Genomic DNA, 43,319 nt, shown 5'->3' with positions numbered 1-43,319 from the left:
AGCAGTTTGGTCGGCCCATCGCCGAGTTCCAGGCGATCCAGTTCAAGCTGGCCGAGATGGCAGTCAAGATCTACACGATGGAAGAGATCGTCTATCACTGCGCCGCGCTGGTGGACGCCCGCAAGCCGGCCACGATCGAATCGTCGATCGTCAAGCTCTACTGCACCGAGTCGGCGTCGCAGGTGATCGACGAGGCGATCCAGATCCATGGCGGCATGGGCTTTAGCCGCGAGCTGCCGCTGGAGCGCATGTACCGCGACGCGCGCGTGACGCGCATCTTCGAGGGCACCAACGAGATCCAGAAGCACGTGATCGCCCGCGAGCTGCTGAAACAGGTCGGCTACAAGCCTAAGGGCTAGTCGCTCGGCGGGACAATCCATCGGCGCGGACAGGACGACCGCACAGGCCGTCCTGTTTGCTTAAGGTGACGGATTTTGATTCAGAAGAAGTAGAGGCGTGATGGATCGGATTCAACTCTTCACGATCGGCTTTACCAAGAAATCAGCAGAACAATTCTTTAACGGGCTCAGCCGCGCGGGTGTTAGACGGCTGATTGACGTGCGGCTCAACAACACGTCGCAGCTTGCCGGGTTTGCCAAGAAAGAGGATCTGGCCTACTTCCTGAAAGCGATTTGCGGCATAGATTACGTGCATCTGCCCGAACTTGCGCCTACTGCCGAGATTCTGGAATCTTACAAGAAGCAGAAGGGCGTTTGGGCGGTGTACGAGCGAAAGTTTCTGGATCTGATCGCTCAAAGACAGATCGAGGCTACGCTATCTCAAGATTTGCTCGACGGCGCGTGCCTGCTCTGTAGCGAGGATAAACCGCATCACTGCCATCGCCGCCTCGTCGCGGAGTACCTGAGCCAGAAATGGGGCAATGTCGAGATCCGGCATCTTACGTGAGCGGTTGGAACCAGGTCTGATAGCTGTTTAATGGCGCGCTTCACAGGAAACACCCAGGACGATCACGCGATCATCCTGGGTGCGGTCGTTGACGGCGGTTCGCGCTACACGCCCTGCTCCAGCACATAGTGCGGCTTGATACGCAGAATCACGCGCGTCTCGTCGGCGCGGCGGAACGGATACGATTCTTTTCCCAGATACTTCTGGGCCATACGATCGATATGCTCGTCGGCTCCCTCGTGGCGCTGCTCGACGACGGTGCCGCGCACAACGGCATACCGCCACGGGTTCTGCGAGTCGACGACGCTCACGGCGACCTTGGGATTGCGGCTGGTGTTCTTCGTCTTGAGCCGCCCCTCGGCGGTGTTGATCAAAATATGACTACCATCCGGCTCGACATCGACCCAGACGGGCGTGATCTGCGGCGAGCCGTCGGTCATAACGGTCGCAAACTGAGCAAGCTGCGGCTCCTGTAAGAGCTTGATCCCACCTGGCGAAAGCTTGTCGATCTTCGGCATTGTCTCCTCCTCATGCTCGCGGCGACGGCGATCACCGTCTATCACCGCTCCCACATATAACTTAACTAATATTATAAGCTTATTTTAGTATAGCGCCAGCTTTGAACGAGCGCATTCAGCCTGGACTCTGCATGGCATATGCCAGCAGGTATGGTATACTTCGGCACACATCTGTTCGCCTGTCATCCGCCAGCGATCATTGCCCATCTTCTCCCATGTACGGCGTGCCGTCGCCTAGAAAGAGCAGCACATGCTCCTCCGTCTCCTGGCTCTATTTCCACTCGTGTTGTCTCTGGTTCCTGTCTCGGCGGGCCAGCAGCTCCGGCCAAGCGCCGAGCAGATCTGCTTTCCGGGCGTGCCCACCATCGTCGATTGTGTCGACGCGGCGTTTCGTGACTTCTGGCTGCGCAGCGGCGGGCTGCCGGTCTTTGGCTATCCCATCGGCCCGGCCCTGCCCGATGAGACGGAGCGCGGGCCGCGCACCAGCCAGCACTTCGAGCGCTATCGTCTTGAGGCCCATCCAGATCTGCCAGTGCCCTACACCGTGCAGCTTGGGCGGCTGGGCGCGGAACGTCTGGCGCAGCAGGGCCGCCCGACGCAGCCTGTGGTCAAAGCTGTGTCCGGCTGCCGCTTTTTCTCGCAGACCGGACATAATGTGTGCGGCACGTTCCTGGCCTACTGGCGCAGCCACGGGCTGGAGCTGGACGATGCGGGGATGTCGGAGCGCGAGAGCCTGGCGCTGCTTGGCCTGCCGTTGACGGAGCCAACGCTGGAAACCAATAGCTCCGGCGACCGTGTGCTGACGCAGTGGTTCGAGCGCGCCCGGCTGGAAGATCACGGCGGCACGATCTTGCAGGGCTTGCTCAACGTCGAGGCGCGGGCGGCGCTCACGCCTCCATCGCCGCCGCCCGGCTTTGTGACGATCAGCGGCAACCGGCTTGAGTTGCATGGACAGCCGGTGCTGTTGAAGGGCACCAACTACTATCCCGCCGAGCATCCCTGGGGCCTGATGTGGACCGAGTGGGACGGTCCCGCCGTCGATCGCGAGCTTGGCCGTGCCCGACGAGAGCTTGGCATCAACACCGTGCGCGCCCTGGTGCCCTACCGCACCAGCGAGGGCTGGACCGACGGCCAGGGCAATATTCCGCCGCAGATGTTGGAGCGGCTGCGCCAGTTCGTCCAGATCGCGGGCCGCCACCAGCTCAAGGTGATCGTCACGCTCTTCGACTGGCACGATAGCATCGCGGCGGCAGGCTCGCTTGAGGAGGCCTACGATCTGCGCTACCTGCGCACGATCGTCGCCGCGTTCAAGGACGACGATCGCGTGCTGGCGTGGGACCTGCACAACGAGCCCGATAACTACGGCTCCTGGCTCGAAGGCAAGGCTCCGGCGGTGGTGGACTGGCTGGGCCGCATGGCCGACGCAATCCGCGTGCTCGACCGGCACCATCCGATCACGGTCGGCGTGGGCAGGTACGAGAGCCTGTGGCAGGCTGCGCCGAGCGGACGCACGATCGCTCAGATCAGCGACATCATCAGCGTTCACGAGTACACGCCCGGCAACCTGACGGCGATCGCTGAGTCGATCCGCGCGCGCACCACCAAGCCGGTCCTGCTCGAAGAGTTTGGCTGGGCCAGCGGCCCTGAGTGCCGTAATATCTTCTTCGATACGCGCTACCAGCTCTACCTGTACTACGACGAGCCGAGCCAGCACGAGGTCTATCGGCGGGCGCTGGAGATCGCCACGAGCAGCGGCTTTGTCGGCGTCGTCGGGTGGTGGCTGCAAGATCCGCCCGCCACGCTGCCCTACTCGGTGGACGAGCAGGGCCACTTCGGTCTGTATCGCCGCGACGGCAGCCCCAAACCGGCGCTTGCCGCGTTTCGGACGCTGCGGGTTCCCGCGCTGCACAGCACCACGACCAGCGCCCACGACCTGACGAAAGTTCAGTATCCGCCGTTCCCGCCCGCGCACCAGCCGCGCACCTTCGACGATGGGATCGTCCTGCGCGGCGATTTCAAGTACTTCTGGGATTTCTTCGGCGGCGAGGCCGTCTTTGGTCGGCCACTGACGCTGGCCTATCGCGATCATCGCGGCATCGTCGTGCAGTATTTCGAGCGGGCACGCTTCGAGCTGAACGAGGAGGACGATCTGCCGCCGCTCGATCCGCTGTGGGCCGAGGGACAGACGCCCGACATCTATCTCGATCGTGTCCACCTGTCGCCGCTGGGCCGACAATCGCTCGGCGAGCAGACCGTGCCCCGCGTTACCGATCCCGGCCTGCCGGGCGTGCGCTACTTTCCGCAGACCGGGCACACGCTGCGCGGCGCGTTTCGGGCACTCTGGGAAACCCACGGCGAGCGCTTCTACGGCCCGCCGATCTCGGAGGAGTTCGAGGAGCTGCATAACGGGCAGCGTGTGCGGGTGCAGTATTTTACCAACTGGCGCTTCGAGCGGCGCGGCGACGGCCCGATCCAGTACACGCCGCTGGGCAAGGATCTGCTCAAAACGCGCAAGTGCCCGACGCCGCTCAACCCGCAGCCGTAGCCCACAGCGCTCGATCGATGCAGCGCGACGGATGCTTGCGCCGTCGCGCTTTGCTTATGGTTGTGAGGCGCGGATCGAGGAAGATTGAGTTTTTCTTCACATACGCCAAAAGACCATTGAGAAATTAATCACAGCTTTGTATACTGGTTGCATTGGATTTGCTATCCTGGCGCAGCACCAGGGCGCATGTTTGAACAGCCGTCCATGCGCTTCTGTATAGAGAAGCGACCGAGAGCGGCTGCCGCTTCGGGAATCGGAGATGAGTATGAACGGCACGGCCACGTATGATGTGATTATCGTCGGTGCGCGGATTGCGGGCACGGCAACAGCAGCCCTGCTGGCGCAGGAAGGCTTTAAGGTGCTGCTGCTCGAAAAAACAACCTTTCCCAGCCCAACCGTCTCATGTCCGGTTGTCTTCGGCAACGCGCTCGAAGTGCTGAGCCGCTTCGGGGCGGAAGAGGTGGTCGATCGGCTGGGCGCTCCCAAGCTGCGGCTGTACGGCACCGACTATGGGTTTGTGCGCGTAGCCGCTCATCTGCCGCCCTACAAAGGCCGCGACTACGCCTACTCGATCCAGCGCGAGCGGCTGGACGAGGCCGTCGCACGACACGTCGAGCAGCTTCCCGGCGTGACGTTGCGCGAGGGCTTTAGCGTCACCGAGCTGTTGCACGAGTCGGGGCGGGTGGTCGGGGTACGCGGGCGCGAGCAGGGCGGGGCGATCGAAACGATCCACGCGCGGCTGGCAGTGATCGGCGCGGATGGGCGCAACAGCGCGGTGGCGCGGATGGTCGGGGCGCGCGCCTACGATACGAAGCCCGCGCACTCCTACCTGTACTATGCGTACTATCGCAACGTCACGCCGCTGGACGAGCCGAGCGCGATGGTCTATCGCAACCGGCCAGGTACGGCTCTGCTGGTCTTCGACGCCGATCAAGAGCTGACCGTGCTGTCGATCGCGGCGGTCGATCCGCCGTTCGAGCAGGCGCGCAAAGATCCAGAGGCCGCCATGCAGCGCGTGCTGCGACAGGTGCCGGAGGTCGCGGCGCGCTTCGAGCAGGCCGAGCGGGCGACGCCGATCGTGGGCCTGGCACCCTTCGGCATGTTTCGGCGGCAGGCGTACGGTCCAGGCTGGGCGCTGGTGGGCGATGCGGGCGTGCGGCTCGATCCGGTGACAGGCCAGGGCATTTATCAGGGCTTGCACACCGCCGAGCTCCTGGCGGACGCGCTGGTTCAGGTGCGCGACGGCAGGCCGTGGGGGCAGGCCATGAGTGAGTTCCAGCGTCTGCGCGATGCTCATAGCAAGGCCGCCTACGATTTTGCCGCCGTCCAGAGCCAGCTCACGCCGCAGCCCTGGCTGTCGCGGCGCTTGCTCAAGCACATGGCCGCCGATCCCGCGCTCGCCACGTACTATTTTGGCACGGCCAACGGCGCGACTCCTGCCGAGGAGAACTTTAATCTGTGGAAGGCGCTGCGGCTTGCATTCACGCCCGTGCCCCGGCGGCAGCGCGCGCCGACGATCGCCTACCACGGGCGAAAAGGTTGAGGGCTGTGGTCGGCGCGTCCGTCTGGGCTTATAGCGTCGTCACGGCCTGTTTGAGCGCCTCGATCTGCCGCGTGTGTGTCGTCAGATGCAGATGGGCCATCGTGAGCGTTTGCCGTACGCTGATCGGTCCCGCTATCGGGTGATAAAACACCGCTCGTCTGGCGCTGCGCGGCGTGAGACTATCGATATAGCGCTGCAACCAGCGGTGGTTCTCCGCCCACTGCGCTCGTAGCTCAGGCAACGTCGGCCGGCCATCCGGCACCATCTCAGGCGACGGCGTGCGAAACGGTATGCTATAGCCCAGCACCAGCAGCACCACGGGATAGCTCATGTACTGGCGCAGGGTGGGTCGCCGCTCGATCAGCGCGCCGAGGTCGGGCATACCGCACATCACGGACCGCTCCGACAGCACGAGATGCTGTACGACCTCCAGAATCGACCACTCGGTCGGCGCGGGCTTGAAGCTCAGTTGTGCGAGCGAGAGCGCAGCCACATCGTCCAGAAGCACGAGGCTCCGGCGGTGCAGCTCAGCGCAGCGATGTTGAAGATGAACAAGCATAGCGACGGTCTGAGTTTAGCGGCACTCCATAAAGTCAGCTCTAAGCTTTACCACACAAGCATCATAGAGGAAAACGCGAATTTTCGCCAGGTTCACCGCTATCCGCTGAGATGGGCATTTGACGTATTTCCGCACGTCACCCAGATCACATGTGGTGGCGTTCCATAGCGATCCAGAAGTTGTGGAAAATCGCTATCTTTCGTCAGCACAATTACCTGCTCTCGCCGCGCAGCCATGAAGATCTCATGATCGGTGGCATCGCGTAAACCAAGATCGCGCAACGCAACCGCAGGTACACCCAAGGTCGTGGTGATCCAGCCGCAATAGCAGGCGAACGGTGGGCATCAATCCAGATGCTCAGGCAGCCAGCACGGGATGATCCAGGCGGCGTGAAGCATAGCGGAGCGCAGCCAGGATGTCTTCCGGCTCAAGATCCGGCAGTTCTGCCAGCACGTGTTCAGTGCTTGATTCGGCAGCTAAGAGATCGAGCATATCTATGACGCGGATGTGCATACCACGAATGCATGGGCGTCCACCACATTGGGCAGGGTTGACATTAATGCGTTCCAGAAGATTTGCCATCATCGCTCTCCGTGCGCAGCCCTCCAAGTCACCTCAACAGCATAACATAAAACGAGACTCCGAGGAGGGAGTGGGAATACCGAGGCCGAACGTTTGTTACCTTGCTCCGCTGTTCCCTCGTCCCCCGCTCACTCCCGCATTCGCGCAGTGACCGTCACTTCCTGGGTCGAGCCGCCCACGTCGAGCACCTCGAACTGACCGGCGAAATCGAGGCGCTGAGCCAGCTCGGCGTTGATGCGCTGATCGAGTCGCTGCGTCAGCGGCCCTGCCAGATTCACTAGCCCGCTGACATCCGCCGCCTCCGTGACTACCTGCACGCCGCTCTGGGCGGGCACGATCCGCATACGCAGCACGATCGTCTGGCCGCCGAGCAGCACCGTATCGCCGCGCAGCCGGACGATCAGCAGCGCGCCCGGATCAAGCTGAACATACGGGTCGCGGAGCGTCACCAGCGGCAGCGAGACATCGCGCAGCCCCTCATCGATCAGCCGTTGCAACAGGTCGCGGGTCAGCGAGAGCGTCAGGTCGGGCAGCTCGCCGGACGCCGCGAGTAGCTTCTGCTCAGGAGCGCGCATCAGCAGCCGCAGCGTGATCGTCAGCACCAGCAGCGTCAGCAGCCCACCGACGAGCAGGCCAAGTCCAAACTGTGCCATGACCAACCTTTGGCCCAATAGCGCCTTCATCATGGCGACTATCCGCGCAGCAGATAGACCGCGACGACCAGCGCGGCAAGGCCGATGCGATAGACGACGAAGGGCAGGAAGCTATTGTTTTTAAGGTAGCGCAGCAAGAAGCCGATCGCCAGCACGCCGACGCCGAAGGACATGCCGATGCCCAGCCAGAAGGCCGACGATTGCAGCGCCGCCGCGTCGATGTCCTTGAGCTTGACCAGGATCGCGCCAAAGGTGATCGGCATCGACATCAGAAACGAGAAGCGCGCCGCCGTCTCGCGCTGGAGGCCCATCGCGCGGCCCATCGTCATGGTCGAGCCGGAGCGCGACACGCCTGGGATAAAGGCTAGCGCCTGCGCCAGGCCGATCAGCAGCGCCTTGCGCCCGTCGATATGCTCCAGATCGTCGCGCTGCGGCGCGCTCCGATCCACGATATACAGGATCACGCCCATCGTCGCCAGCGCCGCCGCGATGATCAGCTCTTTGTCGCGGAAGAAGTCCGCCGCGTACGTGTCGAGCACAAAGCCGATCGCCGCGCCGGGCAGCGAGGCCACCACCAGCAGCCAGAAGAGCCGTCCGTCGGGCGTTTGCGGACGCGGCGCGTGCAGCACCAGTCTGATCCAGTCGCGCCAGAAGAAGCCGACCAGCGCCAGCAGCGTGCCCGCGTGGAGCGCTACGTCGTAGGCCTGCGAGTTGAAGAAGGAGCCGGGATCGTTCCAGCCGAAGAGCCAGGGCGTCAGGATCAGGTGCGCCGACGACGAGATCGGCAGGAACTCACCGAGGCCCTGTACGATGCCGAGCGTCGCCGCGATGCGATGATCGCCGCGCAGCACCAGCGCCAGCGCGATCAGGCCGAGCAGAATCGCCACCGGCAGCGTCGAGAAGAAGCGCGAAACGCGCGGTGGATGGGCCGCAGCATCGGTGTTGTTAATCGTCGTCGGTCTATTCATCGCTGTTCCTTTATCGTTCAGGCTGGTAGTCGTTGGCTTAAGAACCGGCGGCATTGTACCACGCGGCTGCGCCAACCTGGCTGCGACGCTGCGGGGCCGGATCGATGGCCTCCAGCGCGCAGCGCCCGTCTCCTGCCTGTACGTGCGGTAGAGCAGCGTGCCGAGCGCCGCGACGCCGACACATCCTGCGGTGATCCATCCTGCGTTCATCCAATGCCTTCCTGAGCATCCCTGTGCCTGAAACAGCGCGCGGCTCCCGTGCCGATGGTGTACGGGAGCCGCGCAAAACCTCAAGTTTGAATTGTGCGAGGGATTACGCCTGCTCGCCCACGGGCGCGACGGTTGGCGTTTCGGCCAGCTCGTCGGCCTCGCGCTTGGAGCGCATGACCGCCCAGGCGATACCCGCGATCAGCGCGACCATCGCGATTACCGTCATTGCGCCGGGCGCTGTCGCGCCGTTGACGCTGACCACGATCGGCGCGACGATCAGCGCTACCAGGTTGATCACCTTGAGCAGCGGGTTGAGCGCCGGGCCGGAGGTGTCCTTGAGCGGATCGCCCACGGTATCGCCCACGACCGCCGCCTTATGCGGCTCGGAGCGCTTGCCGCCGTAGTTGCCCTCTTCGATGTACTTCTTGGCGTTGTCCCACGCGCCGCCAGCGTTCGACATGAACACTGCTAGCAACTGGCCCGTCAGAATCGTACCGGCCAGGAACGCGCCCAGCGCCTCGACGCCCAGCAGGAAGCCGACGACGATCGGCGAGAGCACGGAGATCACGCCGAGCGAGAGCAGCTCGCGCTGCGCCGCAGTAGTCGAGATCGCCACCGCGCGGGCGTAGTCGGGCTGGACGCGGCCTTCCATCAGGCCCGGAATGCGCAGCTGGCGACGGACCTCGTTCACGATCATCGCGGCGGCGCGAGCCACGGCGCGGATCGTCAGCGACGAGAAGAGGAAGGGCAGCGCGCCGCCGATCAGCAGGCCGATAAAGACATTCGGCAGCGCCACGTTGATGCCGCTCAGCACAGGAATACCCGCCTGGGTCTGCGCGCGGTTCACGTCGGCGAAGAACGAGCCGAAGAGCGCCACCGCCGCGATCACCGCCGAGCCAATCGCCACGCCCTTGGTGACGGCCTTGGTGGTGTTGCCGGTCGCGTCCAGATCGTCCATCACGTCGCGCGCCGACTTCTCCAGGTTCGACATCTCGCCGATGCCGTTGGCATTGTCCGAGATCGGGCCGAAGGCGTCCATCGAGATCGTGTTGCCGGTCAGCGACAGCATGCCGATGCCCGTCAGCGAGACGCCGTAGAGCACGGCGATGAAGCCAGCGCCGCTGAAGATCAGCACCGAGGCGAAGATCGACGCGGCGATCACCAGCGCCGCGTAGACGCTCGACTCGTAGCCCAGCGCCAGGCCCGACAGGATGTTGGTGGCGGAGCCGGTCTGCGAGGCGCGCGCCGTCTCACGTACCGGCGCGAAGTGCGTCGAGGTGAAGTACTCGGTCAGCCGGTCCAGCGCGATTGCCAGCACCACGCCCGACACGATCGCCAGGAAGGGCCGGAAGTCCACGCCGCCAGTGCCCGCGTTGGGATAGACGAACGCGATCAGCAGCGTGCCAGCGACCGCGACCGCCGCCGAGAGGTAGAAGCCGCGATTCATCGCCTTCATCGCATTGCGCTCGGTTTCGGTGGTCCTGACGACGTAGGTGCCGATGATCGACGCCACGACGCCGACGCCACGCGCCAGCAGCGGGAAGATCAGGTAGTAGGGATTGAAGCCGCCGCCCGCCGCCGCCTCGGCGGTGCCGAGCACGATGCCGAGGATCATCGCCGCGACGATCGTCACCTCGAACGACTCGAAGACGTCGGCGGCCATGCCCGCGCAATCGCCCACGTTATCGCCCACGAGGTCGGCGACCACCGCCGCGTTGCGGGGATCGTCCTCCGGCAGACCGGCCTCGACCTTACCCACGAGATCCGCGCCCACGTCGGCGGCCTTGGTGTAGATGCCGCCGCCCACGCGCATAAAGAGCGCGATCAGCGAGCCGCCGAAGCCGAAGCCGAGCAGCGCGTCGGGGGCAGAGATGCCATAGAACAGGAAGATCAGCGTGCCGCCGAGCAGGCCCAGGCCCACCGTCAGCATGCCGGTGACGGTGCCGGAGCGGTACGCGACTTCCAGCGACTTGCTGTAGCTCTTGCGCGAGGCCGCCGCGACGCGCACGTTCGCCTCGACGGCGACGGTCATGCCGACGTAGCCGACCGCGTACGAGAAGAGCGAGCCCATTAAGAAGGCGATCGTGCGACCGACGCCGATCGCCAGCCCTGCGTTCTCCTCGCCCCAGACCTCGATCGCCTCAGGCGTCGGCGGGATCAGATACACACTCAGGAACAACAAGACCGACAGCACACCGATGGCGATGGCAATCGTGCGGAACTGGCGCGCTAGATACGCATTCGCGCCTGCTTTGATCCAACCCCAGACCTCACGCATGCGCTCAGTGCCAGTCTCATACGCCAGAATTTGGCCGCGCAGCCACGCGGCATAGACCAGACCGGCCACCGCCAGCGCGAGCACGATCCAGATTGCAGTTTGCTCGAAACCGCTCAAGCCGTGCAGCCCACGAAAAACGTCCAACATACCTACTCCTTGTCGTCCTGTTCTTTCAGGATGGTTATATGTGTACGACGACGGCGTTGTCGCCGAGAAAACCTGCACGTGATAGAAACCGTGGCGCGATGAGCGCGCCAGCGTTAATCGGTTGCGTCGGTTGTTCCTGTCTGTGCGCTATATGTTTCAACAAAACGTCCCCAGCGGCAGTGCTCATGCTCTGAAGCTGCCACCGGCGATCGTTACATCAAAACCAGTTGTAGCAAATTGTGAGTACTACGCGCTGTCGGATACGCACAATCCCGGCGTCGCCTCGGCGCTCACGGCTGGCCTGGGCTGACGCAACAGGGGATGATCCCACCTGTCGGCGGCATCGTTTTGTGCGCACCGGATTTTAGCATATATCTGCTTGGATTGTAAAGAATAGTACAAAGTCTCCGCAAAACTGAAGGCATGCCAATGCGGGAGCCTGCGCGACGCTTCGCGCTGGATCGGGAGGCTGTCTTCGAGCCGACGCGATCGACGGGGCTGAGCGCCGAGATGCGTAGATGGTACAATAGTCTCAGCCGATTGGGAACCGGCAGCGCAGCCGGGTACAGCGACGAATCGCGCTGCGCCTGAGCCTCTGCCGCCTCGATAGTGCCGATGTGGTTAGCCGGAAGGAAACGACGATGCCGATTGTCGCCGGGAATGATCCCAAGCCTGCCAAAGAATCCAAAGGCTCCGGCTGCGGATGGTTGATCTTTCTGCTGGTCTTCTTTTGGCGTCCGCTCTACAACATGATCCGCAGCGTCGTCAACGGGCGGATCTCCGATCAGCAGCTCTTGATTATTGTCGGCGGCGTGGTCGCGCTGGTGGTGCTGGCGCTCATCGTGCAGCGGGTGAATCGCTCGCGGCAGGGCAGCGCTGCCAGCCTGCCGCCATCCTACACGCCGCCGTCGACTCTCGCGAAGAGCTACCGGCAGCTTCAAGTGCCGAGCGAGCCGTTCATGCCGTCCGCGCCGCGCTTCGAGCCGATCATCACCGGCAAGGTGGTGCTGGCCGGAATCATGTTATTCTGGATCTTTGGCGGCATCGGCCTGCTGCTGATGTGGCTGAGCTAGCCCTTGCGTGCGAAGCCGGGGGTCGGGGGTTGTCCCCCAAATAAGACCCTTTTTGGAGCAGACTGAAAGATTGAGCTGCGCGCCGCAGGGCTCAGACGCATGGACGAGCGCCGCCGCTACAGGCTATGCCGGAGATGTTAGACCAGATGCCAGATTTCGATCGTTTTGCGCGCTATTACGATGCCGACATGGGCAGCTTCGCGGATGATCTGCCGTTCTACCGTGAGCTGGCGCGGCGCAGCGACGGCCCGATCCTCGACGCGATGTGCGGCACCGGGCGGGTGATCGTTCCGCTGGCGCAGGCCGGTTTTCAAAGCGTCGGCCTCGACATCGCGCCCGCAATGGTTGCGGCGGTCGAGCGCAAGCTGACGCGGCGACGACTTGGCGAGCGGCTGCGGGTGGTGCAGGGCGATATACGCAGCTTCGAGCTGGCCGAGCGCTTCGGCCTGATCCTGGTGCCGCTCAACTCGTTTATGCATCTTGAGACAGTCGACGATCAGTTCGCGGCGCTGCGCTCGATCAAACGCCATCTCCAGCCCGGCGGCATGCTGGTCCTCGATCTCTTCAACCCCGATCCGCGCGACATCATGGCCGATCAGGGCGCGCTGGTCTATGAGCATACCTTCACCAGCGCCGAGGGGCTGGCCGTGCAAAAATATGTCGTGCGTCGCACCGACTGGGCCGAGCAGCGGCAGACGGTCGCGTTCATCTACGACGAGCTTCAGGCCGATGGGCGGGTTGTGCGCTCGGTGATGCCGTTTGTGATGCGCTGGTTGTATCGCTTTGAGGTCCAACATCTGCTGGCGTGCGTAGGCCTTAACGTCGAAGCGGTCTATGGCGATTATGATCTTGAGCCGTATACCAGCGATAGCCCTCAGTTGATTGTTACTGCACGCGGGACTTGACGACGACGCTGTCGGCTCTCGGCAACCTGTCGCGTGCCATCTTGATTGACGCTATGTATCAAACCGAAGCCGATCTGCGGGAAGAACGCACCCGCCGTCTCCTGTATCTCCTGTTCGCCGCCAGCATGCTGATTTCGGCGGTCATCTGTGGCCTGATCCTGTTCTCGATCCTCGCGCCCGCCCAGGGAAAGCGGCTGCTCGGCGAAGAAACCGAGTTCGTGGTCGGCGAGGTCGCGCAGGTGCCGGTGAAGCGGCTTGAGCTGAGCAAGCTGATGCCGAACAGCCCGCAGTGGAGCCAGGATATTATTTTCGTGATCCGGCAGCGCGACGACTCGTACCGCGCCTTTCTGGCGCTCGATCCCAAGACCGGCTGTAAGCTCAACTGGCGCAACGAGGAGTTTATCGACGATTGCTCGCAGACAACCTACACCGTGTCGGGCCGTAACAAGTCCGACGTGACCACGCTGGCTTCACAGCCGCAGCATATGATCGAGCTGCCGGTCGAGACGCAGGGCGGCGATGTGTATGTGCTCGATCGGGTGATGCACCGCGATCGACGCTAAAGGCCGATAGAACAAAGAACAAACCGAAGGAACAAGGGGTCAAAAGAACAGGGGAACAAAGAACGCGGAATTGGGCACCGATTCGCCCTCTCCTATGACAATGGGAGCGGAGTGCTGAGCGCAGCGAAGCGGGGTGAGGGCCTCCAAACTCCATACTTTGAACGTGAAACGTTGAACGTGCGCCTTGAGCGCGTGCTGGTGCCAATCCTTGGTCTTGATCCTGCTGCGATCGTCGTGCCCTGATCTTCTCAAGCATGCTGGATGAAGCGGTGTGCGGCCTGGGTGGCTGCTTCGCCCGTGTAGGAGCATACTACGTCGTATGGCTGATGTTGAACAACTATCTCTGGAGCACCAGGGCCATCTTAATCTACTCAGCGAGCGGCTGCTGGCACAGCGCGCGTTGATCCTGGCCTCGAATCGCGGGCCGGTTGAGTTTCGCCATAACGAGCAGGGGCAGATCGAAGGATCGCGCGGCTCAGGCGGCCTGGTGACGGCGATCTCGGCGGTCAGCCGGCTGACCGCGCCGATCTGGATCGCTGCGGCGATGACCGATGCCGACCGCGAGCAGGCGGCGCAGGCCAGCGGCGAGCTGATCCACTGGCAGACCGACGACGCGCGCTTCGATCTGCGCTTTGTCACGCCCGATCCCGACGATTACCGCCAGTACTACAACGAGATCGCCAATCCGCTGCTGTGGTTTTTGCAGCACTACATGTGGGACGCGCCGCGCACGCCGAATATCACGCAGAGTATGTGGGATGCCTGGCGCGCCTATGAGCGGGTGAACGCGGAGTTTGCCGAGACGATCATGCAGGAGATCGAGCGCGCCGACCGTCAGGCGCTGGTCTTGCTGCATGATTATCACCTGTATCTGGTGGGCGGCATACTCCGCGAGCGCATCGACTCGCGCACGCTGCTGAGCCTGTTCGTGCATATTCCCTGGCCGGGGCCGGATTACTGGGCGCTACTGCCGCAGCAGATGCGCGAAGCGATCCTGCGGTCGTGCTGCGCGCTCGACGTGATCGGCTTCCAGACCAACCGCTACCGGCGCAATTTTTTGAATACCTGCTTGGCCTATCTGCCCGATGCCAGGATCGGCTATAACGAGCAGACGGTCGAGCTGAATGGGCATACCGTCTACGCGGGCGTGTATCCGATCTCGATCGACGTGCCCGCGCTGCAACATCTGGCCGAGACTTCGCCCGTGGTCCGCGATCATCGCTACCGGCTGCGTGGGCGGCTCGGCGATCAAACGATCGTGCGCATCGATCGGGTCGAGCCAAGCAAAAATATTGTGCGCGGCTTTCAGGCATTCGAGCTGATGCTGGAGAAGTATCCTGAGCATCGCGGGCGGGTGCGCTTTCTGGCGTTTCTGGTGCCGTCGCGGCTGGGCGTCGAGGAGTATGGCCGCTATCTGGAAGAGATCATGATTGCGATGGGCTGGATCAACACGCGCTACGGCACCGGCGAGTGGAGTCCGATCGAGCTGTTCGTCGGCGACGACTACGAGCGCGGCGTTGCGGCGATGCAGCTCTACGATGTGCTGCTGGTCAATCCGATCATCGACGGCATGAACCTTGTCGCCAAGGAGGGCGTCACGGTCAATCCTACCGGCGGCGTGCTGATCCTGTCGGAGGGCGCGGGCGCTGCCGAGCAGCTCGGCTCTGCGGCGCTGATGGTTTCGCCCAGCGATATTGTCGGGACGGCAGAGGCGCTCCACGCGGCGCTGGTGATGCCGCTGGCCGAGCGCTACCGCCGATCGGGCGAGCTCAGGCGGCTGGTGGCCGAAGAAGATATTGCGATGTGGCTGTACCATCAGTTCGAGGATTTTCAGCGGCTGCTCGGCGCGGACGAGGTGGGCAGCACCGCCCAGGAGCAGCCGCCGGAGATCGCCGTCGACAGGAACGGGGCGCAAGATCTATCCGAGGTGGGTTCCGTACACACGGCTGGCGCTGCCGATCTGTAGGCTTCGAGAGGCAATAATGCACGGGCGACTCGATCGAGTCGCCCGGTTGCGTTTACGGGTCGCTACGGCAGAATATAATCCTCTGTCTCGCCGTACTTCCAGCTCCCAGCCGGGCCGCTGCCAACGCGCGCGGCAGGCCAGGTGGCGGGTGTCTCGCTGATCGTGATGCGCGCCCACTGCGGTCGTCCGCTGCGGATCGGCAGGATGTTGGGCGTGGTGAAGACGAACGTGCCGGGACCGGGCAGCGCAATCATCTGATTCTTGACGGCCCACTCATCGGCGACCATCCCGTTGCAGCCTGGCGTGTCGCCCCACCTGCCGTTGCTGTTCCAGTCGGCCCAAACGTTGACGAAGACGTTGGTAGGAGCTCCCGGCAGCACGTTGACGACGTAGTTCACCGGCATGCTCTGGCAGGTGCCGAAGAGCGGCCAGTTGATTCCGTCGTCGAACTTGTCGTTGTTGGCGGTGTTGGCGGGCGGATTGATGTTGTTCGCGCCGTCACAATCGCCGCCTATATCGGCCTGATTCTCACATGAGATCGCCGGGCCGAGGTGGAAGAGCAGCGACAGGTTTTGATGGAACGGTCCGGTCGGCTGCACGCCGCCGAAGAAGACGGTCGGGTAGTTGGCGGGCGGCCCGGCAAGCCATGCGGTCATGCCGACGCCAAAGTTGTTGGTGCTGGCGGGCGCGTCGCCCAGGTCGCCGCCGGGTGTGGCGTAGGCCGGTTGACTACCGGCGACACCAACGGCAAGGCCCAGAGCAAGCACGAGCGAGAGCGGGCGGAAAAGCGTTGTGAACCGACGACTCGGTAGGCTGAACATAGGCGCTTCCTTCGGGCTAAAGAGGTGATCGTGGGCGGCGCGACGTGGGGGAGGCGTCGCGCGTACGTGTGGCGGCTAGCTACGGCAGAACATAATCCTCCGTCTCGCCGGACTTCCAGCCATTCATCGGGCCGCTGCCGACGCGCGCTGCGTTCCAGGTAGCGGGCGTCTCGCTCAGGGTGATGCGCGCCCATCTGCGCTGGGTGATCGGATTGGGCGAGGCGTTGAACAGCGGTGTGGAGAAGAGGTACACGCCCGGTCCCGGCAAGGTGATCGCCTGGTTCTTGACGATCCACTCGTCCACGTTCAGCCCACCGCAGGCAAAGACATCGCCCCAGCGCCCGCTATTGTTGAAGTCAACCCACGAGTTGACATAGGCGGTTGTGGGCGCTCCCGGCAGGACTGTTACCCAGTAGCGGAACTGCTTCTGCTGGCAGAAGGTGATACCGCCCATCGGCGTCCAGTCCGGCCCATCATCGCCCCTGTCCTGGTTCGCGGTGTTGGCGGGCGGGCTGATGTTGTTTATGCCATCGGCATCGCCGCCGACATCGGCCTGGCCCTCGGCAGTGATCGTGCCGCCGACGTTGCCGTTGCCCAGGTACATGACCGTTGGGCTGTTGAAGTGCTTGGGTCCGGTCGGCTGCGCGCCCGCGAAGAAGACCGTCGGGAAGTTCGCCGGGGGGCTGCCCGGATAATATTGCATCACGACGCCAAAGTTGTTGGTGCTGGCGGGCGCGTCACCAAGATCCGGGTCGGTGGTCGCCGCGCCGACGGGCTGGCCCATGGCCGTGACCGAGAGCGCGAGGCCAAGCACGAGCGCCGACAGGAGCGGACGTTTCGGCTTGAGGCCGAGTGGACGAAGATGCAGATGAGGCATCAGCATACTCCACATACTCCTTGTTGCAAGAACAGGGCTTTGCGTTAAAGACGTGCGATCCGCGCAGCACCTTTCCATGCTCCTGGCTCGTCCTTGTGAGGGTACCTCTTTGCAAAGTTGCGAAGGCTGGTACAATGATTGCAGAGCGGTCCCTGTCGCGCCGATGTGACAGCGATGCTCACACCCCGCCTCCCGTTCCTCCCGTTGGTAGAAGGAGCCGCCATGACGTTTACGACGATGACCGACGTTCGCAGCGCGTTAACGTCTCAGCAGTACATCGCCACCGATGACATCTCGACGGTTGTGTTTCTAGCCGAGAAGCTCGGCAAGCCGCTGCTGGCCGAAGGCCCCGCCGGTGTCGGCAAGACAGAGCTGGCGAAAGCCTGGGCCGCCGCTACCGGGCGCGAGCTGATCCGCCTTCAGTGCTACGAGGGCCTGGACGAGACGAAGGCGCTGTACGAGTGGGAGTACGCCAAGCAGATGCTCTACACGCAACTGCTGCGCGATCAGCTCCGCGAAACGCTGGCAAATGCCTCGTCGCTGACCGAGGCCGCCGACCGGCTGGCTGCCGAGGAGGATGTCTTTTTCTCGATGCGCTTTTTGTTGCAGCGCCCCCTGCTGCGGGCGATCCTGTCGCCTGAGCCGGTGGTGCTGCTGATCGACGAGATCGATCGCGCTGACAGCGAGTTCGAGGCGTTCTTGCTTGAGGTGCTCAGCGATTTTCAGGTATCGGTGCCGGAGCTGGGCACGATTCGCGCCAGGCATCATCCCGCCGTGTTTCTGACCTCCAACAATACCCGCGAGCTGTCGGAGGCGCTCAAGCGCCGCTGCCTGTATCTCTTCGTGGACTATCCCGACGAGGAGGCCGAGCTACGGATCGTGCGGCTCAAAGTTCCCGATCTCGCGCCCAAGATCGCCCAGCAGGCGGTTGAGCTGGTGCAGAAGCTGCGCGGCCTGGATCTGAAGAAATCGCCGAGTGTCTCCGAGACGCTGGACTGGGCGCGCGCGCTGGTGATGCTCAACGCCCGGTCGCTTGATCGCGAGACGCTCGACAATACGCTGACGGTGCTGCTCAAGCACGAGAGCGATGTCCAGCGCGCGCGGCGGGCGATGCAGCCCGGTCGCGATGCGGGGCGGCTCGGACGCTAGCATGCCGACAGTTCAATATTCGACGAACACGAAATGTGACACTCGGAACCAGGGTGGCTGACGTTTTGGTAGCGATGCTACGTTTGCGCGAGCGATCGATGCGTAATAGCCTGCGACGATACCCGGCATCGATCGTTCTTTTTTGGTAAACGCCTATGGATGATCGGATTGTCGAATTTGTGCAGGCGCTGCGCGGCGCTGGCGTGCGCGTGTCGCTGGCGGAGAGCGCCGACTGTATGCGGGCGCTCGAAACGATCGGCGTGCAAGATCGCGAGGGCTTCAAGTCCGCGCTGCGCACGACGCTGGTGAAAGAGCACGCGGATTTTCCGACCTTTGACGAGCTGTTCCCGCTCTTTTTCAACGTGGGCACGCCGCCGATGCAGCAGATGCAGGGCGCGGGCAGCGGCCTCGACGAGCAGCAGCAGCAGCAGCTCTCGGAGGCAATGCAGCAGATGATGCAGCAGCTTAGCCAGAAGCTCCGCGAGCTGCTGCAGCGCCTGATGAACGGCCAGCAGTTGTCGCGCGAGGAGCTTGAGCGGCTGGCGCAGCAGGCGGGCATGCAGCGGATGTCGAACATCACGCCCTACGCGCGGCGCTATGTCGAGGGCCATATGCAGCGGCAGCTTGGCCTGCACCAGTTGCAGCAGTTGCTTCAGCAGCTTGAGGCGGCGCTGCAACAGCAGGGTATGGGCCGCGAGGGCCGCCAGCGCGTGCAGGAGATGGCCGAGGGCAACGCCGAGACGCTGGAGCAGCAGATCGAGCAGTATGTCGGGCAGGGCCTTGCGCGACAGCTTGCCGAGCAGATGAAGCGCGATCCGATTCACGATCTGGCGAATCGACCGATCGATCAGCTTAGTGCCCGCGAGATCGAGATGCTGCGCGACGAGGTGCGGCGCATGGCGGCGCGGTTGCGCACCCGCGCGGCGCTGCGCAATCGTCGTCACCGGGCGGGCACGCTGGATGCCAAGGCGACGGTGCGCAGCGCTCAGCGCTACGGCGGCGTGCCGATCGAGCTAAAGTTTCGGCGCAAGCGGCTGAAGCCCAAGCTGGCGGTGATCTGCGACATCTCGACCTCGATGCGGCCCCACGCGACGTTTATGCTGACGATGATGTACGAGCTGCAAGATATTGTCGCGCGCACGCACTCGTTCGCCTTCATCGACGATATTCACGACATCACGCAGGATTTCGTCGGCCAGCGGCCCCAGGTGGCGATCTCCGAGGTGCTGCATCGTATTCCGCCGGGCTACTACTCGACCGACCTGGGCCATAGTCTGGCGACGTTCTGCCGCGATCATCTCAGCATGGTCGATCGCCGCACGACGGTGATCGTGCTGGGCGATGGCCGCAACAACTACAACGATCCCCGCCTGGATTGTATCGACGTGATCAAGCGCCACGCGCGGCGGGTGATCTGGCTGACGCCGGAGCATGAGCGGCTGTGGGGCACCGGCGACAGCGATATGCCGCTGTACGCGCCCAGGATGGACGCCGTGCATCATGTGTCCACGCTGCAACAGCTCGCCAACGCGATCGATCGCCTCTTGACTGGGGGGTAAGCCGGAGGAACAAGGGAACAAGGGAACAAAGAAGGTCTGCGTTTTGTTCCTTTGTTCTTTTGTTCAGTTCTCGGTTCTTGGTTCTTGGTTCCGGGTGCCAGGCGGGTGCCAGGCGGGTGCCCTCTGGGCATGGGCACCCGGCATGGGTACCCCGCGCCTCGGTTCTGCGTCATCCGGCCACAGCAGCTCCAGCCGGTTGCCCCACGGATCGTAGGCGTAGAAGCGCCGGTATCCGGGCAGATCCGCGTCCCAGGTGACGGGCACACCGGCGGTTTCTAGCCGCTCGGCCAGGGCGTCGAGGTTGCGCACGAGCAGCGCGGGATGCGCCTTGCGCGCCGCCGCGAATGGCTGCTCCACGCCGATATGCAATCCCTGCGCGCCGACTTGAAACCAGACGCCGCCCCGGCCCGCGAGAGTCGCCGGTTTGGGTAGCTCCGGCAGGCCCAGCAGCCCGCCGTAAAACTCGCGGGCGGCATCCTCGCAGCCCGCGGGCGCGGCAAGCTGCACATGGTCGAGGCCGACGACTTCAAATGGTTGTGTTGTCATGCTGCTGCTCAAAACTCAGAGCTCGAAACCAAACCCAGAAACAAACAGAACAAAGAACAGCGGATTTAAGCCCTTTGTTCTTTGTTCTTTGTTCGTCTCTGGCGAGGTTGGCGGTGGGTCTAGCCCAGGAGCTTCTCGATGCGCGGCACGTAGTATGATTTCGGACCCGCGCCCTGGATGCGATCGACTTCCTTGCCGTTCTTGAACATAATCAGCGTCGGGATCGCCATGATGCCGAGCTGCGAGGCGTAGCGCTGCTGCTCGTCGGTGTTGACCTTGGCGATCACCACTTTGCCATCGTATTCGCCCGCAAGCTCTTCGAGGATCGGCGCTACCGCGCGGCATGGGCCGCACCAGGGTGCCCAAAAATCGACGATTACGGGCTTGTCCGATTTCAGCACAGTCTGCTCAAAATCCGCGTCGGTCACTGCGACCGTTTTGCCTGCCATTGTTACCTCCTCAAGCTGTGGATCTTCCAGCGACTCACAGCTACGCATCTATTGTACCATTATCCGTTGCTTACCAAAAGTAAGCCGTTTAGCCTACTCGGTAGGAATATGTCGGCTCAGGCTTTCGCGCATCAGATGCTTTTCGAGGAAGGCCGCGCGCTTCTCGCCCTCTTCGAGGAACTGCTTGAGCAGCGACTCGGTGCCGTAGTCGCCCAGCCGGTTGGCGAGGCCGATATGCTCGCGCATCCTGGTGGCGATCTCGCATTCCGCCTCGACATCATGCCTGATCATCTCGCGCAGATCGAACATGCCCTCCGGCTCGTGCTTGATGTACGCATGCCGCTCGATCTCGGTCGGGCCGCTGACGGGCAGCCCGCCCAGCGCGACGAGCCGCTCGGCGACCGCGTCGAACTGGGTGTGAAGCTGCGTGTAGTGCTCTTCCAGCAGCAGATGCAGCTCCAGAAATTGCGCGCCCTCGACGATCCAGTGATGTTTATGATACTGGTGATAGAGCGTGAACATGCTCGCCAGGTCCTCGTTCAGCGCCGCGACGATCTGGCTGGCCGTGCCCTGCGGCAGGCCAAACGGATTATCGCGCACGACGTTGGACTCCTGGCGCACTTCGCGTTGCGTTGCCATAGATCCTCCGCTTACTGCTGCTTTTTGCCGCCCGCCAGCACCTCGTCGAGCGTCTCGTGCTCAAGCAGGTGCATGATGTCCTGCGTGCGGAACTCCTGCTCCCGCAGGTGGCGCTTGAGCATCTGCTCGGTGCCGTAATCGCCGAGGTCGCGCGCCAGCTTGATATGCTCGCGCAGCCTGATCAAAATCTGCTGGTTGGCCTTGAGATCGTTCGATAGCATCTGGCGCAGATCCAGAATGCCCTCCGGCTCCTCGGCGATATAGCCGCGCTTAAGCTGCGCGGTCGGGCCGCTGACGGGCACGCCGCCCAGGGTGACGATCCGCTCGGCAAAGGCGTCGGCCTGTATCTGGGTGGCGGTGTAGTGCTCTTCCAGCATCAGGTGAATGTCGCGGAACTGCGGCCCCTCAGCCACCCAGTGGTGCTTCTGGTATTGGTGGAACAGCACGAACAGGCTGGCGACATCGCTGTTGAGCGCCTCGATGAGCTGCTGGGCGGTGTCGCGGTTGAGCCTGAGCGGATTGTCGATGATTTCGTTCGGTTGCTGCCGAATCTCCGGCATACGCTCTGCTTGAGTCATCGTACGAGGCTCCTTGCTACTGCTTGTCGATCGTCGCGTCCACTTTACGCGCGTCGGGCTGCGATCCCACCAGGCCGCGATCCAGGCTTTCGCGCTCCAGGTGCTTCTGGACGAACGCGGCGCGCTTTTCGGTGTCTTGCAGCGTTTGCTTCAGCAGATCCTCGGTGCCGTACTCGCCCAGATCGGTGACGAGGCGGATATGCTCGCGCAGCTTCGTGGCGATGGTCCGCTCGGCCTCGACATCGCGCGCCAGCATGTCGCGAATGCCCAGGATGCCATCGGGCTCTTCTTGCAGATACGACAGCTCAACCTGCTTGCGCATCGTCGCCGCCGGCACGCCGCCCAGCGCGTTCACGCGCTCGCCAATCTCGACCGCCGCCAGCTCGACTTGCTCGGCGTGCATCGAGAAAAGCTGCTCCAGCTCGCGGAACTGCGGCCCCTCGACAACCCACTGGTGTTTGTGGTATTGATGATGTAGCGCGTACAAGCTGGCGAGATGCTGGTTGAGCGCAGCGATCACCTGCCTGGCAACGTCCGTGTCGATCATCAGCGCGTTGGACTCAACCGTGTCGAATTCTTGCTCAATTTCATACTGGCGCATGACCATACATGCACACTCCTTTGCGCTAGAGGCTCTCGATTTCAGCAGCAACTTGTATGCCACATCGCGAGGACGAGAGAACAGGAGAACTCGAAGCCTGGAACTTGGAACTTGAAACTTGGAACTCGAAACTTGGAACACGGAGGTGCCAGATGGCAGAGATAGGAGAGATGATCGCGTTTACGTCGGATGAGACGCAGGGCAGCGGCTACCTGGCTCGGCCCGCCGGGAGCGGCTCGGTTCCGGCGGTGATCGTGATTCAGGAGTGGTGGGGCCTGACCGACGACATCAAAGCGATTGCCGATCGCTTTGCCGCCGCCGGATTTGTCGCGCTTGCGCCGGATCTGTATCATGGACAGGTGGCAACCGAGCCCGACGAGGCGCGCAAGCTGGCGATGGGCCTGGATATGTCGCGTGCCGTTCAGGAGATCGTCGCGGCGGTCAACTATCTGTGCGGTCGCGCGGAGGTACAGCGCATCGGCGCGGTCGGCTTTTGCATGGGCGGATCGCTCGCGCTGGTGCTGGGCTCCAAAACGCCGCGCATCGACGCGGTGGTTGCGTTCTACGACGGCAGACGGCTGGACGACGCGCTGCTGATGGCGATCGGCTGTCCGGTCCTGGCGCTGTACGGTGGCCGCGATCAGGGCATTCTGCCGGAAGTGATCGAGCACAAGCGCGAGGTCTGGCAGCGCGCCGACGTGCCGCATGAGATCGTGGTCTATGAGCAGGCGGACCATGCCTTCTTCAACGATACGCGCCCTGAGCACTACGATCCGGCAGCCGCCGCCGATGCCTGGCAGCGCGTGCTGGCCTTCTTTCACAAACAGCTTCAGTCGGCATAAAATAGTGAGGATCGATCCGCTACACAACAGGAGGAGATCATGGCAAATGGCAATGTGACGATCACCTGGCTAGGACATGGCACGTTCTTGTTCGAGAGTCCCGGCGGAAAGCGCATTCTGCTCGATCCCTGGATCGAGGGCAATCCCAAGTTTCCGCAGGCACTCAAGAGCGACGCGACCCAGAACATCGACGCGATTGTGATCACACACGGCCACTTCGATCATGTTCAGGATGTGCTTAGCATTGCGCAGAGCACGTCGGCTCCCGTGCTGTGCATGTTCGACGTGGTACCCTGGCTCACGCGCCAGGGCCTGGCCGAAGATCGCTGCATGGGCTTCAACATGGGCGGCACCGTCGAGGCGGCGGGCGTCAAGTTCACCATGACTCCGGCGCTTCACTCGTCGAGCATCGTCGATGATTCCGGCAACATTGTCTATCTGGGCAATCCCGTGGGCTACGTCATGACCTTCGAGGACGGTACGGTCGTCTATCACTCCGGCGATACGTGCGTCTTCGGCGATATGCGCATCATCGGCGAGCTGTACGCGCCCGACGTGGCGATCCTGCCGATCGGCGGCTGGTTCACGATGGACCCCAGGCAGGCTGCGTACGCCGCGAAGCTGCTCGGCGTCAAGCGGGTGATCCCTGAGCACTACGGCACCTTCCCGATCCTGGCGGGCACTCCGGCAGAGTTGCAGCAGGAATTGTCGAGCCAGAATATCGAGGTGGTCACGCTGGATCCCGGCCAGAGCACGACGGTCGGCAAGCAGGCGAGCGCGGCGGTCGGCGATAATCTGGGGGCGTAGGACTCCAGAGGTTGTCGGGGGCGGATTGATGATGGTCGAAAGGTTCAACAATCCGCCCTACGCTGTTATGACGTTTCGTGGTCCTGACACAGGATGATCATTGCTTCCTTAGCGCCTCTCTGATGCACCAGCCGTCGACGTTGGCGGCGCGAATCCGCACCCAGTTGTAGCCATCCGCCGCCTGCGGCCCTTCGATCACCTCGACCTGCGTGCCGTACGGCAGCGAGGCGATGGGCGGGAATGAGCGGCTCGGTCCGCTGCGCACCGTCAGCGATTGTCGTCGGTTCGTGGCGACGACGTAGCGCTCGCCGCTGGGCGCTGCGGCACCGCTGGCCGATGGCGCTGGGCTTTCTCCGGCGATGGCTGACGGCGCGGGCGAGTCGGCGGTTTCGTCGCCGCTGCCCAGGACCAGGCTGCCGAGCAAGAGCAGCAGCACGAGGCCAGCCGCGCCCGCGATGCCCCACAGCAGCCGTCGCTGCTGGGATGGTCCGCTCGCCGTGGGTGCCGGTTCGAGCGCTGGCAGCGGCGCTGCCGCCGTGCCGCTGCGCACGGCTGGCCTGGCTGCGGTATCGGGGATCGGAATCGTCTGGTGCGTGCGCGGAATCACGGTAGTAGGCGTGTCCGCAAGCTGGCGCAGGTGCCGTAGATCGGCCAGCAGCGCCGCGATCGACGGGTAGGCTCCCTGCGCAGCGCGCTCGGCGATGGCCTGCGGCGGCGTCGCGCGGCTCGGATCGGCGCTGCCGCCCAGCGCGATCGTAAGCAGGCGGCCAAGCGTCTGCGCGGCCCGCGCCTGATCGGGCGGCGTCTGCTCAAGGCCCAGATCGATTAGCTGGATGCGGCCTTCGGGATGCATGCGAATCGTCTGGCCGTTGGCGCTCGGCAGCATCTCGCCGCGCGCGATGGCGGCCTCTAGCGTCTCGGCGATCGTCTCGACCACCTTGAGCGCGCGATCGGTCGGCAGCGGCGCGAGATCGTCCAGCGCGGGACCGGCCAGCTCCTCCAGCACCAGAAAAGGACGCTCCCCGACGCTATGCTGATCGTAGAGCGCGGCGACATGCGGCAGATTGGCGAGCGCCGCGCTGCGCGCTTTGTCGAGCATCCGCTGCACGAAAGCTGTGTTCTGAGCATTATCGGGGCGCAGCAGCTCGACGGTGACGGGCCGGTTGAGCAGTTGATCGCGACCGTGGTAGGCGACAACGGCGCTATCGCTGTACACGAGCGCGTCGAGATGATAGCGATTTTCCAAGACCGGCGTCGTCGGCGCTGACATATGCTGTGCCATACCTGCTCTAGGAGCAATCATCGTGATCGCCCATGCTCCACGCTCCGCGCTCTATGGTAGCCACGGGCGGTCGATCCTGTCAAGCTGCCGTCAGGTACGATCCGCCATCGCCGCGCGCCTGCTCCTTCATGGGCGGAATCGGGCTGGTCGGCACTTCCCAGAGACGCTCCGGCGAGTCGATCGGCAGCTCCGCGATCGGGACCGGCGGCGGGCGCAGACCGGCCAGCTCGTAGCGGCTTTCGATCAGCGCGGCGTACATCGCGGCGCCATCCTTGTACCGCGCGATAGCCGAGGGCGCGGTCGCCTTGGCGACGACCCGCTCCAGCGTCAGCGGCACGCTCAAGATAACCTCGCTCATCAGCGGCACGCGCTCGGTCGTGTGCAGATGCGCGATCGTCGCGGCGTCCGGCCCGTCGAAGGGCACCACGCCCGTGATCATCTGAAACAGGACGATGCCGAGCGAGTACACGTCGGCGGCGGGCGTGATCGGCATGCCCATCACCCGCTCCGGCGCGATATAGTGCGGCGATCCCAGCACCTCGCCCTCGCTGCACTGCCCGCCAACCGTCGAAATACCGAAGTCGAGCAGCTTGACGTGGCCCGCCTGATCGATCAAGATGTTGTCGGGCTTAATATCGCAGTGGATGATGCCGTTGGCGTGGCTATGCGCCAGCGCCGCCGCCACTTGCAGCGTATAATCGACCGCCTGCTGTGGCGGCAGCGGCATGAGCTGGCTCAAGGTCTGCCCGTCAACCAGCTCCAGCACGAGATAGGGCTGATCGTCGAGATGTGCGTCGAAGACCTCGACGATGTTGGGATGGCGCAGCGCGGCCAGAGTTCGCGCCTCTGCACGGAACGCCTCAAGCGCCTCAGGATCGCTGATCAGCTCCGGCTTCAGGCGCTTAATGGCGACGTGCCGCTGGAGCGCGGTATCCCAGGCAATATAGATAATCGCCATTCCGCCTGAGCGGAGCGGCTCTTGTATCAGATAGCGATTCATAAGGTGCAACCATCCTTCGGGGTGGTCAGTGCAACCTTTATGCCAGTATATTTTGGATGCTCAGATCCGGGGAGGAGGCAGGCTATGCAGGTCATCGTGGGGCAGGCGATTGCAGACCGTGTGCGTGAGCGGGCGGCGGAGCTTGGATTGCCGGTCGAGCTGGTGATCGTCGCCAGGGACGGCTCGCTCGCGACCGATGCTCGTCAGGCGGAGGTGTTCTTTCGCTCGCACATCGCCAACGAGGTCTATGAGCGCGTGCTGGCATCCGCGCCGCAGGTCCGCTGGGTCCACACCGCCAGCGCGGGCGTCGATGGGCTGCTCTCGGACGCGCTGACCGACCGCAAGATCACCTTTACCAACTCGGCGGGCGTGTATGCCACGCCGATCGCCGAGTGGGTGCTGCACGCGCTGCTGATGATCGTCAAGCACGGGCCGCAGATGCTCGCGGCACAGCAGGCGCGGCGCTGGGACGATCACATACGTTTCGAGGAGCTGACGGGCAAGACGCTGACGCTGCTTGGCACCGGCGGGATCGGACGAGAGATCGCCAGGCGGGCGGCGGCCTTCGAGATGCGCGTCTGGGGCATCAGCCGCAGCGGTCGCGCCGTCGAGGGCTTCGAGCGGATCGTCAGCGGCGAGCACTGGCGCGATCTGCTGCCCGCGACCGATTTTCTGGTGATCGCCGCGCCGCTGACGGATGCGACGCGCAGGATGATCGGCGAGCGCGAGCTGGCGCTGCTGCCGTCACGTGCCTGGCTGATCAACATCGCTCGCGGCGCAATCGTCGACGAGGCCGCACTGATCGCGGCGCTTGAGGCCCGCGCTATCGCCGGAGCAGCGCTGGATACCTTCGAGCAGGAGCCGCTGCCCCAGGAAAGCCCGCTCTGGACGCTGCCTAACGTGCTGATCTCGCCGCATCACTCCGGCTCATCGCCGCACTCGACCCGCCGCGCGGTGGATCTGTTTGTCGGCAACCTGCGCCGCTTCGTGCAGGGCGAGCCGCTGATCAATGTGGTCGATCTGGAGGCCGGATATTGAGCCGCGCTGGAACCGATCCTGCAAGGAGCGCGTCAGACACAGCATGAGGAGCTTTATCATGAAAGGCATCACAATCGGCCTGCTGGTCGCGGCTGGCGTTGCGGGCTTGTGGGCCGCTCAGCGCGCAACCACAGCACGCCGAACCGCGCCGACATATCTGGCGCAGGCCGAGCGCTCGACAGCGCAGCCAGCCACCACCGAAACAGCCGCCCCTGCGGCAACTACAACGGCCAGGGACCCGATCGATCCCAAGATGGTCAAAACGCCCAAAGGCGACATCGATCCCAAGATGGCGATCAATCCGCCGCCGCCGCGCTCGCCCGAAGACAGACCATCGCCCAGGCCGCGCCAGCACTAACCGTCATTCGTCAAAGAGCACAGGAGGCTGTGCTCTTTCTGTTGTCGGCTCAAGCGCCGCATGGAGCCAATCGCGCACCAGCCGAATAACCCGCCCGTCGATCGACAGCGAGAGATGCGTTGCGCGCGGCACGAGCGCAAAGGTGGTCCCCGGCGGCGCGGCGGCGGCCACGGCGTGAGCCTGGGATCGCGGCACGACCGCATCGCTGCCGCCGTAGCAGAGCAGCAGCGGACAGGAGATCCGCGCGACGCTATCGAGCAGATCCAGCCGCCGGATCAGCTCCACGGTGCCGATCCGGGCGCGCGTTGGCTTGGTGCGCCATCCCTGCACGATCCCCAGCGTCCCAACATCACGGTGCAGCGCCCAGGTGGCGGGCAGCGCGAGCGTGAGCATCTCGCGCCGGATGACCGCCTTTGTCACCTCGACGGTGATCGGCGCTTCTAGCAGGATCAGCGCGTCGGCGGCGACGCCCTCCGCAACGGCGCGCGCCCCGATACAGCCGCCCTGGCTGATGCCGAGCACGGCCACGCTGGCATAGCGCTCACGCAGCCAGTCCACGCCCGCCGCCACATTGTCGAGCACGTGGGGCAGATCGAGCACGCGGGGATTATCGCCGTGGCCGTCCACATCGATCGCGCAGGCGGCGAAACCGGCGTCTGACAGGCCGTGCAGCAGCGGCCAGGCGTAGAACATTTTATGGTTGCCAGCGCCATGCACGATCAGCACCGCTCGTGAGCAGCCGCCCGCTGGCTCGACCAGCAGCGCGGGCATTGGCCCGCCCTCGATCGGGATCGCCAGCTCCACAATCCGCCGTCCGTGGCGCTCGCCGGGAGCCAGAATCGTCTCCGGTCGTCGCTCGCGCTGCCGCAACAGCGCCAGAAGCGCAAAGAGCAGCAGGCCCGGCGGTGCGGATATGCCCCAGGCCAGCCAATCAGTCGACGTGTTGCCGGTGAGCAGCCAGCTCAGGCCGCCGAGCAGCGGCGCGCTGAGCACCAGCCAGCGCCGCCCGCCGATGACCAATCCCTGCCAGCCCGCCAGCGCTGCGGCGATCTCAGCGGCGAGCAGCCACCAGAGCGCCCCTAGCGCGATGTTGGTTATGAGTATCATGTGTGCGGGATCGTACCGAAGATCGCGTGTCGAACGCAAGGTATACAAATAAGTCAAAATAATGTATAATGGCGCAGCGACAGTCGCCGGGCACAATGACAACCGGATGATACGAATCTGTTAAATTGGTGTTTGACTTTTACGACAATCTGTGCAACAATACGGCATCCCAGAGGGAATACGCCTTTTCAAATTCAAACAGATTCGTGTCGGTGTCGGTTCTGAACTTCTTCGGTCACTTTTCAATGAATATCGCTACTCCGGCTCGTCGAAAGGGTTGGAGGTTTTTTGTTGCCTACCATAATTACTAATCGTCCGGTCTATCCATTCACAGCTATTGTCGGACAGGAGCGTCTCAAGCGCGCCCTCCTGCTCAACGCGATCAACCCCCGTGTCGGCGGCGTCCTGATTCGCGGCGAGAAAGGCACCGCCAAGTCCACGGCTGTGCGCGCCTTGCAGCGGCTGCTCCCGATGCTGCGTGTCGTCGCCGACTGTCCATTTGGCGATCCGCCCGACGATCCGCAGCGCATGTGCGACTCGTGCCTGTCGCGGCTGGAATCCGGCGAGACGCTGCCGGTCGTCGAGCGCGCCACGCGGCTGGTCGAGCTGCCGGTCAACGCATCCGAAGACCGGGTGGTCGGCTCGCTCGATCTGGAACACGCGCTGGCCGAAGGACAGCGCCGGTTCGAGCCGGGGCTGCTGGCCGAGGCCAACCGGGGCATCCTGTACGTCGACGAGGTCAACCTGCTTGATGATCATCTGGTCGACCTGCTGCTGGATGCCGCCGCGATGGGCGTCAACACCGTCGAGCGCGAGGGCATCTCGGTATCGCATCCGGCGCGCTTCATCCTGGTCGGGACGATGAATCCCGAAGAGGGCGAGCTTCGACCGCAGTTGCTCGATCGCTTCGGTCTGGTCGTCGAGATCGGCGGCCTGCGCGAGATCAACGACCGCGTGGCGATCATCCAGCGCCGCATCGCCTACGATCGCGATCCGATCGGCTTCGCCGCCGAGTGGGAGCCCGCCGAGCTGGTGCTGGCGCAGCGGATCAAAGAGGCGACGAAGCTCCTGCCGAGCGTCAAGCTGACCTCGATGGACATGGGCATCGTCGCGCGGCTGGCGGTCGAGCTGGGCGTAGACGGGCATCGCGCCGATCTGGCGATTCTGGAGGCCGCGCGAACTCACGCGGCGCTCGAAGGCCGTGTGACGCTCACGCCGGTCGATATTCGCATCGCGGCTGAGCTGGCGTTGCCGCATCGCATGCGGCGTCAGCCATTCGTGGATGTGCAGCTCGACGAGGAGAAGCTCGGCGCGATCATCCAGCGCGAGGCCGAGCGCACCGACGGCCAGGAGCAGGAGCAAAAAAAAAAGACGAGCTGAGCAACGATTCGGGCGAGGGCGAGTCGAGCGATCTTGAGTCGGTGTCGGTCGCGCCGCGTGAGGCCGGTGCTCAGGACGATACCAGCGGCCAGAACAAAGGCGACAAAACGGTCGCTCCGGCGCAGCCGTTCAAGGTGCGGCGGCTGAGCACCCAGGCCGATCGACAGCAGCGCCGCGCGGGCGGCAAGCGCTCGAAATCGCGCACCAAGCGCAAGAGCGGTCGGTACATTTCCAGCCGCCAGACGAGCGAGCGGATCACCGATCTGGCGCTCGACGCGACGCTCCGCGCGGCGGCACCGTACCAGCGCCAGCGCCGCGCCCGCACGAAGAAGCGGCGGGCCGTGCTGCTGGAACGACCGGACTACCGGCAGAAGGTGCGGGTGCGACGAACCCGCAACGCGATCTGCTTCGTGGTAGACGCAAGCTGGTCGATGGCGGCGGAGCAGCGGATGCAGGCAACCAAAAGCGCGGTGCTCTCGCTGCTCAGAGATGCGTATCAGCGCCGCGACCGGGTTGGGCTGGTTTCGTTCCAGCGCGACGCCGCGCGCGTGCTCTTACCGCTCACCAACAGCGTCGATCTGGCGGAGCGGCGGCTGCGCTCGATGCCGACCGGCGGCAAGACGCCGCTGACACACGGCCTGCTGCTCGGCTTCGAGCTGCTGGATCGGGCGCGGCGACGCGATCCGGAGGTGTTGCCGCTGATGGTCGTCTTGACGGACGGGCAGGCCAATGTCTCATTGACCGGCATGCGTCCGCAGGAGGAGGCGTATCGGATCGCCGACTATATCGCCGAGACAGGCATCGAGGCGATCGTGATCGATACCGAGCATCCCAGCTTTGTGCGGGGCCTTGCACAGTCGCTGGCTCAACATTTGCAGGCGCTATACTATCACATCGCCAACTTAGGCGATCAGGCGCTCGTCGAAGTGGTGCGACAGCAAACACGTTAACAAGAACATTGGAGCAAGCGAACAACGAGACGATCTCGCTGTTTGGCACGCCAGCGGCGGCGACGTTTTTTTGTTCTCCTGCTCGATTGTTCTTAATCCATATATTTAGTGTTGGTTCACTTTCACGGAGGCACGGCGGACATGACGGACGAGGAGCGGACCCCAACGCAGGCCGATGAGCAGGCACAGGGGGCACAGGCGGAGCAGGCCAACGCAGAAGAAACCGCGGCGGCCAGCGATCAGGAGCAGACGGAAGGCCAGGGCATGCTGTCGAAGCTCGCCGATGTGGCGAGGAGCGCAGCCACTACCGTGGCCGAGACGGCCAAAGACGTTGCGGGAGCGGTCGCTGATCGCGCTCCCAGTGTTGCCGAGAACATCGTCGGCGCGGCCAAGCATTTGGTCGGGCAGGAGCATACCCATGCGGACGACGGCAGCACAGTCGAAACCAGCGAGACGGGAGCGGAGCAGCCGAGCGCCCAGGCTGATGAAGGCTCCTCGATCGTCGAGACGGTCAGCGACGCGGCGCAGGCTGCGGTGGATCAGGTACGGCGCACTGGTGCCCGTGTCTATGGGGTCGTGGCCTCGACGGTTGGAGCCGACCAGTCGCAGGGCGGTGAAACCGAGCAGGCAGCGCCGACGGCGGAAGCTGGCGAAGCGGCGGGCGCAAGCTTCGAGCCAACCGAGGAGTCGGCCAAGGGCGGCAAGCCCCGGCGGTTCAAAGACGTTCAGCCGGGCATGCAGCTCGAAGGCAAGGTGACGAGCATCGCGCTGTACGGCGTCTTTGTGGATGTGGGCGTGGGCCGTGACGGCCTGGTTCATATCTCGGAGATGAGCGACTCGCGGATCGAAGCGCCGACCGATCTGGTGCAGATCGACGATCCGGTGACGGTCTGGGTCAAGAGCGTCGATACCGAGGCGCGGCGCATCAGCCTGACGATGCGTGATCCGAACCGGCCCAAGCCGCAGCGTGAGCGCCGAGGGCCGCGCAAGCCCGAAGTCGATCGCGACCGGCTTTCGCAGATGAAGCCTGGCGACACGATCGAGGGCCTGATCAGCAGCCTCGCACCGTTCGGCGCCTTCGTGGACATCGGCGTCGGCAAGGACGGCCTGGTCCACATCTCGGAGCTGGCCGAGGGCCGCGTCGATAAGCCCGAAGATGCGGTGCAGGTCGGCGAGCGCTACACATTCAAGGTGCTGGAGGTCGATCCCGAAGGCAAGCGCATCAGCCTCAGCCTGCGGCGCGCGCTGCGCAGCCAGCGCATGCAGCAGCTTGAGCCCGGCACAATCCTCGACGGAACGGTCAGCGGCCTCGCGCCGTTTGGCGCGTTCGTGGATGTGGGCGTGGGCCGCGACGGCCTGGTCCATATCTCGGAGCTGTCCGACCAGCGCGTCGGCAGCGTCGAGGAGGCGGTGAAGGTCGGCGACAAGGTGCAGGTCAAGGTGATCGAGGTCGATCCGAACTCGAAGCGCATCAGCCTGACCATGCGCGTCGAGGAGCCGCTGCCGAACGAGCGGGAGCGCCCGACACCAGCGCCGCGCGCGACGGGCTACACGCCCGAAGCAGCCGAGGGTGGCTATCCTGTGCCGAGCTTCAACGAGTACACGCCCGCCGACGCGAGTCGTGCCGGTAGTCGCGGTGGCGACGCTCGTGGTGGCGGGCGCGGCGAAGGCCGTGGCGACGCTCGTGGTGGTCGTCCTGGCGATGCTCGTGGTGGCCGTGGCGGCGGACGTGGCCGCGACGATCGCGATGCGTCGGGCCGTGGCGGTCGCCTGGGCGGTCGCTCCGAAGGACGCGGTCGCCGCGAGGCGCAGATCTACGAGCCGTCGGAGGAAGTGTACACCTTTGAGGACCCCGAAGAGGAAAGCTTCTCCGGCGACGCGACGCTTGAAGATCTGGTGTCGAAGTTCAACGCGGGCAAGGATCGCCGCAAGAACCGCCGCGATTATGAGGAAGAAGAAGAAGAGGGCGGCAACGACCGTGGTCGCCGCGACGCAATTCGCCGCACGCTTGCCATGCGCGACGAAGAGTAAGCTGGCACAGCCACATACGACGGTACGGGCCGGAGCAATGGCGCTCCGGCCCGTGTTGTTTTAAGCCTTTTGTCGATTCGTCAGCGCCGCTGCAACCGCGCGACCGTCACACCATCGCCGCCCTCGCCGTCCACGCCGGGCGCGTACGAGGCGACGAGCGGATGTGTCGCCAGCACCTCGCGTACGATTTTCCGCAGCGCGCCGGTGCCCTTGCCGTGGACCAGCCGGACCTCGGCGAGGTTGGAAAGATACGCATCGTTAAGGTAGCGATCCAGAAGCGCCTCGATCTCGCTAGCCCGCATGCCGCGCATATCGAGCTGCATCGACACGTCGCGGGGCGCGCTCGGCACGCGGGGCGCGACTTTCACCTGCACGGCTGCGGGACGCTGCTGCTCGCCGCCGCCCTTGCGCCGTCGCAGCTCGCGCAGATCGACCGTCATGCGGAAGCCGCCGACCTGGACCTCGGCCTCGTTGGCATCGGGATCGATCGAGAGCACCTCGCCGTCGAGCTTGACCGAGGCGACATGCACCTGATCGCCGGGCTGGAGCGGACGCGGCGCTTGCTGCTGTGGCTGCTGCGGCTGTGCTTGTGGCTGCTGCTGGCGTCGGCGTTCGCGCCGCTGCTGCTCCGCCGCATCGCCCGCCGCTTTCAGCCGCTCCTCGGCCTGCTGCATCCACTCGCGAGTGAGCGACACCGAGCGTGTATCCTCGCGCAGCCGCCGCAGCTCGTGCCTGACGCTGCGTAGCTCGTCGTCCAGCTCGCGCTCGAACGCCTGAAGCCGCTGCTCGCGCTCAAGCTCAAGCTCGGCTAGCTCCTGCTGGAGCTGATTACGCACCTGCTCCGCCTCGGCCCGAATCGTCTCGGCCTGACGCTGCTCAAGCGCCGCCGCCTCGCGCTCGCGGGCGATCGACGCCAGCATATCTTCGACCTGCTCGGTTTCCGCCGACAGGAAGGAGCGCGACCGCGCGATGATCTCAGGATGCAGCCCCAGACGCGAGGCAATCGCCAGCGCGTTTGAGCGACCGGGCAGGCCGATCTGAAGCCGGTAGGTAGGCCGCAGCGTCTCCTCGTCGAACTCAACCGAGGCATTGTGGACGTTGGGCGTGTTATGCGCGTACGCCTTCAGCTCGGCGTAGTGCGTCGTGCCGATGCAGAGCGCGCCGCTGTCCAGAATGCGCTCGATAATCGCCCGCGCCAGCGCCGCGCCCTCGGTCGGATCGGTGCCCGCGCCCAGCTCGTCGAGCAGCACCAGCGCGTCCAGGCATCCTCCCGGCTTAGTGGTAGGCGCCGCAGCGTCCAGCGCATCCAGAATCGCGATGATATGCGTCATGTGCGACGAGAAGGTCGAGAGGCTCTGCTCGATGCTCTGCTCGTCGCCGATGTCGGCGAAAATATGCCGCAGCACCGGCAGCCGCGATCGATCGCCAGCCGGAATATGCATGCCCGACTGTGCCATCAGCGCCAGCAGCCCGGTCGTTTTGAGCGCGACCGTTTTGCCGCCGGTGTTTGGCCCGGTGACGAGCAGCACGCGAAACTCGCCGCCCAGCCACACGTCGGTCGGCACCACCGTCGACGGGTTGAGCAGCGGGTGGCGGGCCTTGCGCAGATACAGCGGCGCATCCTCCGGTCGCGCGCTCGGCGTGGGCTGGTACGACCGAAGATCGACGATCTCCGGCTCCATGCAGTTGAGCATCGAGCTGTAGCGGCCCTTGGCAAAGAGCAGATCGATCTCCGCCAGCGCCGCAACGCCCGCGATCGTGGCGTCGCCATGCTCCGCGATGCGCGCCGACAGCGCTTGCAGAATGCGCACGATCTCTTGCTGCTCGGCGATTTGCAGCTCGCGCCAGGTATTGTTCAGCTCGACGGTTTGCAGCGGCTCGATAAAGAGCGTCGCGCCCGTGTTGGACTGATCGTGGACGATGCCGCGCAGCGTCCTGCGTCCGCTGGCCTTGATCGGAATCACATAGCGGCCATCGCGCACCGTGATGATCGGCTCTTGCAGCGCGCTGGCATACTGCGACGATCCCAGGATGCCGTTCAGCCGCTCCATCAGCCGATCGTGCGCGATACGAATTTCCGCCCGAATTTTGCCGAGCGCAGGGCTGGCGCTGTCCAGAATCTCGCCGTTGGGATCGACGGTGCGCTCGATCGCGGCTTCGATCTCCGGCAGCTCCGGCAGCGCATAGCCCAGATCGATCAGCGGCCCGTACGGCTCGTCGGGAAGCTTGAGCAGCCGCACCCGTAGCTGGCGTGTCGCCGCCAGCGTCGCCGCCACGTCCAGCAGCACGCCCGGATCGAGGATGCCGCCGCGTAGCGCCTGGGTGATCGCCGGACGAATATCGCGCGCGCCGCCGATCGTAATGTCGGGATAGGTGTCGAAAAGCTGGCGCGCGGCAGTGGTGGCTCGCTGCGCGCGACGGATCGCGTCGATGTCGTCGTCGGGCTGCAAGTGCAGCGCAAGCTCGCGGCTGGCCGAGAACGCGGTCTGCTGCGCCAGCCGCTCGCGGATTTTAGCGTATTCCAAAATATGAAGTGTGCGCGCTTCAATCGTCATGCTGTTCTACCACAATCTAGTGCTCGATCACAGTCGGCTTTCGGCTACTCGTGCCGGTGCTGCCCAAAAAAAGACGGCAGGGAGCATTATACTCTCTTCTGCCGCCGAAAAACGAGTCTTTTGCCGGTTTTTGGTGATCCTGATGCCTGCCTACCTGGGCCTGAAGAACGGCAGCGCGGACTCAGGCAGGAATGGCGCGACCAGGCTAAAGACCTGTGGCAAGATATTGTTGATCAGCAGCGGCAGCAGCGTGGAGGTGCGCGTGCTATTCTGGAGCGAGCGCGTGATCGGGTACGGATCGCCGATGCTATTGGAAATAAACAGGAATTGCAGCACCATCCCGACGATGCTCATAAAGACCACGCCCAGGATTACGCCGAGCATCACGCCGATAATCCGATCGACAAACTCAAGCCGCCCCGGAAAACGGACGTAGCGAAACGTATACAGCGCGGCGGCCAGCAGCAGGATGAAACAGATCACCAGGATCAGGAAAAAGCTGATGGCATCCGCGACGACCGCGCTGGTGCCGCGCCGGACCATGTACAGCGAGGCGAACTTAAAGTACAGGCTGGCTAAGATCACACTGGCGTAAAACGTGACGAGCGCAAGCACAATTTTGATCGTGCCCTGAAAGAAGCCAACCGCAGTGATGACGATGAAGCCGAAGAGCAGCAGGAGATCAACAAACATCAGGCAACTCCATCAAGGAGGATGAGTGAGGCAAAATAGCGCGCGGCTATTATAGCATAAGGTTGTTGCGCGCCGTGACACGATGCTATAATGCCGCTGGTCCTGCCTCGGTGCGGCCCATGTGGTGGACGTGATACTGGATAACCTACATGGATGAGCATTTCTATTCTGTGGCGGAGGCGAATGCCCTGCTGCCCTACGTCCGCAGCCTCGTCGAAAGGATGTTGACGGCCCGCGAGCAGATCTTGCTGCTGCAACCGGAGCTATGGACGGTGATCCAGGCGGCGGTCTTCAACGGCGGAAGCAAAACGGCCTCGGATGTCACCCGCTATATCGTCGTCATTCAGGATGCGATCTACAAGCTGCGCGCGCTCAATATCCTGGTCAAAGATGTGAACACCGGCCTGATCGATTTTCCGGCTGAGCGCGACGGTCTGCCGATCTATTTGTGCTGGCAGTACGACGAGCCCTCGGTGCAGTTCTGGCACGATGTCGATAGCGGATTTGCCGGTCGGCAGCGGATCGACGAGACGTTTTAGGCTGACAATCCGCTCAGCGATGCTGGTGGTTGTTGAGCGAGCTGGGGGCAGATGTTGAGCGTTCAGGACAAAGTAACGATCATTACCGGCGCGTCGCGCGGGATTGGGCGGGCGACCGCGCGCGTGTTTGCGGCAGCCGGGGCCAGGGTGGTGCTCGCGGCGCGCTTCTCGACCGAGCTGAAGTCGCTGGCGGCAGAGCTGCGCGCTTCGGGCGCGCAGGTGCTCATGGTGCCGACCGATGTCGCGGATCGCGCGGCGGCGCATGCGCTGGTCGAGCGTGCGATTGCCGAGTGGGGCCGCGTCGATATTGTGATCAATAATGCCGGGATCGGCATTCAGGCCAATGTGGGCGAGCTACCGCCCGATCTGTTGCAGCGGGTCTTTGCCGTCAATTTCTACGGCCCGCTGTATCTGACGCAGGCAGCGCTGCCCCAGATGCGCCGCCAGCGCAGCGGCGTGATCGTCAACGTCTCGTCGCCGGTCGCGGAGATGGCCTTTCCCGGCATCGGCGGCTACGCGGCCTCGAAGGCGGCGCTGGATTCGCTGAGCGATACGCTGCGTCGCGAAGAGTACCGCAGCCGGATCGGGGTGATCACGGTCTATCCAGGCCGGATCGACACTAACTTCGACCGGGCGCGGATTCGCGTGAGCGGCTCGAAGCGCGTCGGTCGCTCGCCCTTCAGCGGCTCAGCCGAGGGCGTTGCCCAGGCGATCCTGCGGGGAGTGGAGCGCCAGCGCCGCGTGGTCTATGCGCTCCACCCGATCGAGCGCGTGGTCTGCATGATACATGGCTGGCTGCCGCGCGCCTTCGATCCGATCCTTGGACGAGTCATGTCGCGTCGATCGTAGGCACCCGGCGGCATCGGACCGCCACATGATGAGGGAGCAACAGATCTGCTGCTCGATGGCGGCGTAGATGGTATAATTGCGTGTGACCTGCGAAGGTTGCCAATATCAGCTCCAGGAGGAAGCCGTTCCATGGCTAGTCAGTCCCGCCGTCGTGCGACAAAAAACCTTACCCGCCGTGAGCGCCGCTCCGGCATCGCGCGTACCTATACGGTTCCCGCTCATGCGGCAGCGCCGAGCGTTCGCCGCTCCTACATGGCCGAGCCCGCGCCCGTCGATTACAGCGCCGAGTACCGCTATATCCGCAAAGACCTGTTTCGGATTTTGCTGTGGGCTACGGTCTTGATCGTCGGTATGATCGTGTTGTCATTCATGCCTATTCTCTAGCACGCCGTCAGGCCGGGGGAAAGATCCCTCGTCTCAAGCAGAATCGCAGGGCCGCTTTTCCAAAGAGCCTCCTTGTCTCTGCACGAGCGCAACATCGCATCGCGACTCGATCGTCCATTCTGCCCGGCGTCGAATGCGCTTCGTCCGGGCAATGCGGATGCGTATGGAAGAATCTCGCACGCAATCAAAAGCGGCGCGGCTACGCCGTATCGAGCATAAGCTGTACAACACGCCGCAAGGGCTGGGTGCAGTTGAGCTGTCGCAGTACTGCGGCGTCGATCGGCGGACGATCTACCGCGACATCGAGGCGCTGGAGCTGATGGGCGTGCCGGTCTGGCAGTTCGATGGTAAGTTTGGCATCGATCGAGACGGATACCAGTCCACGGTGCGGCTTAACCTCAACGAGACGGTCGCGCTGTATTTTGCGGCGCGTCTGCTGGCGCATCACTCAGACGAAAATAATCCCCACGTGGTCAGCGCGCTCGACAAGATCGCGGCCTCGCTGCCCGATGCCACGCTCTCGGAGCATATGTCGCGGGCGGCGGAGGTGATTCGCGCCAAGCCGATCCGCTCCAACTATGTCCAGATCGTCGAAACGCTGACGCGCGCCTGGGCCGATCGGCGAGTCGTATCGATCCGCTACTGGGCGGCAGATCGCGCCGAGCCGCAGGAGCGGGTGATCGAGCCGTACTTTCTCGAAGTTGCGCGCTTCGAGCCGGGCAGCTATGTCCTGGCGCACGATCGGCTGCGCGACGCGCTACGCACCTTCAAGGTCGAGCGTATCCAGCAGGCCGAGCTGCTGGCCGAGCACTACAGCATCCCCGAAGACTTCGATCCCTACAAGTGGCTGCAAGTCTCGTGGGGCATTATGGCCGAGGAAGAGGTCGAGGTGCGGCTGCGCTTCAGCCCCAACGCCGCGCGGCGCGTGCAGGAGAGCGTCTGGCATCACTCGCAGCGCATCGAGCAGCTTCCCGATGGCGGCTGTATCCTGTCGATGAGCGTCGGCGGCATTCGCGAGATCAGGAACTGGGTGCTGAGCTGGGGCGCGGATGTCGAGGTGCTCTCACCGCCTGAGCTGCGCGCGCAGATCGCGGCGGAGGGCGAGCGCATGGCGGCCCAGTACCATCGTTCGGTGTAAGAGAGGACTCCAGGCCCGGCTGGCTGCGCATTGCTGTGGTAAGGTAGAGCGCACCTGGCGGCGCTGACATGATTTTGTAAGCTTGGGCGCTTGTCACCGAGCGCGAGAAGCTTTACGCTTCCCCTGAATACAGTTGGTAGTTGTTTCCTCGGTCAGGTCTGCGGTATTTCATGACTCCCCCGCCAAGCCAGAAAGGGTTTTCAATGTCCCGTCGACTCTCCCTGATTCTGATTCTGGTCGGATTGCTGGCTGTCGCAGCGATCCCCCAGCACTCACGCGCGTTTAATCCACCGGTCGTCGCGATCCAAGCTGGGCATTGGCGCTCCAACGAGCTGCCGGAAGAATTCTCGCGTCTGCGCGGCAACACGGGCGCATCCGCTGGCGGCGTGCGCGAGGTCGATCTCAACGTCGATATTGCGCACCGTGCCGCCGAGTATCTGCGCTCATGGGGCAACGAGGCGTATGTTCTGCCCTCGACGGTGCCGCCCACCTATCGCGCCGATGCGTTTGTCTCGCTCCACTCCGACGGTCACAGCAACACCGGCGCGCGCGGCTATAAAGTCGCCACCTACTACCGCGACTGGGTCGCCAGCAGCATGCTCGTGCGTGAGATCGAGGATGAGTACGGTAAGCAGACCGGGCTGCCTAAAGACTGGCGGATCACGCACAATATGCGTGGCTACTACGCCTTCAACAGCGGCCTCTACGAGCACACCATCGCTGAGGATACGCCGGGCGCGATCCTTGAGATGGGCTTCTTGTCGAATCCCGCCGATCGGGCGTTTCTGACCAACAACCGCGATCTAGTCGCGCGGGCTATCGCGCTGGGTATCGCGCGGTTCCTGGGCACGCGCCCTGCCGGGGGCTGGCCGTCGCCGCCGCTGCTGCCAGGGAGCGATAAGGTCGAGGTGCTGAACAACAGCGTGCCGCTGCACACCGGCCCCGGCAAGCACTTCAGGCTCGTCGATCGTGCCTCGCGCAAGGAGCGCTACGCCGTGGTCGAGCGCCTCGACGGCTGGGCCAGGCTCTTCTTCTACGACGGCAAGGAGCGCTGGATCGAGGAGTTTCAGACCAGGCCGATCTTCGTGCCCTAGCGCGCCGCTAGGCCGGAGACGAACGAACAAGGGAACAAAGCAACAATAAATACTTCTCCCAGTTGTTCCCTTGTTCCCATACTCCTCCAACCGCGACACGTGATCCCTGGCCGTCGTGTGCCATGCCCGCCGCTGTTAACTGTCCACTATTGATGTCATCTGGCTCTATCGTGATCCACCTACCAGCGAGGAGTATGATCGTGCTGCCCTCCAAACGCTTGACGCTGATCGTCGCCACCGCAGTTCTGTTCGTCATCAGCGCCGTCACGGCGGGATCGTCCGCCTATGCCTCTCAATCAGGGTCGGTGCCGCTGTCGATGGCGGCGGCTAACCCGGAGCGAGCGCCCTATAATCTTGCGTCTCGCGCGCTCTCCAATACCTCGATTCGCGTCTCGTGGACCAACTCGTCCTACATCGACGGCTTCCGCCTGTATCGGTGGAATGGCTCGTCCTGGCAGGTGATCCGCGAGCGCTTCACAAACACGTGGTACGACGACAAAAACCTCACGCCGGGCACGACCTACCACTATACCGTGTGCTCGTACTACGGCTCGAACACCGTCTGCGCCGATGGCTACACCTCCGCCGCCACCACGTCCGCCGCGCCTGCCGCGCCGAATGCGCTATGGGCAACGCCGCGCTCTAGCTCATCGATCCGCTTTGGCTGGAACCAGCCCTGCTGGAATCAGCCGTGCGTTGCCATCAATAGCTTTCGGGTGTTTCGGCAGCGGGCAGGAACCAGCACCGTCGAGTATCTCACAACAGTTGCGGGCAACGTGCGCACCTGGGATGATACCGGCTTATCGCCCAGCACCGAGTACTACTACACGGTCTGCGCCGATAATGAGTCGGGCAGTGTCTGCGCGGCAAGCTGGACACGCGGCAAGACCTACTGACGCCTGAGGAGCTTACTTAAGCACGCTTGATTCAGGCAGGATCAAGGCGCCGGTGCTGTGATGGGCAGAAACCATCGCAGCACTTTTTTTCATGTCCTCATCACACGGATATGAGGCCCAGGGACTTCGGTGGATGTGAAATAAGCTATACAATCGATCGCAGAACCCTCGCATCTCCTACCACAAGGAGTTTAGCATGAAACGCCGCGTTTCCAGCCTCCGTATGCTCGTCCTCTGTGTTTTGTTGCTGTGCAACGGTCTGCCATTGGCCGCGCTCGCACATTCGCCCAGTCGCACAGCAGAGCAGCCTCGTGCTGCTCGATCGGGATCACAACGTCCCGGCGCTGCTGGGGCTATCAGACTCGTTGGCCGCTTTGAAGACACCGACATCGTATCCGTGGCCGTCAGCGGCTCGATTGCGTATCTTGCCGGAGGCTCGACCGGGCTGCGCATCGTCGATGTCGGCGCTCCCGATCAGCCGCGCCTGCTTGCTAAGCTGGCGGTTGATGCACACGACCTTGAAGTTGTTGGGGGTCTGGCCTATCTTGTGAATAATACGCCGGGCCTCGTGATCGTCGATGTGCGCGATCCAAGCAAGCCCAGAGTCATCGTCACCCATACACTCCCAGGCATCGATCAGAGGAATGGCGGGCTGATCGACCCGATGAAGATCGTGGTTGTCGACAAGCTCGCCTATATCTCCGGGCACACAACCGGGCTACAGATTATCGATGTCAGTAATCCGGCTCGTCCACGGGCGCGTGGAAGCTATCAACCGGGCCGTAGCCTGCATGATATACAGGTTGTTGGTCATCTTGCATACCTGGCTGATTCTTCCTACGGCCTGCATATCGTTGATGTCAAGAATCCTCAGCAGCCGCGCCTCCGTGGTCAGTACGTCACAAGCCCATTCTATCCCACAGCGCTTAGCGTCGTCGGTCGCTACACCTATCTGGGAGGCGGGCCGATCCACGTGATCGATACAGGCACTCCCGAAACGCCCAAATTACACCGAGTCTACGAACCGCAGGGCAGCCGTACGGGACGGCTGCTGGTGATCAATAATATCGCGTACCTTGCCAATAGGACCGGCGGCCTGGAACTCTTTGATGTCAGCAAAGCGGATAGCTTCGCCCGGCATGCCGCCTATGCGCAGGCAGGTGTAACCGATGTAGCTGTGGTCGGCGATCTTGTCTATCTTGTGAGTATGTCAAAGGGGCTGGATATTCTACGTCTTGATTCGACACGGCTCGGACCGGCTGAGCGTCGCTGCTTCTCCGAAACCGGCCAGTGTATCAGCGGTCCTTTTCTGGAGTTTTGGAAGCAAAACGGCGGACTGGCAGTATTTGGCTTTCCTGTTACTCGCCAGCGCCACGAGCCTACCCGTGATCTGGGGCACGTGTACCCGGTGCAATGGTTCGAGCGGAATCGCTTTGAGCTGCACGGGGCGGTCGTCTATCCGGACGATAAACCATCGAATGTGATTCTTGGGCGGCTTAGCGACGATTGGCTACAACGACAAGGCATCGATTGGCGGAAGTGGCCCCAAGCTGATGGCCCTAGAGCAGGCTGTCTGTGGTTTGAGCAGACACGCCATAATGTGTGCGATCAAGGCGCTGGCCTGGGCTTTATGACGTACTGGCAGACACATGGGATCAACGATCCTGAGCTGCCGAGCTATCAGCAAAGTCTGGCGCTGTTTGGTCTGCCGCTGAGCGAGCCACGCCTTGAGACGAATAGC

The 43,319-nt window shown here is 63.5% G+C and carries 42 protein-coding genes; 24 read left to right on the top strand and 18 right to left on the bottom strand.

All coding sequences use genetic code 11. The features are described from left to right. Positions 1-359 (top strand): acyl-CoA dehydrogenase family protein (locus VFZ66_17665; protein HEX6291018.1); only part of this gene is annotated, 359 nt, incomplete at its 5' end. A 100-nt stretch (positions 360-459) separates the two neighbouring features. After that, positions 460-906, top strand: coding sequence for a DUF488 domain-containing protein (locus VFZ66_17660; GenBank protein HEX6291017.1), 447 nt, complete (start codon positions 460-462; stop codon positions 904-906). Between the two features lie 104 nt (positions 907-1,010). Here VFZ66_17660 and VFZ66_17655 read toward each other — a convergent pair whose 3' ends face one another. Beyond that, positions 1,011-1,424 (bottom strand): PPOX class F420-dependent oxidoreductase, encoded by a 414-nt coding sequence (locus tag VFZ66_17655; GenBank protein ID HEX6291016.1) that lies wholly within the window; start codon positions 1,422-1,424, stop codon positions 1,011-1,013. A 250-nt stretch (positions 1,425-1,674) separates the two neighbouring features. Here VFZ66_17655 and VFZ66_17650 point away from each other — a divergent pair, with 250 nt between their 5' ends. Beyond that, the gene (locus VFZ66_17650; GenBank protein ID HEX6291015.1) at positions 1,675-3,969 is read left to right on the top strand and encodes a cellulase family glycosylhydrolase; all 2,295 of its coding nucleotides are present in this window, start codon (positions 1,675-1,677) and stop codon (positions 3,967-3,969) included. Positions 3,970-4,234: 265 nt separating this feature from the next. After that, a complete protein-coding gene (locus tag VFZ66_17645) occupies positions 4,235-5,512 on the top strand; it encodes an NAD(P)/FAD-dependent oxidoreductase (GenBank protein ID HEX6291014.1) in 1,278 nt (425 codons plus the stop codon). Positions 5,513-5,540: 28 nt separating this feature from the next. On the opposite strand, the gene VFZ66_17640 is transcribed toward VFZ66_17645, so the two are convergent. From VFZ66_17640 to VFZ66_17620, 5 genes are all read right to left on the bottom strand, one after another. Then, a complete protein-coding gene (locus VFZ66_17640) occupies positions 5,541-6,020 on the bottom strand; it encodes a DinB family protein (protein ID HEX6291013.1) in 480 nt (159 codons plus the stop codon). 408 nt (positions 6,021-6,428) lie between these two features. Then, positions 6,429-6,656 (bottom strand): DUF433 domain-containing protein, encoded by a 228-nt coding sequence (locus tag VFZ66_17635; GenBank protein ID HEX6291012.1) that lies wholly within the window; start codon positions 6,654-6,656, stop codon positions 6,429-6,431. 125 nt (positions 6,657-6,781) lie between these two features. After that, positions 6,782-7,306, bottom strand: coding sequence for a hypothetical protein (locus VFZ66_17630; protein ID HEX6291011.1), 525 nt, complete (start codon positions 7,304-7,306; stop codon positions 6,782-6,784). A 38-nt stretch (positions 7,307-7,344) separates the two neighbouring features. After that, positions 7,345-8,484: an undecaprenyl-diphosphate phosphatase gene (locus VFZ66_17625; GenBank protein HEX6291010.1), complete on the bottom strand. Its 1,140-nt coding sequence runs from the start codon at positions 8,482-8,484 to the stop codon at positions 7,345-7,347. A gap of 103 nt (positions 8,485-8,587) precedes the next feature. Continuing rightward, positions 8,588-10,909, bottom strand: a complete 2,322-nt coding sequence (locus tag VFZ66_17620; protein ID HEX6291009.1) for a sodium-translocating pyrophosphatase — start codon at positions 10,907-10,909, stop codon at positions 8,588-8,590. A 641-nt stretch (positions 10,910-11,550) separates the two neighbouring features. On the opposite strand from VFZ66_17620, the gene VFZ66_17615 reads away from it, so the two are divergent. The 4 genes from VFZ66_17615 to VFZ66_17600 all read left to right on the top strand — a co-directional run bounded on the left by VFZ66_17615 (position 11,551) and on the right by VFZ66_17600 (position 15,416). Continuing rightward, positions 11,551-11,982, top strand: a complete 432-nt coding sequence (locus VFZ66_17615) for a hypothetical protein (protein HEX6291008.1) — start codon at positions 11,551-11,553, stop codon at positions 11,980-11,982. 146 nt (positions 11,983-12,128) lie between these two features. Beyond that, the gene (locus tag VFZ66_17610) at positions 12,129-12,887 is read left to right on the top strand and encodes a class I SAM-dependent methyltransferase (GenBank protein HEX6291007.1); all 759 of its coding nucleotides are present in this window, start codon (positions 12,129-12,131) and stop codon (positions 12,885-12,887) included. A 53-nt stretch (positions 12,888-12,940) separates the two neighbouring features. Further along, positions 12,941-13,450, top strand: a complete 510-nt coding sequence (locus tag VFZ66_17605) for a hypothetical protein (GenBank protein HEX6291006.1) — start codon at positions 12,941-12,943, stop codon at positions 13,448-13,450. 319 nt (positions 13,451-13,769) lie between these two features. Further along, on the top strand, positions 13,770-15,416 hold the full coding sequence (locus VFZ66_17600) for a trehalose-6-phosphate synthase (GenBank protein HEX6291005.1): 1,647 nt from the start codon (positions 13,770-13,772) through the stop codon (positions 15,414-15,416). 62 nt (positions 15,417-15,478) lie between these two features. Here the strand turns inward: VFZ66_17600 and VFZ66_17595 are convergent, their stop codons facing one another. Continuing rightward, positions 15,479-16,237, bottom strand: a complete 759-nt coding sequence (locus VFZ66_17595; GenBank protein ID HEX6291004.1) for a GEVED domain-containing protein — start codon at positions 16,235-16,237, stop codon at positions 15,479-15,481. Between the two features lie 79 nt (positions 16,238-16,316). Beyond that, entirely contained in the window at positions 16,317-17,120 is an 804-nt protein-coding gene (locus VFZ66_17590; GenBank protein HEX6291003.1) for a hypothetical protein, read from the bottom strand. A 216-nt stretch (positions 17,121-17,336) separates the two neighbouring features. Here VFZ66_17590 and VFZ66_17585 point away from each other — a divergent pair, with 216 nt between their 5' ends. Both VFZ66_17585 and VFZ66_17580 read left to right on the top strand, forming a co-directional pair. Further along, positions 17,337-18,263, top strand: a complete 927-nt coding sequence (locus VFZ66_17585; protein HEX6291002.1) for a MoxR family ATPase — start codon at positions 17,337-17,339, stop codon at positions 18,261-18,263. Positions 18,264-18,418: 155 nt separating this feature from the next. Further along, positions 18,419-19,822, top strand: a complete 1,404-nt coding sequence (locus VFZ66_17580; GenBank protein HEX6291001.1) for a VWA domain-containing protein — start codon at positions 18,419-18,421, stop codon at positions 19,820-19,822. Between the two features lie 63 nt (positions 19,823-19,885). Here the strand turns inward: VFZ66_17580 and VFZ66_17575 are convergent, their stop codons facing one another. From VFZ66_17575 to VFZ66_17555, 5 genes are all read right to left on the bottom strand, one after another. Beyond that, a complete protein-coding gene (locus tag VFZ66_17575; GenBank protein HEX6291000.1) occupies positions 19,886-20,368 on the bottom strand; it encodes a VOC family protein in 483 nt (160 codons plus the stop codon). Between the two features lie 119 nt (positions 20,369-20,487). After that, on the bottom strand, positions 20,488-20,817 hold the full coding sequence (gene trxA / locus VFZ66_17570; protein HEX6290999.1) for a thioredoxin: 330 nt from the start codon (positions 20,815-20,817) through the stop codon (positions 20,488-20,490). Between the two features lie 93 nt (positions 20,818-20,910). Continuing rightward, positions 20,911-21,456, bottom strand: coding sequence for a DNA starvation/stationary phase protection protein DpsA (gene dpsA, locus VFZ66_17565; protein HEX6290998.1), 546 nt, complete (start codon positions 21,454-21,456; stop codon positions 20,911-20,913). Positions 21,457-21,467: 11 nt separating this feature from the next. After that, a complete protein-coding gene (dpsA, locus tag VFZ66_17560; protein ID HEX6290997.1) occupies positions 21,468-22,034 on the bottom strand; it encodes a DNA starvation/stationary phase protection protein DpsA in 567 nt (188 codons plus the stop codon). Positions 22,035-22,050: 16 nt separating this feature from the next. After that, positions 22,051-22,641 carry a DNA starvation/stationary phase protection protein gene (locus VFZ66_17555; protein HEX6290996.1) on the bottom strand — a complete coding sequence of 197 codons (591 nt, stop codon included), beginning with the start codon at positions 22,639-22,641 and terminating at the stop codon, positions 22,051-22,053. Between the two features lie 146 nt (positions 22,642-22,787). On the opposite strand from VFZ66_17555, the gene VFZ66_17550 reads away from it, so the two are divergent. Next, positions 22,788-23,477, top strand: a complete 690-nt coding sequence (locus tag VFZ66_17550) for a dienelactone hydrolase family protein (GenBank protein HEX6290995.1) — start codon at positions 22,788-22,790, stop codon at positions 23,475-23,477. A gap of 39 nt (positions 23,478-23,516) precedes the next feature. Further along, complete coding sequence (locus VFZ66_17545; protein HEX6290994.1) at positions 23,517-24,284, top strand: metal-dependent hydrolase; 768 nt, start codon at positions 23,517-23,519, stop codon at positions 24,282-24,284. 97 nt (positions 24,285-24,381) lie between these two features. Here VFZ66_17545 and VFZ66_17540 read toward each other — a convergent pair whose 3' ends face one another. Further along, positions 24,382-25,566, bottom strand: coding sequence for an SH3 domain-containing protein (locus tag VFZ66_17540; GenBank protein HEX6290993.1), 1,185 nt, complete (start codon positions 25,564-25,566; stop codon positions 24,382-24,384). Between the two features lie 79 nt (positions 25,567-25,645). Next, complete coding sequence (locus tag VFZ66_17535; protein HEX6290992.1) at positions 25,646-26,566, bottom strand: serine/threonine-protein kinase; 921 nt, start codon at positions 26,564-26,566, stop codon at positions 25,646-25,648. A gap of 84 nt (positions 26,567-26,650) precedes the next feature. Here VFZ66_17535 and VFZ66_17530 point away from each other — a divergent pair, with 84 nt between their 5' ends. Further along, a complete protein-coding gene (locus tag VFZ66_17530; protein ID HEX6290991.1) occupies positions 26,651-27,604 on the top strand; it encodes a D-2-hydroxyacid dehydrogenase in 954 nt (317 codons plus the stop codon). Between the two features lie 58 nt (positions 27,605-27,662). Then, the gene (locus tag VFZ66_17525; GenBank protein HEX6290990.1) at positions 27,663-27,962 is read left to right on the top strand and encodes a hypothetical protein; all 300 of its coding nucleotides are present in this window, start codon (positions 27,663-27,665) and stop codon (positions 27,960-27,962) included. A 3-nt stretch (positions 27,963-27,965) separates the two neighbouring features. Here the strand turns inward: VFZ66_17525 and VFZ66_17520 are convergent, their stop codons facing one another. Next, positions 27,966-29,069, bottom strand: coding sequence for an alpha/beta fold hydrolase (locus VFZ66_17520; GenBank protein HEX6290989.1), 1,104 nt, complete (start codon positions 29,067-29,069; stop codon positions 27,966-27,968). Positions 29,070-29,360: 291 nt separating this feature from the next. On the opposite strand from VFZ66_17520, the gene VFZ66_17515 reads away from it, so the two are divergent. The 3 genes from VFZ66_17515 to VFZ66_17505 all read left to right on the top strand — a co-directional run bounded on the left by VFZ66_17515 (position 29,361) and on the right by VFZ66_17505 (position 33,430). Further along, positions 29,361-30,449: an ATP-binding protein gene (locus tag VFZ66_17515; GenBank protein ID HEX6290988.1), complete on the top strand. Its 1,089-nt coding sequence runs from the start codon at positions 29,361-29,363 to the stop codon at positions 30,447-30,449. 41 nt (positions 30,450-30,490) lie between these two features. Then, positions 30,491-31,399, top strand: a complete 909-nt coding sequence (locus tag VFZ66_17510) for a VWA domain-containing protein (protein ID HEX6290987.1) — start codon at positions 30,491-30,493, stop codon at positions 31,397-31,399. 141 nt (positions 31,400-31,540) lie between these two features. Further along, the gene (locus tag VFZ66_17505; GenBank protein ID HEX6290986.1) at positions 31,541-33,430 is read left to right on the top strand and encodes a S1 RNA-binding domain-containing protein; all 1,890 of its coding nucleotides are present in this window, start codon (positions 31,541-31,543) and stop codon (positions 33,428-33,430) included. A gap of 80 nt (positions 33,431-33,510) precedes the next feature. Here the strand turns inward: VFZ66_17505 and VFZ66_17500 are convergent, their stop codons facing one another. Together VFZ66_17500 and VFZ66_17495 are read right to left on the bottom strand one after the other, a co-directional pair. Next, positions 33,511-35,985, bottom strand: coding sequence for an endonuclease MutS2 (locus VFZ66_17500; protein HEX6290985.1), 2,475 nt, complete (start codon positions 35,983-35,985; stop codon positions 33,511-33,513). A gap of 150 nt (positions 35,986-36,135) precedes the next feature. Beyond that, positions 36,136-36,678, bottom strand: a complete 543-nt coding sequence (locus VFZ66_17495; GenBank protein ID HEX6290984.1) for a CvpA family protein — start codon at positions 36,676-36,678, stop codon at positions 36,136-36,138. A 149-nt stretch (positions 36,679-36,827) separates the two neighbouring features. On the opposite strand from VFZ66_17495, the gene VFZ66_17490 reads away from it, so the two are divergent. The 7 genes from VFZ66_17490 to VFZ66_17460 all read left to right on the top strand — a co-directional run. Beyond that, positions 36,828-37,217 carry a DUF2203 domain-containing protein gene (locus VFZ66_17490; GenBank protein HEX6290983.1) on the top strand — a complete coding sequence of 130 codons (390 nt, stop codon included), beginning with the start codon at positions 36,828-36,830 and terminating at the stop codon, positions 37,215-37,217. 51 nt (positions 37,218-37,268) lie between these two features. Beyond that, a complete protein-coding gene (locus tag VFZ66_17485; GenBank protein HEX6290982.1) occupies positions 37,269-38,066 on the top strand; it encodes an SDR family NAD(P)-dependent oxidoreductase in 798 nt (265 codons plus the stop codon). Positions 38,067-38,195: 129 nt separating this feature from the next. Then, complete coding sequence (locus tag VFZ66_17480; GenBank protein ID HEX6290981.1) at positions 38,196-38,450, top strand: hypothetical protein; 255 nt, start codon at positions 38,196-38,198, stop codon at positions 38,448-38,450. Positions 38,451-38,613: 163 nt separating this feature from the next. Beyond that, complete coding sequence (locus tag VFZ66_17475) at positions 38,614-39,588, top strand: transcriptional regulator (protein ID HEX6290980.1); 975 nt, start codon at positions 38,614-38,616, stop codon at positions 39,586-39,588. Between the two features lie 203 nt (positions 39,589-39,791). Further along, on the top strand, positions 39,792-40,682 hold the full coding sequence (locus tag VFZ66_17470; GenBank protein HEX6290979.1) for an N-acetylmuramoyl-L-alanine amidase: 891 nt from the start codon (positions 39,792-39,794) through the stop codon (positions 40,680-40,682). A gap of 200 nt (positions 40,683-40,882) precedes the next feature. Next, positions 40,883-41,578, top strand: coding sequence for a fibronectin type III domain-containing protein (locus tag VFZ66_17465; GenBank protein HEX6290978.1), 696 nt, complete (start codon positions 40,883-40,885; stop codon positions 41,576-41,578). A 196-nt stretch (positions 41,579-41,774) separates the two neighbouring features. Then, positions 41,775-43,319, top strand: a 1,545-nt coding sequence (locus tag VFZ66_17460) for a hypothetical protein (GenBank protein HEX6290977.1), incomplete at its 3' end; no start/stop codon positions are given.

It is taken from the genome of Herpetosiphonaceae bacterium (assembly GCA_036374795.1).
Lineage (GTDB): Bacteria > Chloroflexota > Chloroflexia > Chloroflexales > Kallotenuaceae > LB3-1.
Note: the sequence above shows the minus strand (reverse complement) of the source record. Positions and strands in the feature narration are given on the sequence as shown.

Bases quoted from the DNA above. Each gene is read 5' to 3' on its own strand.
- VFZ66_17490 (HEX6290983.1), top strand. From the start codon at position 36,828: ATGGATGAGCATTTCTATTCTGTGGCGGAGGCGAATGCCCTGCTGCCC.
- VFZ66_17525 (HEX6290990.1), top strand. From the start codon at position 27,663: ATGAAAGGCATCACAATCGGCCTGCTGGTCGCGGCTGGCGTTGCGGGC.
- VFZ66_17600 (HEX6291005.1), top strand. From the start codon at position 13,770: ATGGCTGATGTTGAACAACTATCTCTGGAGCACCAGGGCCATCTTAAT.
- VFZ66_17630 (HEX6291011.1), bottom strand. From the start codon at position 7,306: ATGGCACAGTTTGGACTTGGCCTGCTCGTCGGTGGGCTGCTGACGCTG.
- VFZ66_17620 (HEX6291009.1), bottom strand. From the start codon at position 10,909: ATGTTGGACGTTTTTCGTGGGCTGCACGGCTTGAGCGGTTTCGAGCAA.
- dpsA (HEX6290998.1), bottom strand. From the start codon at position 21,456: ATGGCAACGCAACGCGAAGTGCGCCAGGAGTCCAACGTCGTGCGCGAT.
- VFZ66_17575 (HEX6291000.1), bottom strand. From the start codon at position 20,368: ATGACAACACAACCATTTGAAGTCGTCGGCCTCGACCATGTGCAGCTT.
- VFZ66_17615 (HEX6291008.1), top strand. From the start codon at position 11,551: ATGCCGATTGTCGCCGGGAATGATCCCAAGCCTGCCAAAGAATCCAAA.
- VFZ66_17585 (HEX6291002.1), top strand. From the start codon at position 17,337: ATGACGTTTACGACGATGACCGACGTTCGCAGCGCGTTAACGTCTCAG.
- VFZ66_17590 (HEX6291003.1), bottom strand. From the start codon at position 17,120: ATGCTGATGCCTCATCTGCATCTTCGTCCACTCGGCCTCAAGCCGAAA.
- dpsA (HEX6290997.1), bottom strand. From the start codon at position 22,034: ATGACTCAAGCAGAGCGTATGCCGGAGATTCGGCAGCAACCGAACGAA.
- VFZ66_17635 (HEX6291012.1), bottom strand. From the start codon at position 6,656: ATGATGGCAAATCTTCTGGAACGCATTAATGTCAACCCTGCCCAATGT.
- VFZ66_17605 (HEX6291006.1), top strand. From the start codon at position 12,941: ATGTATCAAACCGAAGCCGATCTGCGGGAAGAACGCACCCGCCGTCTC.
- VFZ66_17660 (HEX6291017.1), top strand. From the start codon at position 460: ATGGATCGGATTCAACTCTTCACGATCGGCTTTACCAAGAAATCAGCA.
- VFZ66_17610 (HEX6291007.1), top strand. From the start codon at position 12,129: ATGCCAGATTTCGATCGTTTTGCGCGCTATTACGATGCCGACATGGGC.
- VFZ66_17535 (HEX6290992.1), bottom strand. From the start codon at position 26,566: ATGAATCGCTATCTGATACAAGAGCCGCTCCGCTCAGGCGGAATGGCG.
- trxA (HEX6290999.1), bottom strand. From the start codon at position 20,817: ATGGCAGGCAAAACGGTCGCAGTGACCGACGCGGATTTTGAGCAGACT.
- VFZ66_17650 (HEX6291015.1), top strand. From the start codon at position 1,675: ATGCTCCTCCGTCTCCTGGCTCTATTTCCACTCGTGTTGTCTCTGGTT.
- VFZ66_17545 (HEX6290994.1), top strand. From the start codon at position 23,517: ATGGCAAATGGCAATGTGACGATCACCTGGCTAGGACATGGCACGTTC.
- VFZ66_17550 (HEX6290995.1), top strand. From the start codon at position 22,788: ATGGCAGAGATAGGAGAGATGATCGCGTTTACGTCGGATGAGACGCAG.
- VFZ66_17530 (HEX6290991.1), top strand. From the start codon at position 26,651: ATGCAGGTCATCGTGGGGCAGGCGATTGCAGACCGTGTGCGTGAGCGG.
- VFZ66_17520 (HEX6290989.1), bottom strand. From the start codon at position 29,069: ATGATACTCATAACCAACATCGCGCTAGGGGCGCTCTGGTGGCTGCTC.
- VFZ66_17480 (HEX6290981.1), top strand. From the start codon at position 38,196: ATGGCTAGTCAGTCCCGCCGTCGTGCGACAAAAAACCTTACCCGCCGT.
- VFZ66_17495 (HEX6290984.1), bottom strand. From the start codon at position 36,678: ATGTTTGTTGATCTCCTGCTGCTCTTCGGCTTCATCGTCATCACTGCG.
- VFZ66_17485 (HEX6290982.1), top strand. From the start codon at position 37,269: ATGTTGAGCGTTCAGGACAAAGTAACGATCATTACCGGCGCGTCGCGC.
- VFZ66_17595 (HEX6291004.1), bottom strand. From the start codon at position 16,237: ATGTTCAGCCTACCGAGTCGTCGGTTCACAACGCTTTTCCGCCCGCTC.
- VFZ66_17555 (HEX6290996.1), bottom strand. From the start codon at position 22,641: ATGGTCATGCGCCAGTATGAAATTGAGCAAGAATTCGACACGGTTGAG.
- VFZ66_17500 (HEX6290985.1), bottom strand. From the start codon at position 35,985: ATGACGATTGAAGCGCGCACACTTCATATTTTGGAATACGCTAAAATC.
- VFZ66_17475 (HEX6290980.1), top strand. From the start codon at position 38,614: ATGGAAGAATCTCGCACGCAATCAAAAGCGGCGCGGCTACGCCGTATC.
- VFZ66_17540 (HEX6290993.1), bottom strand. From the start codon at position 25,566: ATGGCACAGCATATGTCAGCGCCGACGACGCCGGTCTTGGAAAATCGC.
- VFZ66_17470 (HEX6290979.1), top strand. From the start codon at position 39,792: ATGTCCCGTCGACTCTCCCTGATTCTGATTCTGGTCGGATTGCTGGCT.
- VFZ66_17645 (HEX6291014.1), top strand. From the start codon at position 4,235: ATGAACGGCACGGCCACGTATGATGTGATTATCGTCGGTGCGCGGATT.
- VFZ66_17625 (HEX6291010.1), bottom strand. From the start codon at position 8,484: ATGAACGCAGGATGGATCACCGCAGGATGTGTCGGCGTCGCGGCGCTC.
- VFZ66_17580 (HEX6291001.1), top strand. From the start codon at position 18,419: ATGGATGATCGGATTGTCGAATTTGTGCAGGCGCTGCGCGGCGCTGGC.
- VFZ66_17505 (HEX6290986.1), top strand. From the start codon at position 31,541: ATGACGGACGAGGAGCGGACCCCAACGCAGGCCGATGAGCAGGCACAG.
- VFZ66_17655 (HEX6291016.1), bottom strand. From the start codon at position 1,424: ATGCCGAAGATCGACAAGCTTTCGCCAGGTGGGATCAAGCTCTTACAG.